This window comes from Pseudomonas sp. 22515 (assembly GCF_052044625.1).
Lineage (GTDB): Bacteria > Pseudomonadota > Gammaproteobacteria > Pseudomonadales > Pseudomonadaceae > Aquipseudomonas > Aquipseudomonas alloputida.
In genome coordinates, this window is record NZ_JBQENN010000011.1 from 1 (window position 1) to 56,065 (window position 56,065).

Here is a 56,065-nt window from a genome sequence, read left to right on the forward strand (position 1 = left end):
AGTAGGTCATCGTCAAGATTCATTTCGCAAAACCCCTATCTGCACATGCAGGTAGGGGTTTTGTCTTTGTGGGCAAAAAAGGAGATGGCACCGGCTTCGCCGGTGTTCGCGGGTAAACCCGCTCCTACAGGGTTCGCGGGTAAACCCGCTCCTACGGGGAAGGGGGCAACGCCAGGCAGGGGCGCACACTCTCCAGGCCACCAACGTCACCTCCCCTATGGATCGGGAGTGCCACGCTGCGGATGGCACCGCGTTGAAGTGCCCGCTCCCACAGCCTGATGGCATTCGGCCGTTTCATGTGCGCGTGATATCGTTCCCCTCTCAGCCATCAGCGCCTCCAGAGACCTTCCGATGCCCCACACCGCCCATCTCCACCCAGGCTTCATGATCGTCCACGGCAACCGCCTCGACGACCTGCGTAGCCTGGTAGTGAGCTGGATGCGTCGCTACCCGCTGGCGCCTCTGGAAAACGAAATTGCCCTGGTGCAAAGCAATGGCATCGCCCAATGGCTGAAGCTGGCCCTGGCTGAAGATCCGCTGGAAGATGACCAAGGCGGCTGCGGCATCGCCGCTGCCATCGATGTGCAACTGCCCGGTAGCTTTATGTGGCAGCTCTACCGCAGCGTGCTTGGCCGTAGCGAAATTCCCGAAGTGTCTCTTCTCGACAAGGCACCACTGACCTGGCGGCTGATGCGTCTGTTGCCAGCGCTCATCGAGCGTCCGCATTTCGAGCCACTGCGGCGCTTCCTCACCGACGACAGTGACTTGCGCAAGCGCTACCAGCTAGCCGAGCGCCTGGCCGACCTGTTCGACCAGTACCAGGTCTACCGTGCCGATTGGCTCAAGGACTGGGCCAGTGGCGAGCACGTCATCAACACGGCCCGCGGCGAGCGCAAAGTACTGCCGCCAGGCAACCGCTGGCAAGCCGAGTTGTGGCGAGCATTACTGGAGGATGTTGGCGAGCAAGGCATGGCGCAGAGCCGCGCCGGAGTACACCAACGTTTCATCGAGCGCATCAACAGCCTGGAGCAGGCGCCTGCAGGGCTGCCACCGAGGGTGATCGTGTTCGGTATCTCTTCGCTGCCGGCCCAGGCCCTGGAAGCGCTGGCAGGCCTGTCGCGTTTCAGTCAGGTATTGCTGTGCGTACACAACCCATGCCGCCACCACTGGGCCGATATCGTCGCCGACAAGGACCTGTTGCGCCACCAGTACAAACGCCAGCAACGCAAGCAAGGCATGCCCCTGCAATTGGACGACCAGACGCTGCACCAGCATGCCCACCCATTGCTGGCAGCCTGGGGTAAACAAGGCCGCGACTACATCAACCTGCTCGACAGCTATGATGACCCAGGCAGCTACCAGGGCGTGTTCAGCGACGGCCGCATCGACCTGTTCAGCGACGGTTCGCCCACCACGCTGCTAAACGAACTGCAGGACGACATCCTGGAGTTGCGCCCGCTCGCCGAGAGCCGCGAACGGTGGCCGCCAGTCGACACCACAAAAGACCGCTCGATCCGCTTCCATGTTGCGCACAGCCCGCAACGTGAAGTGGAGATCCTCCACGACCAGCTGTTGGCCCGCTTCAGCGCCGACCCGACTTTGCGCCCGCGCGACGTAATCGTCATGCTGCCGGACATCGACACTTACGCGCCGCATATCCGCGCCGTCTTCGGCCAGTTGCAGCGCAACGACCCGCGCTACATCCCGTTCACCCTGACAGACCAGGGCCAGCGTGGTCGCGAGCCTTTGCTGATCGCGCTTGAGCACCTGCTCAAACTGCCTGACAGCCGCTTCGCGGTCAGCGAAGTGCTCGACCTGCTGGACGTGCCGGCAGTCCGCGCCCGCTTCGGCATCCGCGAAAACGATCTGCCCACGCTGCACCGCTGGATCGAGGGCGCTGGCATCCGTTGGGGCCTTGACGCCGCGCAGCGGGCGAGCCTGGGCTTGCCCGCCGGGCTCGAACAGAACAGTTGGCGTTTCGGCTTGCGCCGCATGCTGTTGGGTTATGCCGTGGGGGTGGGTGAGGCCTGTGATGGTATTGAGCCCTACGATGAAATCGGTGGCCTGGACGCGGCACTGATCGGCCCGCTGGTCGCGTTGCTGGATGCGCTCGAAGTCGCCTGCCAGGCCTTGTCCGAGCCTGCCACCGTCAGCCAGTGGGGCGAGCGACTGCATGCCTTGCTGCACGTGTTCTTCCTCGCCGAGGACGAGGGTGATGAGTTCCTGTTGATGCAGTTGCAGGATTTGCGTGATAGCTGGCTTGAGGTGTGCGAGACCGTCGGCCTGCACGACCCGCTACCGCTTACCGTGGTGCGTGAAGCCTGGTTGTCGGGCCTTGATCAGGGCAAGCTGTCACAACGTTTCCTCGCCGGCTCGGTCAACTTCTGCACACTCATGCCCATGCGCGCGATCCCGTTCAGGGTGGTCTGCCTGCTGGGCATGAACGATGGCGATTATCCGCGTGCGCAGCCACCGCTGGACTTCGACCTGATGGCCAGCGACTATCGCCCCGGCGACCGCTCACGCCGCGAAGACGACCGTTACCTGTTGCTTGAAGCGCTACTGTCCGCACGTGACCAACTGTATGTCAGCTGGGTCGGGCGCAGTATTCGCGACAATAGCGAACGCCCGGCCTCGGTGCTGATCGGCCAGTTGCGCGATCACATCGCTGCGGGCTGGCATTTGGCCGACGCGCAGCAGGGCCAGCCCGCGAAACCGGGCGAGCAACTGTTGCACGCACTGACCCAGGAGCACCCGCTGCAGCCGTTCAGCCCTCGGTACTTCCAGAAGGGCAGCCCATTGTTCAGCTATGCCCATGAATGGCAGGTGCTGCACCAGCAAGGTGAGGCAGACGAGCAGAGCGAGCCGGGCCTGCCGCCTTATCAGGACGCTGAAGCCCTGAGTTTGCACCAGCTGAATGACTTCTTGCGCCACCCGGTACGGCACTTCTTCAGCCAGCGCTTGAAGGTGTACTTTGAGGCGCTGGAAGCGCCGACCCCGGACGAGGAACCCTTCGTCCTCGATACCCTGCAACGCTACGGCGCCAGTGAAAGCCTGCTTGGCGCCGCCTTGGCCGAACCAGACAACGCCGAACAGGCCTTGCGCGCCCAGGCCCGACGCCTGCAGGCCTGCGGTTTGCTGCCGCTAGCAGGTTTCGGCGAACTGCTGCAAAACGAGTTGATCGAACCGCTGCCGGACCTGCTGCAACGTCACCAGCAATTGCTGCAACGCTGGCCACAGCTGGTCGAGGGCGCTTTGCCGGTGCATTTCGAGCACGGTCAGCACCGTCTGGAGGGCTGGCTGGGCCGGGTGTTCCAGGCGGAAGATCAGAGCCTTCTCAGCATCACCACAGTACCCAACACTATCAGTGCCGGGCGCAACAACCTGAAGTGGCACCGCCTTATCGCGCCCTGGGCTACGCACCTGGCGGCCTGTGCAGCGGGCTACCCCTATAACAGTGCATTGGTAGCCAGTGACCTGACCCTGTTGCTTGCACCGCTGCCGCAAGCGCTGGCCGCGCAACTGCTGGGCGACCTACTGGTGGCCCGTCAGGCGGCAATGAATGCGCCGTTGCCAGTCGCGGCCAAGACCGCGTTCGCCTGGTTGGCCCAGGACGATGCCGATAAAGCCATGGCCGCAGCAGCTCGCGCCTACGAAGGCGACGAACGCACCAGTTTTGGCGAACGGAGTGAAAGCATTGCCTTGGCCCGCCAGTTCCGGGACTTTGCAGCACTCACTGCTGACGAAACGTTTGAAGGCTGGTGCGAAACCTTGTATCGCCCGTTGTTCACCGCCCCTTGGCAGACCTTGGGCAAACCGGAGAAAGGCGCATGACCCAGGACCGTCCTCTGGCACTGAGTTTCCCCCTGCACGGTAGCCAGCTGATCGAGGCCAGCGCCGGCACGGGCAAGACCTTCACCATTTCGGCGCTGTACCTGCGCCTGATCCTCGGTCACGGTGGCGAACAGGGCTTCGAGCGCGAGCTGCTGCCACCGCAGATCCTTGTGGTGACCTTCACCGACGCCGCGACCAAAGAGCTGCGCGAGCGTATCCGCGCCCGCCTGGCTGAAGCCGCACGGTTCTTCCGTGGCGAGCTGGAAGGCGCCGATCCGCTGTTGCACCAACTGCGTGACGATTACCCACAAGAGACTTGGCCGCGTTGCGCCGGCCGGTTGGAAATCGCCGTGCAGTGGATGGACGAGGCTGCGGTATCGACCATCCATGGCTGGTGCCAGCGCATGCTGCGCGAGCATGCCTTCGACAGCGGCAGCCTGTTCACCCAGACCCTGGAAACCGACCACAGCGAGTTGTTGGGCCAGGTCATGCGCGATTACTGGCGGCGCTTCTGCTATGGGATGCAAGGTGACGCACTGGCCTGGGTGCGCGGCAACTGGGGGAGTCCAGACGCCTTGCTGCCGCGCATTCGCCCACTGTTCGGCCGTGTGCGCGCCCAGCAGGATGGGCCAGAGCCCGCCGCATTGATCCAGGCATCGCTGCAGCAACGTGGTGCACAGTTGGCCCGGATCAAGGCGCCATGGGCACAGTGGGCCGAGGAACTGCGGCAAATCTGCCGCGATGCGCTGGCCGCCAAACAGGTCGACGGCCGCAAGATGCAAGCCCGTTACTTCGAGCCCTGGTTCGACAAGCTCTGCGCTTGGGCCAGCGATGAGCAACTGGTAGAGCTCGACTTGGGCACCGGCTTTACCCGGCTGACCCCGGCGGGCATGGCCGAGGCCTGGAAGGGAGAACCTCCCGAGCACCCAGCCCTCAACGCCATGCAGCACTTGCAGCAACAACTGCAGGCCCTGGACAGCCCGGATGCCCCTCTGCTCGAGCACGCGGCCAGTTGGGTATCGGCACGTTTCGAAGTGGAGAAGCGCCGGCGTGCAGAAATGGGCTTCGACGACATGCTCGTGCGCTTGCAGCACGCACTCGCCAGCGAGGCCGGCGAGCGCCTGGCCAGTCTGATTCGTGAGCAGTTCCCGGTAGCGCTGATTGACGAATTCCAGGACACCGACCCGGTTCAGTACGGCATTTTCGAGCGCATCTACCAGATCAGTGAAAACCGCGCCGAAACCGGTCTGTTCATGATCGGGGACCCCAAACAGGCGATCTACGCCTTCCGCGGTGCCGACATCTACACCTACCTTGCGGCGCGGCGCGCCACCAGCGGCCGTCTGCACAGCCTGGACACCAATTACCGCTCCAGCAAAGCCATGGTGGCGGCGGTCAACCAGGTGTTCCTGCAGGCCGAGGCGCGTGAAGCGGGGCGGGGTGCATTCCTGTTCCGCGAGGCCGATGACAACCCGCTGCCATTCATCGAGGTGCGCGCCAAGGGGCGTGGCGAACAGCTGCTGATTGACGGTGAAGTCAGTGCAGCCCTGCAATGCTGGCAGCTGGAAAGTGAAGAGCCAGTCTCCAGCAGTGTTTACCGCCAGCAACTGGCCGCCAGTTGCGCCAGCCATATTGTCGCCTTGCTCAATGGCGGCCAGCAGGGCACGGCGGGTTTCCAGAATGCCGAAGGCGAATTGCGCGCCTGCTTGCCCTCGGACATTGCCATCCTGGTGCGCGATGGCCATGAGGCGCAGATGGTCCGCGCCGAACTGGCCGCACGCGAGGTGCGCAGCGTCTACCTGTCCGACAAGGACTCGGTGTTTGCCGCCCAGGAAGCCCACGACCTGCTGGCCTGGCTGAAGGCCTGCGCCGAGCCTGACTCGGAGCGCCTGCTCAAGGCTGCTCTGGCCAGCCTTACACTGGGCCTGTCGCTGGCTGCGCTGGACCGGCTTAACCAGGACGAGCGGGTCTGGGAAAGCTGGGTGATACGTTTTCGCCTGTACCGCGACACCTGGCAGCGCCAGGGGGTGTTGCCGATGTTGCGTCACCTGCTGCATGACTTCCAGCTACCGCGTACGCTGATTCGCCGCAGTGATGGCGAGCGGGTGCTGACCAACCTGCTGCACCTGGCCGAGCTGCTGCAGCAGGCCGCTGGCGAGCTGGACGGCGAACAGGCGCTTATCCGCCACCTGGCCGAGCACCTGGCCAGTTCCGGTCAGGCCGGTGAAGAGCAGATCCTGCGCCTGGAGAGCGACGAACAGTTGGTCAAGGTGGTGACCATCCACAAGTCCAAGGGCCTGGAATATCCCTTGGTATACCTGCCATTCATCTGCACCAGCAAACCGGTGGATGGTAGCCGTCTACCGCTGGCCTGGCATGACAGCGAAGGTAACGCCCACCTCACCCTCACACCTGACGAGGAGCAGATCGAGCGCGCTGACGACGAGCGCCTGGCCGAAGACCTGCGCCTGCTCTACGTGGCCCTGACCCGTGCCCAGCATGCATGCTGGCTGGGTGTCGCCGACCTCAAGCGCGGTAATCAGAAGAGCTCGCAGCTGCATCGCTCGGCGTTTGGCTACCTGCTGGGGGGCGGCCTGGCCCTGGCTGGCTCGGCGCAGCTGACGGACTGGTTGCAGACGTTGGCGGCGAAGTGCCCGCACATCACTTGCCCAGGCCTGCCGCAGGCGGATGAGCAGATATATCGCATGCCACACGCCGAGCGTGAACTGCTGCCGGCACGCAGGCCACGCCATGCGGCTGCCGAGCACTGGTGGATCGCTTCGTACAGTGCCCTTCGTGTCGGCGATCAGACCCTCGGCGCCGACAGCTCGCAGGCCCAGCAACTGCTGGATGACGAGGTGCCCGATGCCCAGGTGTTGCGCGAGGTCCCCGCCGACAGCGGCGATATCCATCGCTTCCCGCGGGGGCCTAACCCCGGCACCTTCCTCCATGGTTTGCTGGAGTGGGCAGGCCGTGAGGGCTTCAGCGAGGTCAGCGGTAACCCTCAGCTGATCGAGCGTACCGTTGGCCAGCGCTGCAATCGCCGTGACTGGGCCGGCTGGATCCCCACCCTGAGCCACTGGATGCAACGTTTGCTGGGCGAGGCGTTGCCGCTGCCGGGCAGCGACCAGAGCGTAACGCTGGGCCAGCTGCGTCATTACCAGATCGAAATGGAATTCTGGTTCGCCAGCCACCGGGTCGACGCAGAACAACTCGATCGCCTGGTGGCACGCCACACCCACCCCGGTCTGGCGCGCCCAGCTGCGCAGCCGACTGTGCTAAACGGCATGTTCAAAGGGTTCATCGACCTGGCGTTCGAGCTGGACGGGCGTTACTACGTGACCGACTACAAGTCCAACTGGCTGGGTGCGGACATCCAGGCCTACGATGCCATGGCCATGGAAAAGGCGATTCTTGAGCACCGCTACGACCTGCAGTATGTGCTGTACCTGCTGGCCCTGCACCGCCAGTTGCGCGCGCGGCTGGCGGACTACGATTATGACCGCCATGTTGGCGGCGCCCTGTTCATCTTCCTGCGCGGTGCCAGCAGCAGCGGCCACGGCGTGTACCACGCCAAGCCACCGCGTGAGCTGATCGAAAGCCTCGATGCACTGTTCCGTGGTGAGCACGCGCCAGTACAGCAGGACCTGTTTGCCGGAGTTGCGCCATGAGCCGAAGCCTTGTCGACCTGTTGCCCACCCCGTTGCACGCAGAGCACCTGCTGGCGCTGGCACCGCAGCACAACAGCGCTGATTTGCTGCAATTACTCGACCGCTGGGTTGAGCGGGGCTGGCTACGTGCCCTGGACCGCGCGTTCGTGTCGTTCCTGGAAGAGCGTGCCCCCGGCAGTGATCCCTTACTATTGCTGGCAGCGGCGCTGGCCAGCCACCAACTGGGGCACGGACATGTCTGCCTCGACCTGCAACAAACCTTGGCCGAGCCGGATTTCGCCCTGTCGTTGCCGCCGGAAGGTGACGCCCTTATCGGCCCTTTGCTACTGCCATCGCAACTGCTGGCCAACCTTGACTTGAATGCCTGGCTTCAGCGCATCATCGCCAGCCCGCTGGTGGCCGCAGGTGATACGCCTGGCCAGCAGGCGCGGCCACTGGTACGCAGTGGCGAGCGCCTTTACCTGCGCCGTTACTGGCGTTACGAGCGGCGCATTGACCATGCCCTGCGCCAGCGCCTGAGTCAGGCCGAAGCACCGCCTGCGGACCTGCCAGAGCGCCTGGCGCAACTGTTCGAGGGCGGCGCGCCAGCTGGCCAGGTGGACTGGCAGAAGCTTGCCTGCGCCTTGGCCACCCGGGCCGGTTTCAGCATCATCACGGGTGGCCCCGGCACCGGCAAGACGACCACCGTGGTGCGCCTGCTGGCGTTGCTGCAGGCGCCGGCAGTGGAGCAGGGTAGGCCACTGCGCATCCGCCTGGCTGCACCGACCGGCAAGGCCGCTGCGCGCCTGACCGAATCCATTGGCCAGCAAGTCGAGCGCCTGCAAGTCAGCGCCGAAGTACGCGGGCAAATCCCCACTGAAGTCAGCACCGTGCATCGTCTGCTCGGAAGCCGCCCGGGCTCGCGGCACTTCCGCCACCACGCTGGCAACCCGTTGCCGTTGGATGTGCTGGTGGTCGATGAGGCGTCGATGATCGACCTGGAAATGATGGCCAACCTGCTCGATGCCTTGCCGCCGCGGGCGCGTCTGGTGCTGCTGGGCGACAAGGACCAGTTGGCCTCGGTCGAGGCCGGCGCGGTACTGGGTGACCTGTGCCGGGATGCTGAGGAGGGCTTTTACTCGCCGGCGACTGCAGCGTGGCTTCAGCAGGTCAGTGGCGAGTCGCTGGCCGGCAGTGGCCTCAAGGCCGGCGATGAGCAGCGCCACCCGTTGGCTCAGCAAGTGGTGATGCTGCGGTTTTCACGGCGTTTCGGTGAAGGCAGCGGTATTGGCCAGTTGGCCAGACTGGTCAATCGTCAGGATGCTCACGCGGCGCGCAACCTGCTGGCCGCGCCGCCTGCTGACGTGCACAGCCTGTCGCTCAAGCACGAGCAGGATCGTGCTTTTGACCGCCTGTTACTGGACGGTCTGAACCGCGGTACCGATGGACCGCACGGCTACCGCAGCTACCTGCGCACCCTTGGGCGTTACCGGCCAGCACTTGATACCGCCTTTGACGACCCCGCCTGGGAGCAATGGGCGGGCAAGGTGTTGCGCAGTTTCGAGGATTTCCAGTTGCTGTGCGCGGTGCGCCGGGGCGCCTGGGGGGTCGAAGGCCTGAATGAACGGGTGGCGCGGGTGCTGCACAATGCCGGTCTGATCGACAGCCAGCAACCTTGGTACGAAGGGCGCCCGGTGCTGGTGACCCGCAACGACTACGGTCTGGGCCTGATGAATGGTGACATCGGTATAGCCCTGCGCTTGCCGGATGAGCAGGGCCAGCCGCTGCTGCGTGTGGCCTTCCCGCGCAACGACGGCAGTGGTGGTGTGCGGTTCGTTCTGCCGAGCCGGCTCAACGAAGTGGAAACGGTATTCGCCATGACCGTGCACAAGTCCCAGGGCTCGGAGTTCAGCCACACTGCCCTGGTGCTGCCGGATGCGCTCAACCCGGTGCTGACCAAGGAACTGGTGTACACCGGCATCACTCGGGCCAAGCACTGCTTCAGCCTGGTCGAGCCACGCCAAGGCATTTTCGAAGAAGCGGTGGCGCGCAAAGTACGGCGTATTTCCGGGTTGATGCTCGAGCAGGTCTAGGGCCATGACACCCATTACACGTGGCTGCAGGCTCATACAATAAAGCGGCCATGTGCTATCGTTGCGCCGATATCGGAAGGGGCTTAAAGGGATTTCCCACATGAACGTGGCCGCAAGGCGAGTGACAAGCTGTGCGCTTTCGCTATTGCTGGCGGTCCTGTTCCTTTCTGCAGGCGCTGCCCGGGCAGACTCCGGCAAAACCGCCGCCCAGGCACAGCAACGCGCCAAGGCAGTCACCCAGGTAGTACTGGGTATCTTCAGTTACGCCCGCTGGCCCGTCGAACCCTCTCCTTTGCGCCTGTGCCTGGTCGGCCCGACCGAGTACGCCGACGATCTCATCAAGGGCCATGTCCAGGAGTCCGGCCGGCCGCTGCAGGTGCGGCGCTTGCTGGCAGAAGACACCCAGATCGCCCAGGCCTGCGATGCCCTCTACATTGGCAAGCTTGACCAGGGCCAGCGGGATCGGCTGTTCCAGCGTATCGGCGGCCACCCGGTGCTGAGCATCAGCGAGGCGGATGACCCCTGCACGGTCGGCAGCCTGTTCTGCCTGCGGGTCAGCGACCAGCAGGTGGCCTTTGAAGTCAATCTCGACTCGGTGGCACGCTCTGGCGTGCGTATTCACCCCAGCGTGCTGCAGTTGTCGCGGCGCCGGGGGGGGCAGCCATGAAACCGACCCGCAAGCGTACGGTGCGCCCGACCCTGCGCTCGGTGCTGGGCCGTGGTCACCTTAGCGTCGCCTTGCTTGCTGTTGGCCTGGCGGGTATCTCCCTCACCCTGCTGGGCGTGCTCGCCCTGCGTGTCTATGCCAACCATAACCTGCAGTTGATCGCCCGCTCGATCAATTACACGGTAGAGGCGGCGGTGGTGTTCGATGACAGCGCCGCTGCCAATGAGTCGCTGGCGTTGATTGCCAGTACCGAAGAAGTGGCCGAGGCCAAGGTCTTCAACAACGAGGGCGAGCAACTGGCGCACTGGCAACGCGACAATACCGGCATGCTCGCGCAGCTGGAGGTGCAGGTTGCCAGCGCCTTGCTGGATGAGCCGGTCATTCTGCCGATCGTGCACCAGCAACAGCAGGTCGGGCACATCGAGCTGGCAGGCCAGGGCAGGAGCCTGTTGCTGTTCCTGCTCAGTGGCTTGGCCGGTATCCTGTTCTGCACGGTCCTCAGCGCCTTGGCTGCCCAGTATCTGTCGCGGCGCCTGCTCAGCGATATCACCCGCCCGCTGCGCGGCCTGGCCAGTGTCGCCCATGCCGCCCGCCGCGAGCGCAGCTTCGACCGGCGCGTACCAGAAGCGCCGATTGCCGAGCTGAACGAGCTGGGTAATGACTTCAATGCTCTGCTGGATGAACTGGAGGTGTGGCATAGCCACCTGCAGAGCGAAAACCAGACCCTTGCCCATCAGGCCAGCCACGATAGCCTGACCGGCTTGCCCAACCGCGCCTTCTTTGAAGGGCGCCTGAGCCGCAGCGTGCGGAATGCGGCGAGTCAGCAGGACCACCTGGCACTGCTGTTCCTCGACAGCGACCACTTCAAGCAGATCAACGACACCCTTGGCCACGCCGTGGGTGACGAGGTGTTGATCAGCGTGGCCGAACGTGTGCGCGCCCAACTGCGCGAGCACGATCTGGTGGCGCGCCTGGGGGGCGACGAGTTTGCCGTGCTGTTGACGCCTTTGCATACGCGCAAGGACGCCGAACACATTGCCGAGAAGATCGTTGCCAGCATGAAGCTGCCGGTGCAACTGGACAGCGGCCGCAGTATCTCCACCTCGCTGAGTGTCGGTATTGCCTATTACCCGGATGACGGCGCTGACCCCGCCAGTCTTCTCAATGCCGCCGATGCGGCAATGTACCAGGCCAAGCGCGAACGCCGTGGCCATTGGCAACTGGCGCAGACGGAACGGTCCGCCAACGAAATCAGGAACAGGAGTTGAACCCGTGATGCACGCTTTACGTTTTCCGCTTTGGGCCTTGTTGCTCGCCATGCTGGCGCTGACGGGTTGCCAGAGCGCGCCCCCGAAAGGCCTTACCCCAGAACAGATTGCCGTGCTCAAGCGCGAAGGTTTCACCCCGACCGATGAAGGTTGGGCCTACGACTTGTCTGGCAAAGTGTTGTTCGGCAGCGATCTGGACAGCCTCAATGGCCAGAGCCAGGCGATTGTCGAGCGCATCGGCAAGGCGCTGCTCGGCGTTGGTATCCAGGGCGTGCGGGTGGACGGGCATGCCGACTCGTCGGGCAAGGCGGCGTATAACCAGCAGCTGTCCGAGCGCCGCGCGCAAAGCGTGACCAAGGCGCTGGTGGGGATTGGCATGCAGGCGCAGAACATTCAGAGCCGTGGCCTGGGCAGCAGCCAGCCGGTGGCGGACAACCGCACCAGCGCTGGGCGTACCGAGAACCGTCGGGTGTCCATCGTGGTAGCGTCCTACTGATCGTCGCCGCTCGGGCAGTCACATATATATCCTGTGGGAACAGTCAACGCGCTGTCTGGCACCGGCTTCGCCGGTGTTCGCGGGCAAGCCCGCTCCCACAGGGTCTGTGCTTGACTTTGGAAATGCGCAGCCCCATGAGTCACATATCCCCTGTGGGAGCGGGCGTGCCCGCGAAGCAGGCAACGCGCTGTCTGGCACCGGCTTCGCCGGTGTTCGCGGGCAAGCCCGCTCCTACAGGGGCTGTGTTGGCTTCGGAAATGCGCAGGCCCATCAGTCCTGGGCAAAGCGCATCTCGCGGGTTTGCCCCATCAACAACGGCGCATTCGCCTCGGTCACCGACCGGATGTAATCCCACAGCAAGGTAATCCGCTTCAGCTTGCGCAAATCCTCCCGGCAATACATCCAGAACTGCCGCGTCACCTCGATCTCCTCCGGCAACACCGTGACCAATCGCGGGTCCTGCGCGGCGAGGAAGCACGGCAATATCGCCAGCCCACGCCCCTGCAGCGCTGCCGTGTACTGCGCGATCACGCTGGTACTGCGCAAATGTGCGCTGGCGTTGGGGATCAGGTTGGCCAGGTACAGCAGCTCGGAGCTGAACGCCAGGTCATCCACGTAACTGATGAAGGGGTGTTTGGCCAGGTCCGTCACCTGGCGGATCGGCGCGTGGCTGTCCAGGTAGCCCTGGGTGGCATACAGCCGCAGGCGGTAATCGCACAGCTTGCAGCACACATAAGGCCCATGCTCGGGCCGCTCCAGCGCGATGACGATGTCCGCTTCACGCTTGGACAGGCTGATGAAGTGCGGCAGCGGCAGGATGTCCACCGAAATCGCCGGGTAGGCGTCGACGAAGTGGCTTAGCTGCGGCGTGATGAAAAAGCTGCCAAAGCCCTCCGTGCAGCCCATGCGCACATGGCCCGACAACGCCACCCCCGACCCGGACACCTGCTCGCACGCCATGTGCAGTGTGCTCTCGATCGATTCGGCATAGCCCAGCAGGCGCTGGCCCTCGGCGGTCAGCACAAAGCCGTTGGTGCGCGACTTTTCGAACAGCAAGGTGCCCAGCGCACCCTCCAGCGAGCTGATGCGTCGCGACACGGTGGTGTAGTCCACGCTCAGCCGTTTGGCGGCACTGCTGGCCTTGCGGGTGCGAGCCACTTCGAGGAAGAACTTCAAATCGTCCCAGTTGAGCGCGCTCAGGGATGTGAGGTCTTTTTGCATGATGATCCGGTTTTTTTGTGCGTTCTTGTTGGATGTTTGCACATCTATACTCGAAACAAGCCTCAGGACGCCACCCCGCGTTTGCCCGGCGCTGGCGATCTCGTCCCGACAACAATTCCAAGGAGAACGCAGATGAACGCACCGCAATCCCCTAACAGCACCAAGGTCGAGCAGGTCAAGCTGCTGATCGACGGCCAGTGGGTCGAGTCCAAAACCACCGAATGGCGTGACATCGTCAACCCGGCCACCCAAGAGGTGCTGGCGCGCGTACCGTTCGCCACCGTCGAGGAAGTCGATGCAGCCGTGGCCGCTGCTCACCGCGCTTTCCAGACATGGCGTAACACCCCGATCGGCGCGCGCATGCGCATCATGCTTAAGCTGCAGGCGCTGATCCGCGAACACACCAAACGCATTGCCCAGGTGCTCAGCGCCGAGCAGGGCAAAACCCTGGCCGACGCTGAAGGCGATATCTTCCGCGGCCTGGAAGTGGTCGAGCACGCGGCGTCCATTGGCACCCTGCAGATGGGCGAATTTGCCGAGAACGTCGCCGGCGGTGTCGATACCTACACCCTGCGCCAGCCGATCGGCGTATGCGCTGGCATCACCCCGTTCAACTTCCCGGCAATGATCCCGCTGTGGATGTTCCCTATGGCCATTGTCTGCGGCAACACGTTCGTGCTCAAACCGTCCGAGCAGGACCCGCTGTCGACCATGCTACTGGTCGAGCTGGCGCTGGAAGCCGGCGTACCGGCCGGTGTGCTGAACGTGGTGCACGGCGGTAAGCAGGTGGTGGATGCCATTTGCACCCACCAGGACATCAAGGCGATTTCCTTCGTGGGCTCTACTGAAGTCGGCACGCACGTTTACAACCTTGGCAGCCAGCATGGCAAGCGTGTGCAGTCAATGATGGGCGCCAAGAACCACGCGGTGGTGTTGCCTGATGCCAACCGCACACAAACCATCAATGCGCTGGTGGGTGCTGCCTTCGGCGCGGCGGGCCAGCGCTGCATGGCGACCTCGGTGGCGGTGTTGGTGGGCAAGGCCCGCGAATGGTTGCCGGATATCAAGGAGGCTGCCAGCAAGCTCAAGGTCAATGCTGGCTGTGAGCCGGGCACCGACGTTGGCCCGGTGGTATCCAAGCGTGCCAAGGAACGTGTGCTGGGCCTGATCGAAAGCGGTATCAAGGAAGGCGCCAAGCTGGAACTTGACGGCCGTGACGTCAAGGTGCCGGGCTACGAGCAAGGCAACTTCGTCGGCCCAACCCTGTTCTCGGGCGTGAAGACCGACATGCAGGTGTATACCCAGGAAATCTTCGGCCCGGTGCTGGTGACCCTGGAAGTCGATACGCTCGACGAGGCCATCGCCCTGGTCAACGCCAACCCGTTCGGCAACGGCACCGGCCTGTTCACCCAGAGCGGCGCTGCGGCCCGCAAGTTCCAGAGCGAAATCGATATTGGCCAGGTCGGCATCAACATCCCGATCCCGGTACCCGTACCGTTCTTCAGCTTCACCGGCTCGCGGGGTTCCAAACTCGGTGACCTCGGGCCGTACGGCAAGCAAGTGGTGCAGTTCTACACTCAGACCAAGACCGTCACTGCTCGCTGGTTCGATGACAACAGCGTCAACGACGGTGTGAACACCACCATTAGCCTGCGCTAAGGAGTACGTCATGCGTATCGCATTCATCGGCCTGGGCAACATGGGCGCGCCCATGGCCCGCAACCTGATCAAGGCCGGGCATCAGCTGAACCTGTTCGACCTGAACAAGGCCGTGCTGGCCGAGCTGGCAGAACTGGGCGGGCAGATCAGCCCCTCGCCCAAGGACGCGGCGGCCAACAGCGAGCTGGTGATCACCATGCTGCCGGCCGCAGCCCATGTGCGCAGCGTGTACTTGAGCGAGGACGGCGTACTGGCCGGCATTCGCCCTGGCACGCCGACCGTTGACTGCAGCACCATCGACCCGCAGACCGCACGTGATGTGTCCAAGGCCGCAGCGGCAAAGGGTGTGGACATGGGGGATGCGCCGGTTTCCGGTGGTACTGGCGGCGCGGCGGCCGGCACCCTGACGTTCATGGTCGGCGCCAGTACCGAGTTGTTCGCCAGCCTCAAGCCGGTACTGGAGCAGATGGGCCGCAACATCGTGCACTGCGGGGAAGTCGGTACCGGCCAGATCGCCAAGATCTGCAATAACCTGCTGCTAGGCATTTCGATGATCGGCGTGTCCGAGGCCATGGCCCTGGGGAACGCGCTGGGTATCGATACCAAGGTGCTGGCTGGCATCATCAATAGTTCGACCGGGCGCTGCTGGAGCTCGGACACCTACAACCCGTGGCCGGGCATCATCGAAACCGCACCGGCATCGCGTGGCTACACCGGTGGCTTTGGCGCCGAACTCATGCTCAAGGACCTCGGGCTGGCTACCGAGGCGGCACGACAGGCACACCAACCGGTGATTCTAGGTGCCGTGGCCCAGCAGTTGTACCAGGCCATGAGCCTGCGAGGCGAGGGTGGCAAGGACTTCTCGGCCATCGTCGAGGGTTATCGCAAGAAGGATTGATGCAAGAGGTGGACTTCATCGCGGGCCAGGTGGCCTTCCCTCTGTAACTGCGCACCAGAGGGAAGGGCGTCTGCTCCGCGATTTTTTTGTCCACGCTTACAGGTAGTGCGCGGCCGTTGTAGGCGCGGGTTCACCCGCGAATGCTGCAGAAGCCTCACCGCCGCATTCGCAGCTAAATCCGCGCCTGCAGGTCAGGCGAAGACGAAATACTTACGGACAGTCTCGACCACTTCCCACGTACCTTTCATGCCCGGTTCGATCACGAACACATCACCCGCCTTCAGGTGCTTGGGCTCTTCGCCTTCCGGGGTGATGATGCAATAGCCATCGAGGAAGTGGCAGAACTCCCATTTATCGTAGTTGACCTCGAACTTGCCCGGGGTGCAGATCCAGGTGCCCATGATCTTGCTGCCGTCGGCCGACAGGTAGGCATTGAGGTTGACGGTGTGCGGATCGCCGCCGATGCGCTTCCACTTGGTGGCGTCCACGACCGGCGTCGGGCAGGTTTCGCGCAGGACGGTGATGAAATCGGACATGGCACAACTCCTGGTGACTGGCTGAATGACGGGTCACCATAGGCCCAACGGCCGCGCAGCAGTTGCCTGGGCTCGACGTCCAGGTGTCTGGTCGCGCTATGGCAGGCGGTTTACCTCGACAGTGATGTGCGCCAACTCTTCGTGCACGGCCAGGGCCTGGCGCACGCCGTCGGCATTCAGTGTGGCCTGGGTGGCCAGGCCAAGAATGCAGGCGTACTGGTCCCTGCCCACCCGCCAGACATGCAGGTCGGTGATACTGGCCGGCGCCGGCAATTGCGCGACCACTTCGCGGATTTCCGCCACAACCGGGGCGTCCATCTCGGCGTCCAGTAACACTCGCCCGGTATCGCGCAGCAGGCCACGGGCCCACAGCGCGACCAGCAGCGCACCGACGAGGCCCATCGCTGGGTCGAGCCAACTGGCGCCCCAGAACTTGCCGGCCAGCAAGGCAGCAATGGCCAGCACCGAAGTGGCGGCATCAGCCATCACATGCAGGTAGGCCGAGCGCAGGTTTAGGTCGTGGTGATGGTGATGGTGATGATCGTGGCTGTGAGGGTGATGGTCATGATGATGGTCATCGCGTAGCAGCCAGGCGCAGACGAGGTTGACGGCGAGGCCCGCCACGGCAATCAAGATCGCCTCGTCATAGTGGATCTGTCCCGGCACCAACAGCCGTTCCACCGACTGGAACGCCATCAGTCCGGCCACGCCCAGCAATAGCAATGCGCTGGAGTAGCCGCCGAGAATTTCGATCTTCCAGGTGCCGAAGGCAAAGCGCCGGTCACCTGCATAGCGCCGAGCGGCAGCGTAGGCCAGCAAGGACAGGCCAAGTGCCAGGGCGTGGGAGCTCATGTGCCAGCCGTCGGCCAGCAGCGCCATGGAGTTGAAGTACCAGCCTCCGGCAACCTCCGCCACCATCATCACTGTGGTCAGCCAAACCGCCAGGCGGGTTTTGCGCTCAGCGCCCAGGTTGCTGGTGTGGAACTGGTGGCTGTGCTGCCAGCGGTCTGAGGTTTGTGTCGCCATGGTTTATCATGCTCCCGGAAGATCGAGAAAAATACTATACCCCAGTATACCTAGCATGGCGTGAAACCCAATGGCACATACCCTGAAGAGCAAGAAGCAGCTGTTGACCCGGGTGCGCAAGATCAAAGGCCAAGCCGCCGCCCTGGAGACGGCGCTGGAGCAGGACAAGGACTGCCTGGCGATCCTCCAGCAGATCGCTGCCGTGCGCGGCGCGGTGAACGGGCTGATGGCCGAGGTGATGGAAGGGCACATCCGCGATCACCTCGTGGCGGACGGCCTGAGTGCCGAGGAACGGCAGGACGAGGCAGACAAGGTGGCAGCGTTGCTGCGTTCTTATCTGAAGTAGGAGGTCGCCGTACCCTTTCACGAATACCCCAGGGGGGTATCAATACCTTCACGGTCCGAGCGGTACGCGAACGCGTTTGTGGAAGCAGGCGTGCCAGCGAAGGCTGTCAGTGGGTAAGGGTGGATACCAGTCCGGCGGCATAGCCTGGTAATGCCGCGAAATCCCGCGCGCACACCAGCAGCCGGCGGTTGGCCCATGGCTCCTGCAGCGCCACCCAGTGCAACGGCAGCATCCCTTGCCAGCGCTGCACCGCTGCCAGCGGCACCACCCCGATTCCGGCCCCGCCCGCGACCATGCGGATCACCCCATCAAACCCCTCTGCTCGTACCCGAACCTGCATGCGCTGCCCCTCGTGCAGCGCTTGCTCTTCCAGGTACAACCCCAGTGCACTGCCGGCCCCCAGGCCGACATAGCCATGGGCCAGGCTGTCGACGAAACTTGGCGCCAGCGCACTGGCCAGTGGGTGGCCCTGTGGCGTCACTAGCACCAGCGGGTCGTCTCGAAACGGCCGGGTCTGCAGGTGCTCGCTGGGGGCGGCTGTGGACACGATGCCCAGGTCGGCCATGCCTTGGGTGATTGCCTGCACGATGCGCAAACTTGGCAGCTCTTGCACATCCACGCTGACTCCAGGGTTTTCAGCCAGGTAGCTGGCCAGCAGTTCGGGCAGGTATTCGGTCAGCGCTGCGGTGTTGCACAGCAGGCGCACCTGGCCTTGCTGCCCTTGCGCGTACAGGCCCAGATCGAACTGCAGGCGTTCGACCTGCTGCGTTATCAGCCGTGCATGCTGCAACAGTGCCTGGCCAGCCGGCGTTGGTTGTACGCCACGGCGGTTACGTTCCAGCAAGGGAATGCCCAGCGATGCTTCCATGGCGCGGATGCGCGCACTGGCTGCTGGCAGTGACAGATGGCTGCGGCTGGCGCCGGCGGTGATGTTGCCGCACTCCAGGGTGTGCTGAAACAGCTTGAGGTCGATCAGGTCGAAATGCATGTGGCTCTGTCCTGGCAAGAGGCTGGCTGAGTATATGGCAGATTCTCACGTCGCCCGGGGCACGGCATCATCGGCCCATGACTACCTTGCTCGCGTTTTACCAGAACATTGGCCCGGCACTGTCGTTGCTGATTGTACTGACCTTCCTGCTGGCGGGCGCAGTGAAGGGGGTCATCGGCCTGGGCCTGCCCACCATTGCCATGGGCCTGTTGGGCCTGGCTATGCCACCGGCGCAGGCTGCCGCGTTGTTGATCGTGCCCTCGACACTCACCAACCTGTGGCAGCTGGCCAGCGGCGGGCATCTGCGGGGGTTGTTGGTCCGCCTGGGGCCAATGCTGGCATTGATCTTTGTCGGCACCTTGCTGGGCAGCGCCTGGCTGGGAATCAACAGTGGCCCCTGGGCTGTGCACGCGCTGGGGGCCGCCTTGCTGGTCTACGCGTTGTATGGAGTGGTCGGCCCGGGCCTGCAGGTGGGCCCGGGACACGAGCGCTGGCTGGGACCGCTTTGCGGGCTGGTCACGGGTGTGGTCACGGCGTCGACCGGAGTGTTCGTGATGCCAGCGGTACCTTACCTGCAGAGCCTGGGCTTGAGCCGCGAACAGTTGATCCAGGCCCTGGGCCTGTCGTTTACGGTGTCGACCCTGGCCTTGGCCCTAGGCCTGGCCGGGCAGGATGCCTTGGGGGGCCAGGCGTTGGGGGCGTCGCTGCTGATGCTGGCGCCGGCTTTGCTCGGCATGCTGGCGGGCCAGTGGCTGCGTCAGCGGATCAGCGCGCTGCTGTTCAAGCGTTGCTTTTTCATCGGGTTGGCCGCACTCGGCGTCCATCTGCTGATCAACGGCTAGCGGACGAAGCGCTGAGCATGTCGACCCTCTGGATATCGAAATCGCGCTCCAGGTAATCCATGCGTTTTTCGAAGAAGGCAGCCATGTGCGGGAGGGCCGAGTGCACGTCCAGCGCGGCCTTGTCGGCCCACACTTCGAAGAACACAAACAGGCTCGGGTCCTGCTGGTCGCGCAGCATGTGGTATTCGATGCAGCCGGGTTCCTGGCGGCTTGGCTCGACGTAGGGACGGAACAGGTTTTCGAACGCATCAGCCATTTCCGGGCGGGTCTTGGCTTTGAGGATAAAGGCGAACGGCTCACTCATGGGGCGCTACTCGGTGATGGGGGGTGACGCTATTCTACGGCAATAATGTATTGCTCATTCGTGACTTCTGGTCAATTGTATTTTGCCCCGTCACCGCTGTATCCCGCCCCCGCGAGCCTCTAACCTGCCGGCATCAATTTTTGACTCGGTCGTGGAGGCCAGCATGAAAAAGATCCTTCTGCTCAATGGTGGTAAACAGTTCGCTCACTCCGAAGGCCGCCTCAACGCGACCTTGCACGAAGCGGCCATCGCTCACCTGGACCGCGCCGGCTTCGATGTGCGCCAGACGTTCATCGATGGCGGCTACGATGCCCAGGAAGAGGTGGAGAAATTCCTCTGGGCCGATGTGGTGATCTATCAGATGCCCGGCTGGTGGATGGGCGCGCCTTGGACCGTCAAGAAGTACATCGACGACGTGTTCACTGCCGGCCACGGCAGCCTGTATGCCAATGATGGCCGTACCCGTTCGGACCACTCGCAGAAATACGGCAGCGGTGGTTTGGTGCACGGCAAGCAATACATGTTGTCGCTGACCTGGAATGCGCCGCAGCAGGCGTTCGATGACCCCAGCGATTTCTTTGAAGGCAAGGGGGTGGATGCCGTGTACTTCCCGTTCCACAAGGCCAACCAGTTCCTGGGTATGACCGGCCTGCCGACCTTCCTGGCTGTGGATGTGATGAAGCGCCCGGATGTGCCGGCGGCGTTGGCAGCTTATGAGGCCCATCTGGACAAGGTGTTTGGCAAGGCACAGTAATTTTTTGCCTGGACTGGCCTTGCCGCGGGCTTGCCCACTCCCACNAGGTTTCAAGGACTTTGCAGTATTTGTGGGAGCGGGCAAGCCCGCGAAGAGGCCCGTTCAGGCGCCGCTGGACTTGGCCTCGACAAGCGGTTATCTAATCCTTGCACAGACCAACCACAGGCCCTGATGTGAAAACCCGATCTGAAGAACTCCAGGTATTCGTCGCCGTCATCGACTGCGGCTCGATTTCCGCTGCTGCCGAGCAGATGGGCCAGACCCCGTCTGCCGTCAGCCGCACCCTGTCGCGCCTGGAGGGCAAGCTGGGCACCACGCTGGTCAACCGCACCACCCGGCGCATGGACCTTACCGAAGAGGGGCGCTACTTTCTTGAGCGCTCGCGGCTGATCCTGCAGCAGATGGACGAGATGGAAGAGCGTCTGTCGATGAACCGCCAGACCCCGACCGGGCGATTGCGCATCAATGCCGCTGCGCCGTTCATGCTGCATGCCATCCTGCCGTGGATTGGCGAGTTCCGCCGCCAGTACCCGGGCATCGAACTGGAGCTCAACACCGACGACCTGATCATCGACCTGCTGGAGCAGAGCACTGATGTGGCGATCCGCATCGGAGAGCTGGCCGACTCCAGCCTGCACGCGCGCAGCCTGGGTTGTAGTCCGGTGCAGGTGCTGGCCAGTCCGGCCTACCTGGAGCAGCACGGCACGCCACGGCAGGTCGAGGAGCTGGCCAACCACTGTCTGCTCGGCTTCAGCCAACCGGAGTCGCTCAATCATTGGCCGCTACGTCACGCTCAGGGCGATCGCTGGAGCATCCGCCCGGCGTTGGTTGCTTCCAGCGGCGAAACCCTGCGCCAGCTGGCGTTGGCCGGGGAGGGCATCGTCAGCCTGTCGCACTTCATGACCCACGAAGATATCCGCACAGGGCGCCTACAGGTGCTGCTGAGCGAGGCCAACAATGGCTACCGTCAGCCGATCCACGCGGTGTATTACCGCAACACCCAGTTGGCACTGCGCATCCAGTGCTTCCTGGATTTCATCCAGCGCAAGCTGGCGATGTACGCCTGCTGAGTTGCCTGATCGCGACAAATCCTGTCCACAGGCGGCGAAACTTCCGACGGTTGATTGCACAGTCGAAGCGCTTCGGCCTTACTGACTGCTCAACAAAAACAACACCAAGGAAGTGTCATGCGTATTGTCCCTTTCCAGTATCTGGCTCTCGCAGCCGCGATCCTGAGCTGTTCCTCAGTTTACGCCGCCACCCTGGAGGGCGGCGCGGTGGCCGCCCCCGATCAATATGGTGCACAGGTGGCCGCCGATATTCTGAAAAAGGGCGGCAACGCGGTGGACGCGGCAGTAGCGACCGCCTTCACCCTGGCGGTGACTTACCCAGAGGCCGGTAATATCGGCGGTGGCGGCTTCATGACCCTGTTTGTCGATGGCAAGCCTTACTTCCTCGACTACCGCGAAGTCGCGCCCAAGGCCGCCACGCGCAACATGTACCTGGACGACAAGGGCGAGGTCATCGAGAACCTCAGCCTGGTCGGGGCACGCGCCGCAGGCGTACCCGGTACGGTAATGGGCCTGTGGGAGGCGCACCAGAAGTTCGGCAAGCTGCCCTGGAGCGAGTTGCTGACCCCGGCCATCGGCTATGCGAAAAATGGCTTCAAGGTGGCGGAAAAGCAGTACCAGTACCGCAACGATGCCCAAGGCATGTTCAAGACGGCGACCAACTTCAACGATTACTTCGGCAACATGAAGGTCGGCGAGCTGTTCAAGCAGCCGGAAATGGCCCAGACCCTGGAGCGTATAGCCGACAAGGGCGTGAGCGAGTTCTATCAAGGCAAGACCGCCGATTTGCTGGTGGCGCAGATGCAGGCTGACAAAGGCCTGATTACCAAAGATGACCTCAAGGATTACAAGGCGGTATGGCGTGAACCGATGGCCGTGAGCTGGCGTGGCAATGTGGTGTATACCGCGCCACCGCCGAGCTCGGGCGGTGTGGCGCTGGCCCAGTTGCTGGGCATCAAGGAAGACCGCGCGGCCGACTTTAAAGGTGTGGCGCATAACTCGGCGCAGTACATCCACCTGCTGGCCGAGATCGAGAAGCGGGTGTTCGCCGACCGCGCCGATTACCTGGGCGACCCGGCCTTCACCAAGGTGCCGGTGGACCAGCTGGTGGCCAAGGATTACCTGGCCAAGCGCGCAGCCCAGGTCAACCCGAAGGCCATTTCCGACACCGACAAGGTCAAGCCGGGCCTTGAACCGCACCAGACCACGCATTTCTCGATCGTCGACAAGCAGGGCAACGCGGTCAGCAATACCTACACCCTCAACCTCGACTATGGCAGTGGTGTGGTGGTGAAGGGCGCTGGTTTCCTGCTCAACGACGAGATGGATGATTTCAGCGCCAAACCGGGGGCGGCGAACGCCTTTGGCGTGGTCGGTGGTGATGCCAACGCGATCGAACCAGGCAAGCGCATGCTGTCGTCGATGAGTCCCAGCCTGATGACCCGCGATGGCAAGGTCGAGCTGGTTATCGGTACCCCGGGTGGTTCACGGATCTTTACCTCGATCTTCCAGGTGATGAACAACCTGTACGACTACGGCATGCCGCTGGACAAGGCGGTGGCGGCGCAGCGCGTGCACCATCAGTTGCTGCCCAAGGACACCATTTACTTCGACAGCTATGCGCCACTGACCGGGCCGGTAGCTGATGAGCTGAAGAAGATGGGCTATGTGCTGGAGGACCAGGGCTGGGAGATGGGCGACATCCAGGCGATCCGCGTCGATGGGGCGAAGCTTGAGACCGCTTCCGACCCACGTGGGCGTGGGGTAGGGATGATCGTCAAGTAGTACCTGTCAGAACGCCGGGAGGGCTTTGCCCTCCTATCGCGACACAAGGCCGCTCCCACGAGGACCTGCGTTGGGGCCTTGTGTCGCGAAAGGGCCGCAAAGCGGCCCCAGGTTCCAAAGGTCAGACGCGGAACTGGCTGACCAGTGTCTGCAACTGCCCACCCAACCGCGCCAGCTCCACACTCGACGCTGCCGTCTCGTCACTGGCTGCTGCGGTTTGCTCTGACACATCACGCACATTCAGGATGCTTCGGCTGATCTCTTCAGCCACCGCACTCTGCTGCTCTGCCGCCGCAGCAATCTGCTGGTTCATCGACTGGATGCTCGATACCGTACTGGTAATACTCTCCAGCGATGACCCGGCCTTTCGCGCCAGTTCAACGCTGCTGTCGGTCAGGGTACGGCTGCCCTGCATGGCATTCGCCACTTGCTGGGTACCGTGCTGCAGGCTGGCAATCAGCTCTTCGATCTCTTCGGTAGACTTCTGCGTGCGCTGGGCCAGGCCGCGCACTTCGTCGGCAACCACGGCAAAGCCACGGCCTGCCTCGCCGGCACGCGCTGCCTCGATCGCTGCGTTGAGCGCCAGCAGGTTGGTCTGTTCGGCCACCGACTTGATCACGTCCATCACGCTACCAATTTTCTGGCTTTCCTGCTGCAGCAGGTTCATGGCCTCGGTGGAGCGGTGCATGTCTTCGGCCAGGCGTTCGATCTGGCCAATCGCTTCGCCCACCACGCGGTCGCCGGCACGGGCTTCGTCATCGGCACCTGTAGCTGCATGTGAGGCCTGCTCGGCATTGCGCGCCACTTCCTGAACGGTCGCGGCCATTTCGTGCATGGCGGTGGCCACCTGGTCGGTCTCGACTTTCTGGCTGTTGGCGCCCGCGCTGGTCTGTTCGGTGACTGCCGACAGCTCTTCGGCGGCGCTGGCAATCTGGGTGACGCCATCGCGGATGCCGCTGATCAGCTCGCGCAGGGTGGTGCCCATGCGCGCGATGCCTTGCTGCAGCACGCCCAGTTCGTCACGGCGGGTGACGCGCATGTGCTGGGTAAGGTCGCCACTGGCGATTTTTTCCACGGCCACCAGGGTGTCTTGCAACGGGCGGGTGATCTGGCGGGTGATCAGCACCGCCGCCAGTACGCCGACCAGCAGCGCCAGCAGTGTGGCGATGGCCTGCAGGCTGCGGGCCTGGGTACTCTCGATGTCACGGCGCTCTAGCTGGATCTGGTACAGCGCGTCACTGCGCTTGACGATGTCGGCGCCCTGCACGGTCATTTCGGCGCGCGAGGTGGTGATGTTGGCAACCGCGTCGCGGAACTGGCGTACGGCGTCACGATAGGCCAGTACCGCGTTTTCGAACTGTTGCAGGCGCGTATCTGCGCTGGGCAGCTGGCGCTTGAGATTGTCGGTATCGGCCAGTGCTGCATCCAGCTGGCGCAAGGCGGCCTGCTCGTTGGCGCTGCTGTTCTCGGCGATGTAGCCACGCACATCGATGCGTACCTGCAGCAGCTGCTGGCGGGCCTTGCTGATCAGCTGGTACTGGGCCAGGCGCACGCTGTCAGCCTCGGGGCGAGCCATCACCTCCTGGCTGAGCGCATCCATGGCCTGGTCGGCGCGAATGGCCGAGCTGTCCATGGAAACGCGCGCTGCGCGGGTGGCGTCGTAGCCCTGGCGCATCTTGTTCAGCGACAGCTTGTAGGCACTGATGGTATCGCCCAGCTCACCCAGCAGCTTGACGTTCTCCGGGCTTTTGAAGGTGGTGGCCAGGTAGGCCTGCTGCTTGCTGAATGCGTCCAGCTTGGCCAGGGTGTTGGCGGCGGCGGTATCGTCGCCGTTGGCGATCATGTACTGCAGGCGCGCAATGCGCAGATCGGTGAGGTCCTTGTTCAGCTGGCCAATATCGCCCATCCAGTTGCTACGGTCGATCAGGCTGCCCAGGCTGGTCCAGCCGGTGAGGGCTAGCAGGCCAGTGAGAACCAGCACCAGGCCGAAGCCCAGGCCGAGTTTAAGGTTGACGCTGATGTTGGCGAACCAGCTGTTCATGCACGCTCTCCAGAAGTTGATTTCGCTCTCTTGATCTTCGATCGCCAGGCGTTGTTGTTCTGGATGCCCGCTGATTCGTGCAGGGGTTATCGGCCATGATTGGGGAAGCTGAAACGCTTTTTCAGCAAAATGTCAGCAAGCGGTCTCACGCGGTCCCTGTTGCACCGGGTATCAGAGAGTGCGTGCACTGAAGGTGTCGCAGCGGTTCACTTCACCTTCGGCAAACCCGGCCTTGAACCAGCGCATCCGCTGCGCCGAGGTACCGTGGGTGAACGAGTCTGGCACTACGCGCCCGCGGCTTTGCTGCTGCAGGCGGTCGTCGCCGATTGCATTGGCCGCATTCAGCGCTTCCTCGACATCGCCTGGCTCCAGCCAGTTCAGGCGTTTCTGCGCCTGGTAGGCCCATACCCCGGCCAGACAGTCGGCCTGCAACTCCTGGCGCACCAACAGGCCGTTGTCGCCCTCCATGCGCTGGCCGGCGCGTCGTGCGGCGTCGACCTTGGCCGAAACGCCCAGCAGTGTCTGCACATGGTGACCGATTTCATGGGCGATCACGTAGGCCTGGGCGAAGTCGCCAGCTGCAGCGAAGCGGGTTTCCATTTCACGGAAGAACGACATGTCCAGGTACACCCGCTGGTCCGCCGGGCAATAGAACGGCCCAACCGCTGCCGAGGCAAATCCGCAGGCCGAATTGACCTGGCCGCTGAACAGGACCAGTTTGGGGTCACGGTATTGTTTGCCGGCCTCGGCGAACAGGGCTTTCCAGGTGTCTTCGGTGTCACCCAGAACCGAGGCGACGAACTCGGCTTGCTGGTCGTTGGCCGGTGGCGCCTTGCCGCCCGCACCACTGGGCGCTGTCTGCTGTTGTTGCTGCTCCATCTGCCCGGCAAGCTGGCCAAGAATCTGCAACGGGTCCTGCCCGGTGAGCCAGCCGATGCCGACGATCAGCAGGATTGCCCCAAGCCCCAGCCCCTTGCCGCCGCCGAAACGCATGCCGCCGCCGCCACCTTCGCCTCGGGCATCGACCACGTTGTCGCTGCGTCGGCCTTTTCGCCATTCCATGAATGCTCTCCGAGCGTGAAACAAGAAGACAAAGATTAGTTCACGAAGGTGGAACCTGTCAGGCCGAGGTGTTTATCCATAACCATTTGGTTATGTATCAAGGGGTCGATTTCAATGTTCATCGCCCGCGACCTGCCGGAAACTGTAAGTCCGCCTGCCACACTCAGGCGTTCTCATAATTCCAAGAGAGGAAACCGGCATGCCCGCCCAGGACAACAGCCGCTTCGTGATCCGTGATCGCAACTGGCACCCCAAAGCCCTTACGCCTGACTACAAGACGTCCATTGCCCGCTCGCCGCGCCAGGCACTGGTCAGTATTCCGCAGTCGATCAGCGAAACCACTGGTCCGGATTTTTCCCACCTGGGCTTCGGCGCCCATGACCATGACCTGCTGCTGAACTTCAATAACGGTGGCCTGCCAATCGGCGAGCGCATCATCGTTGCCGGCCGTGTCGTCGACCAGTACGGCAAGCCTGTGCCGAACACCTTGGTGGAGATGTGGCAAGCCAACGCCGGCGGCCGCTATCGCCACAAGAACGACCGCTACCTGGCGCCGCTGGACCCGAACTTCGGTGGTGTTGGCCGGTGCCTGACCGACCGTGACGGCTACTACAGCTTCCGCACCATCAAGCCGGGCCCGTACCCATGGCGCAACGGCCCGAACGACTGGCGCCCGGCGCATATCCACTTCGCCATCAGCGGCCCATCGATCGCCACCAAGTTGATCACCCAGCTGTACTTCGAAGGTGACCCGCTGATCCCTATGTGCCCGATCGTCAAGTCGATCGCCAACCCGCAAGCCGTGCAGCAGTTGATCGCCAAGCTCGACATGAGCAACGCCAACCCGATGGACTGCCTGGCCTACCGCTTCGACATCGTGCTGCGCGGCCAGCGCAAGACCCACTTCGAAAACTGCTGAGGACCCCGCCATGCCAATCGAACTGCTGCCGGAAACCCCTTCGCAGACTGCCGGCCCCTATGTGCACATCGGCCTGGCCCTGGAAGCGGCCGGCAACCCGACCCGCGATCAGGAAATCTGGAACCGCCTGGCCAAGCCAGACGCACCAGGCGAGCACATTCTGCTGCTCGGCCAGGTGTATGACGGTAACGGCCACCTGGTGCGCGACTCGTTCCTGGAAGTGTGGCAGGCCGACGCTAACGGCGAGTACCAGGATGCCTACAACCTGGAAAACGCCTTCAACAGCTTCGGCCGCACCGCCACGACCTTCGATGCCGGTGAGTGGACGCTGCACACGGTCAAGCCGGGTGTGGTGAACAACGCTGCGGACGTGCCGATGGCGCCGCACATCAACATCAGCCTGTTTGCTCGTGGCATCAACATCCACCTGCACACGCGCCTGTATTTCGATGATGAGGCCCAGGCCAATGCCAAGTGCCCGGTGCTCAACCTGATCGAGCAGCCGCAGCGGCGTGAAACCTTGATTGCCAAGCGTTGCGAAGTGGATGGGAAGACGGCGTACCGCTTTGATATCCGTATTCAGGGGGAAGGGGAGACCGTTTTCTTCGACTTCTGAGGTGACGCTTGGGGCCGCTCTGCGGCCCATTCGCGGGCAAGCCCGCTCCTACAACGATCTGCGTACGCCGAGCAATGGCTGTGCACCGAGCAATCGGCTGTACGCTGAGCAACGGGCTGTACGCCGATCAATGTAGGAGCGGGCTTGCCCGCGAATGGGCTGCAAAGCAGCCCCGGCAATACAACGATCAGCGCCGAACCAGCAGAACCCCACTCTCCATATGGTGGGTATACGGGAACTGGTCAAACAATGCACAGCGCTCGATGCGGTGGGTGTCCTGCAACTGGGCGATGTTCGCTGCCAGCGTTTCCGGGTTGCACGAGATGTACAGGATGCGTTCGAAACGCCGGGTCAGCTCGCAGGTATCCGGGTCCATCCCTGCCCGCGGTGGGTCGACGAACACGGTACCGAACTGATAACTCTTCAGGTCGATGCCTTCCAGGCGACGGAACGGCCGCACCTCATTCAGTGCCTGGGTCAGCTCCTCTGCCGACAAGCGTACCAGCCGCACGTTATCCACAGCGTTTTCGTCAAGGTTGCTCAGTGCGGCATTGACCGACGTCTTGCTGATTTCGGTGGCCAGCACCTGGCGTACACGCGTGGCCAGCGGCAGGGTGAAGTTGCCGTTGCCGCAATACAATTCCAGCAAGTCATCCTCACGATCGCCCATGGCCTCGAAGGCCCAGCTGAGCATCTTCTGGTTCACTGCGCCGTTGGGCTGAGTGAACGCACCCTCCGGCTGGCGGTAACTGAACACGCGGCCAGCCACATCGAGTTTTTCCACCGCGTAGTCGCGGCCGATAACCAGGCGCTTGCCCTTGGAACGGCCGATGACGCTCACCCCCAGCGCTTCAGCCAGTTGCCGTGCTTCCACTTCCCAGGCCTCGTCCAGCGGGCGGTGATAGCACATCGTGATCATCGCATCGCCAGCCAGGGTGGTGAGGAACTCCACCTGGAACAGGCGGTTGCCCAGTTCTTCGCTGGCCTGCCAGGCTGCCTTCAGGCGTGGCATCAACGCGTTGATGCGTTCGCTGGCAATGGGGAAATCGTCGATCAGGATTGCTTTGTGCTTCTCGCCTGGGGCGAACATGGCGTAGTGGCGCTGGCCATCCTCGCGCCACAGACGGAACTCGGCGCGCAGGCGGTAATGCTCGCGCGGTGAGTCGAAAACAGCCGGTTCCGGCGCGCCGAATGGCGCCAGCAGCTCGCGCAGCCGGGCCACCTTGGCGTCCAGTTGGGTGGCGTAGGAGGAGGGGTCGAAAGCAGCACTCATGCGTTGAACCAGCCTAGCTTGATGACGAACAGGATGGAAAGGATCACCAGGGCCGGGTTCAGGTCGCGACGGCGGCCGGAAATCAGTTTGACGGCGGTCCAGGCGATGAAGCCGAAGGCGATACCATTGGCGATCGAGTACGTCAGCGGCATGGCCAAGGCAGTTACCACCACCGGTGCGGCTTCGGTGACGTCGTCCCAGTTTATTTCCGCCAGGCCCGAGGCCATCAGCACCGCGACGAACAGCAGCGCCGGAGCGGTGGCGAACGCCGGCACGCTGCCGGCCAGGGGGGCGAAGAACAGCGCCAGCAGGAACAGCACGGCAACCACGATGGCCGTCAGGCCGGTGCGGCCACCGGCGCTCACACCCGCAGCGGACTCGATATAGCTGGTGGTGGTCGAGGTGCCCAGCAGGGAGCCGGCCATGGCGGCGGTGCTGTCGGCGATAAGGGCGCGGCCCATCTTCGGCATGTGGCCGTCCTTGCCCATCAGGCCGGCGCGCTTGGCCACGGCGATCAGGGTGCCGGAATTGTCGAACAGGTCGACGAACAGGAACGCGAAAATCACGCTGATCAGGCCCACATCGAGGGCACCGGCGATGTCCAGCTGCAGGAAGGTGGGTGCCAGCGAAGGTGGCATCGACACGATCCCGCCGAACGGCGTGACGCCCATGGCGATCGACGCGACGGTGACGGCCAGGATACCGATCAGCACCGCGCCGCGCACTTTCAGCGACTCAAGGCCGACGATCAGGAAGAAGCCCAGTGTGGCGAGAATCACTGAAGGCTGCTTGAGGTCGCCCATGCCCACCAAAGTGGCTGGGTTATCGACGACGATGCCGGCGTTATGCAGGGCGATCAGTGCCAGGAACAGGCCGATACCGGCGGCAATCGCCGAACGCAGCGGCAGCGGGATGCTGTTCACGATCCACTCGCGGATGCGGAAGATCGACAGCAGGAAGAACATCACCGCCGACAGGAACACGGCACCCAGTGCCACCTGCCAGGTGTGGCCCATGTGCAGCACCACGGTGTAGGTGAAGAACGCGTTCAGGCCCATGCCCGGTGCCAGGGCGATCGGGTAGTTGGCAATCAGGCCCATGGTGGCGGAGCCGATGGCCGCTGCCAGGCAGGTGGCGACAAAGATCGCGCCCTTGTCCATGCCGGTCTCGCCGAGGATGCTCGGGTTGACGAACAGGATGTAGGCCATGGCCAGGAAGGTGGTGACGCCCGCGAGAATCTCGGTGCGCACGTTGGTGTTGTGTGCTCTTAGTTGAAACAGCCTTTCCAGCATGCCCGCTCCCCAAGGCGCCCCCGGCGCCATGAATGTATCGACCCCATCAGCAAAGCACAGACCGTACCGGATGCTGTGGTTTTGTGTAGGGAGGAAAAAAGCCGCGCATGATACCAGCATGCATGGCGGGGGCCTATGGCCGTTGGGGAATGGGTTTTTCTGGCCCTGCGCGGGTAACGTCCCCTGCAGGCGCGGGCTTGCCCGCGAACAGGCCGGCACGGGTGATGCATCACCCGTTATGCAACCGATCCCGCTTGGCCAGGGTAGGGAACAGTTTTATCCACACCCCGGTCACCACCAAGGTGCCCACCCCGCCCAGCACCACCGCCGGCACTGTACCAAACCAGTGCGCGGTCACCCCCGATTCGAACTCACCGAGCTGGTTCGAGGCACCGATGAACAAGCCGTTCACTGCGCTCACCCGCCCACGCATTTCATCCGGTGTCTCCAGCTGCACGAACGAGCTGCGAATGACCATGCTGATCATGTCTGCCGCACCCAGTACCACCAGTACCGCCAGCGAGAACCAGAACGAGGTCGACAGGCCGAAGGCGATGGTCGCCACGCCGAACACGCCGACCGCAGTGAACATCGTCCGCCCGACGTTGCGCTGGAACGGGAAGCGCGCCAGCCAGAGCGACATCAGCAACGCCCCCACCGCTGGCGCCGAGCGCAACAGGCCGAGCCCCATCGGACCGGTCAGCAGGATGTCTTTGGCAAATACCGGCAGCAACGCGGTGGCCCCGCCCAACAATACGGCGAACAGGTCCAGCGAGATGGCGCCGAGGATGTCGGGCCGGCTGCGAATGAAACGGATGCCAGCCAGCAGCGATTCGATGCTGGCGCGTCCGCGCTGGGCGACCTGGCCGTGCGCCTGCAGGCTCAGGGTCAGCACGCAGGCAATGGCGTACAGGGCCACCGTCGGGCCATACACCCACATGCTGCCAAAGGCATACAGAAAGCCGCCCACCGCCGGCGCCACGATGGTCGCCGACTGGGTGGCCGAGGCCGACGCCGCCACTGCCCGCGGGAACAGCCCGGCCGGTACCACGTTGGGCAGCAGCGCCTGGGTTGCCGGCATTTCGAATGAGCGGGTGGCGCCGAGCAGGAAGGCCAGGGCAAAGATCAGTTCGCGGGTGACGTTGTCGGTGGCACTGCCCACTGCCAGCGCCAGGGCAATCAGCCCCTGAAGGCTTTGGCACAGGGCGGCGACCTTGCGCCTGTCATAGCGGTCGGCGACATGGCCGGTGTGCAGCATGAACAGCACCCGTGGGGCGAACTCGACCAGGCCGACCAGGCCCAGGTCCAGGACGTTGCCGGTCAATTGGTAGAGGTGCCAGCCGATGGCCACGGTGAGCATCTGGAAGCCGCTGGCGGTGAACACGCGGGCCAGCCAGAAGGCCAAAAAAGGACGATGGTGACGCAACAACTGCGGTGCGGAATCGGACATCGGAAACCAGGGGCCTCGGCGCAGTAGAGGGGGTGCGCAGCGTATCACCTGTTTGTAACAAACGGTTACTGTTTGCTCGGGTCGGCACTTTTCCACTGTTAATTAAAGAGGGTGAGGCAACAGGTCACGCGGCAATCCACCACACGGCCCACCGGGCCATTCGGGACTATGCTTCCTAGCATTAATTGATCTGGGTCAATCGTTCCAGATCAATGAAATGGCCGTCTGGCCGGAATCCCTGCGATCGAACAGAACAATTCAAACACGCCGTACTCGACCCAGTGGGGGCAGTGGGCGACGGGGCCACAAGCCCGGCCGCCGGATTATCTGAAGAGGAAGCACCATGTTCGGAATAGATGCCTTAGAGCTCGCCCGAATGCAGTTTGCCTTTACCGTGTCGTTCCACATCCTGTTCCCGGCCATCACCATTGGCTTGGCCAGCTACCTGGCAGTCCTCGAAGGCCTATGGCTGCGGACCCACAACCAGGTCTACCGTGACCTCTATCACTTCTGGTCAAAGATCTTCGCCGTCAACTTCGGCATGGGCGTCGTCTCCGGCCTGGTCATGGCCTACCAGTTCGGCACCAACTGGAGCCGCTTCTCCGACTTTGCCGGCGCCGTCACCGGCCCGCTGCTCACCTACGAAGTACTGACTGCGTTCTTCCTCGAAGCCGGCTTCCTGGGCGTCATGCTGTTTGGCTGGAACCGCGTCGGCCGTGGTCTGCACTTCTTCTCCACGGTGATGGTAGCGCTCGGTACGCTGGTCTCGACCTTCTGGATTCTCGCCTCGAACAGCTGGATGCAAACCCCGCAAGGTCACGAGATCATCGATGGTCGGGTGGTGCCGGTGGACTGGTTTGCGGTGGTGTTCAACCCCTCCTTCCCCTACCGCCTGATGCACATGGCCACTGCCGCGTTCGTGTCCACCGCGTTCTTCGTCGGTGCCTCGGCGGCCTGGCACCTGCTGCGCGGGCGTGACAACCCGGCCGTGCGCAAGATGCTGTCGATGGCCATGTGGATGGCACTGATCGTCGCCCCGATTCAGGCAGTGATCGGCGATTTCCACGGCCTCAATACCCTCAAGCACCAGCCGGTGAAAATTGCCGCGATCGAAGGCCATTGGGAGAACGTGCCCGGTGAGCCGACGCCGCTGATCCTGTTCGGCATTCCCGACATGGAGGCCGAGACTACCCGGTTCAAGATCGAGATCCCGGCGCTCGGCAGCCTGATCCTGACTCACAGCCTGGACCAGCAGGTGCCGGCGATGAAGGAGTTCCCACCCGAGGACCGGCCTAATTCGACCATTGTGTTCTGGTCGTTCCGGATCATGGTCGGGCTTGGTTTCCTGATGATCTTCGTTGGCCTGTGGAGCCTGTGGTTGCGCAAACGCGGCACGCTGTACAGTTCACGCCCGTTCCTGCATGTGGCCCTGTGGATGGGCCCATCCGGGCTGGTCGCGCTGCTGGCCGGCTGGTTCACCACCGAAATTGGCCGCCAGCCCTGGGTGGTGTACGGCCTGATGCGCACGGCGGACGGTGTTTCCAACCACAGCTACGCCCAGCTCGGCTTCACCCTTGTGGCGTTCGTGGTGGTGTACTTCGCCCTGTTTGGCACCGGCCTTGGCTACATGATGCGCCTGGTACGCAAAGGGCCGCAGACCGGCGAGGGTGACGAGCACACACCGGGAGGCCCAGGCCAGAAACGCACGCCGGCACGGCCTTTGTCCGCCGCCGATGATGGCCGCGAGGCCACCTCTGCCAGCCTGAACGAGGGGAACTGAACCATGGGTATCGACCTTCCACTGATCTGGGCCGTGATCATCATCTTCGGCGTCATGATGTACGTGGTGATGGACGGATTCGACCTGGGGATCGGCATGCTCTTCCCCTTCGTCAAGGGCGAGCAGGACCGTGATGTCATGATGAACACTGTCGCGCCGGTATGGGACGGCAACGAAACCTGGTTGATCCTGGGCGGTGCCGGACTGTTCGGTGCCTTCCCGATGGCGTATGCCGTGGTCCTCGAGGCCCTGTACCTGCCCCTGATCCTGATGCTGATCGGCCTGATTTTTCGAGGCGTGGCCTTCGAGTTCCGCTTCAAGGCCAAGGCCGACAAGCGGCACATCTGGGACAAGGCTTTTATCTGGGGTTCGCTGATCGCCACCTTCTTCCAGGGTGTGGCGCTGGGCGCGTTCCTGGAGGGGTTCAAGGTGGTCGACCGGCATTTTGCCGGTGGCACCCTGGACTGGCTGACCCCATTCAGCCTGTTCTGCGGGCTGGGGTTGATCGTGGCCTACACCTTGCTGGGTTGCACCTGGCTGATCATGAAGACCGAAGGGCCGTTGCAGCAGAAGATGCACGATATGGCCCGGCCGCTGGCGCTGGTGCTGCTGGTGGTGATCGGTATCGTCAGCCTGTGGACGCCCATCGCCTACCCGCAGATTGCCGACCGCTGGTTCAGCATGCCCAACCTGATCTGGTTCATGCCGGTACCGCTGCTGGTGCTGGTGACCTTCTACGGGTTGCTCAAAGCGGTGGCACGCAACGCGCACTACACGCCGTTCCTGCTCACGCTGGTACTGATCTTCCTTGGCTACAGCGGCTTGGGAATCAGCCTGTGGCCTAACATCATCCCGCCGTCGATTTCGATCTGGGATGCCGCAGCGCCACCGCAAAGCCAGGGCTTCATGCTGGTGGGTACCCTGTTCATCCTGCCGTTTATCCTGATGTATACCTTCTGGAGCTACTATGTGTTCCGCGGCAAGGTCACCCACGAAGACGGCTACCACTAGGAGGGCCGCATGATGGCTGGCAAACATGGTTTGGAAGACAAGAAACCGCTGTGGCAGCGACTGGGTTGGCTGTTGCTGATCTGGGCAATGAGCGTCGCAGCGCTGGGTGTGGCGGCCTGGGTGATGCGGCTGTTCATGGGGGCGGCGGGGCTGACCACACATTGATAAAGAGCGGCAGCGGGNGGTGTTCGCGGGCAAGCCCGCTCCTACGGGTGCGGTGGCGCGCTTACTTGCGGGCTTTCAGAATGACGAACTTGGGCGTTGCCGCCACCTGCTCCACTCCCCGGAACAACCGCGCCAGCTTGCTGTGATAGCCCAGGTGCCGGTTACCCACGATGTACAGCGCCCCACCTACCACCAGCGCTTCACGCGCCTGCTGGAACATGCGCCAGGCGAGGAAATCGCCCACTACCTGCTGTTGATGGAACGGCGGGTTGCACAGCACCACATCCAGCGACTGCTTCTCCAGCCCGGCCAGGCCATCGGCCGCGAAGAAGGTCGCCGGGCGCTCGCCCAACGCTGCCAGCCAGTTCTCCTGCGCCGATTGCACTGCCATGTACGACTCGTCGACCAGGGTGTACTCGGCCTCCGGATTGGCCAGGGCGCTGGCGATTGCGAGCACGCCGTTGCCGCAGCCCAGGTCTGCCACCCGCGCACGGCCGAGGTCGCGTGGTAGATGCGGGAGGAACGCCCGCGTCCCGATATCCAGGCCTTCACGGCAGAACACGTTGGCGTGGTTGATCAAGTCAAGTGCCGGCACGTCGAGGCGGTAGCAGCTGGGGTAGGGGGACTTGGCGAGCGGCCGCTCGGCAACCGTTGCTGTCAGCAAACGGGCCTTTTTCAGGGCCAGCGAAGCCTGTACGGGGCCGATGTACTTTTCCATCAGGTCGCCGGCCGCCCGCGGCAGGTGCTTGATCATCGCCCCGGCAATCACCTGCGCACCGGGTGCCAACTGGCCTTGCAGGCGGATCAGTTGTTCTTCCAGCAGGGCCAGGGTCTTGGGTACACGCACCAGCACCCGGTCGAACGGGCCTTGCCAGTGTTCGCTGGCCGGTACGAACGGCACACTGTCGAACGGCAGGCCATTGCGCGCCAGGTTCTTTTCCAGGGCCAGGTGCCCCAGGTGCGAGTCACCGCTGCTGACCACCTGCAACTGGCCCGCCAGGCTGGCGGCCAGGGCACCGAAGCTGTCATTGAGCACCAGTACCCGGCAATTGGCGTCGGGTGCCTGATCGTGTAGCTGCGCAAGCAGGTACTCGTCGGCGGCATCGAAGGCCTGCAACGGGTCGTTGGCCTGCTCCGGCTGGCGGATCAGGTCGAGTTCGGCATAGGGGGTGGTCAACAGGGGCATGGCGTCTGGCTCGGGTACGAAACTGCCCGTTGCGGTTCGCGCCGGGCTTTGCCGGGCGATTCTACAGGGCTTTGCCCGAGGTCGCAGGTTCGAAGATCAGATCCAGCCACGCAAGGCGGCAATGGCAATGGCTCCGGCCTTGTTGGCTGCGTTGGTCTTGGTGATCACGCTGCGGATATGGAAATTGACCGTGCTTTGCGACAGCGAGAGGATGGAGGCAACATCGGCAGCGGTCTTGCCGGCGGCAGACCATTTCAGCACTTCCAGTTCACGCTCGCTCATTTTCGGCTGGGGTGGGCATAGGGCGTTCAGGTGGTGCTCGCCCAGTACAGCGTGAAGGGTGTGGCACAGCCACTGCACACTGCCGGCTTTGTCGTACAGCTCGAGCATATCGATGTGGCCGTTTGGCCGAGCGACACTGATCTGGCTCTCGTTGTGCTGCTGATCGTGAAGCGACTGTGTCCAGCCGTGGCGCAAGCCATGCTGGCAGGCCGTTTCGCGAAATTGCGGAGCTTCCTTGTACAGGTCATCGGTCCACAGCACCGGCATCGTCGAGCTGTGACTCAGGTTCGCTGCCGGGTCCTGCTTGTAGAAGTCGTCGCGCTGGTAGCGTTCGATCCACTCACTTGGGTAGTTGCTGTAGAGGTACAGCCTTGGCGTTTGCGTAGCGATCTGAATGCGGATGTTCAGCCCAAGGTAATCCATGTCCAGGTCCTGAGCCAGATGGACTGCAATGTCGAATAGCTTCTGCGGGCTGCGTTCGCTGACGAACGCATGAAGATACTCGGGTTTCCAGTGAAGCATCTGAAACACTCCTTCGGGTGCACAGGATCCAATCCGTTTGAGTACCCGGATGATTGTAGGAAAAGACCTACCATCCTGTTGGGATTTTTTTGTTATAGCGAACAGGATTTTCTGCGAGTTCGGCACGATCACCCTGGATGAGGCCCTACAAAGCGGTGGTTTTTATCCTGGCCACTTTAGGCGACACTGTGCACACGCCAACCTTGGAGCCCGATATGACCGCTAGCGCCGAAAAGTTCACTCGCCAGACACTGCTTGACGTTCAGCCACTGACGCCGAACCTCTTCAGCCTGCGGGTTACGCGCGATGCGGGGTTCCGCTTCCGTTCCGGCCAATTCGCCCGGCTAGGTGTGACCAAGGCCGATGGTAGTGTGGTGTGGCGCGCCTATTCCATGGTCAGCGCCCCCCATGACGAGCACCTGGATTTCTTTTCCATCGTGGTGCCAGGTGGTGAGTTCACCAGTGAGCTGAGCCGTTTGGGTGCAGGCGATACATTGCTGATCGACCGACAGGCGTTCGGTTTTCTCACCCTCGACCGCTTCGTCGGTGGTCGTGACCTGTGGCTGCTGGCTACCGGTACCGGCATTGCGCCATTCATGTCGATCCTGCAGGACTTCGAGGCCTGGGAGCGCTTTGACAGCATCAAGCTGGTGTATTCAGTGCGCGAAGCGAAGGAGCTGGCCTATGTGGATGAAATTGCCGGGCTGGAACAGCGCGATTATCTGGCCGAGTACGCGGGCAAGTTGCAGTTCATTCCCGTGGTGACCCGTGAACAACACCCTGGGGCGTTGAATCAGCGGATTACCACGTTGATCGAGAATGGCGAGCTGGAGAGGGCGGCAGGGCTTGAACTGTCGCCGGAGCATTCTCGTGTGATGCTGTGCGGCAACCCGGAAATGATCGACGAAACCCGCAAGGTCCTCAAGGCGCGCGATCTGCAATTGAGCCTGAGCAAGCGGCCGGGGCAGGTGGCAGTCGAGAACTACTGGTAAGTCCATTGCGGCCGTTGCGGGGCCTGTAGGCGCGGGTTTACCCGCGAAAGGGCCGGGCCTGCTGGCCAGTCTCCACCCGCCGTTCACCGTTGCTGCCGCCACCGTATTCGCGGGTAAACCCGCTCCTACACCGGATTGGTGGTGGACACACATCGGAGGTTGGACACAGGCCGCCGTGTAGGAGCGGGTTTACCCGCGAACACCGGCGAAGCCGGTGCTATCCACCGCACTGGATTCTTCGCCAGCATGCCCGCTCCTACAGCGCCCCCGGCAATTTCAGGGCAAGCGGTTCTGGTTCTGCGTCTTGAGCAAATCGCGGATTTCGGTCAGCAGCGTCTCTTCAGCCGAAGGCACAGGCGGCGTAGTCGGCGCCACGGCTTCTTCACGTTTGAGCTTGTTGATCGCCTTCACGCCCATGAAGATGGCAAAGGCCACGATCACGAAGTCGATCACGGTCTGGATGAACTTGCCATACGCCAGCACCACCGCTGGTACGTCACCTTCGGCAGCCTTCAGGGTAATGGCCAGGTCGCTGAAGTCCACGCCGCCGATCAGCAGGCCCAGTGGCGGCATGATCACGTCGCCGACGAAGGACGAGACGATCTTGCCGAAGGCCGCGCCGATGATGATACCGACCGCCATGTCGACGACATTGCCTTTGACTGCGAAAGCCTTGAACTCGTTGAGCACGCCCATGTTTGGTTCCTTGTAACAAAAGGTGAGGTTAACGCAGTGTAAGCCACTTAAACGCTTCATGCGTTGTGTTCAGGGCTACAGACTGCAGTTAGAACGAATAGTTTTGTCGCATCTCGAAGCGTTCGAGACACGTCCTGCTCAGTTATCATGGCGAATTTTTCCAGGAGACCCCACCCATGGCCAAGGCCAAGCGCTTGTATGGCTGCACCGAATGCGGCGCGACCTTCCCCAAATGGGCCGGCCAGTGCGGCGAATGCGGGGCCTGGAACACCCTGGTCGAAACCATGATCGAAAGCGGCGGCGCTGCTGCACCCAGTAGCGGCCGCGCTGGCTGGACAGGACAGCAAGCGCAGATCAAGACCCTGGCCGAAGTCAGTGTCGAGGAAATCCCGCGTTTCACGACCAGCAGCACCGAACTGGACCGCGTGCTGGGTGGCGGCCTGGTGGATGGCTCGGTGGTGCTGATTGGCGGTGACCCCGGCATCGGCAAGTCGACCATTTTGCTACAGACCTTGTGCAACATCGCCGTGGGCATGCCGGCACTGTATGTCACGGGGGAGGAGTCGCAGCAGCAGGTGGCCATGCGCTCGCGGCGGCTGGGCCTACCCCAGGACCAGCTCAAGGTGATGACCGAAACCTGCATCGAGACGATCATTGCCACGGCGCGGGTCGAGAAGCCGCGGGTAATGGTGATCGACTCGATCCAGACCATTTTCACCGAGCAGTTGCAATCGGCCCCGGGCGGCGTGGCCCAGGTGCGCGAAAGCACAGCGTTGCTGGTGCGCTATGCCAAGCAAAGCGGTACGGCAATTTTTCTGGTCGGCCACGTGACCAAGGAAGGCTCGCTGGCTGGCCCAAGGGTGCTGGAGCACATGGTCGACACGGTGCTGTATTTCGAAGGTGAGTCCGATGGCCGGCTGCGCTTGCTGCGGGCGGTCAAGAACCGCTTTGGCGCGGTCAACGAGCTGGGCGTGTTCGGCATGACCGATCGTGGCCTCAAGGAGGTATCCAACCCGTCGGCGATCTTCCTCAACCGTACTCAGGAAGAGGTGCCGGGTAGCGTGGTGATGGCAACCTGGGAGGGTACCCGGCCAATGCTGGTCGAGGTGCAGGCGCTGGTCGACGATAGCCATCTGGCCAACCCGCGGCGGGTAACCTTGGGCCTGGACCAGAACCGCCTGGCCATGTTGTTGGCGGTGCTCCACCGCCATGGCGGTATCCCGACCCATGACCAGGATGTGTTTCTCAACGTGGTCGGCGGGGTGAAGGTGCTGGAAACGGCTTCGGACCTGGCGCTGCTGGCGGCGGTGATGTCCAGCTTGCGTAACCGGCCACTGGCCCACGGTTTGCTGGTGTTTGGCGAGATTGGCTTGTCGGGCGAGGTACGGCCGGTGCCCAGTGGTCAGGAGCGCTTGAAGGAAGCGGCCAAGCACGGCTTCAAGCGTGCCATCGTACCCAAGGGCAATGCGCCGAAAGAAGCGCCTGCGGGTTTGCAGGTGATTGCCGTTACCCGCCTGGAGCAGGCGCTGGATGCATTGTTCGAATAGTGTGCAGGAGCGAGCAAGCTCGCTCCTGCAATCAGTCAGTGTTCGGCAACGGCCGTGCGCCTGACCGTTTCATTGCCATGCTCGTCCAGTTCCAGCATCGGCACTTCGTTACCTTCGGCATCGAACAGCTTGCCATCTTTGAAGTAGTCCCCATCACGCAGCGCGGAAATGTCCGAATACTGGATGGTCCGCTCGTAGGCTGCAGCGAACACTGACTGGTTTTCCGAGTTGCCGGTGGTGAAGTGGTTGAAGATCAGGTTCAGCAGGATGGCCATGATCGCCGCCGAGCTGATGCCGGAGTGGAAGATGGTCTCGAACCAGTTCGGGAAGTGGTGGTAGAAGGTCGGCGCGGCAATCGGGATCATGCCGAAGCCCAGCGAGGCCGCGACGATGATCAGGTTGACGTTGTTCTTGTAGCTGACCTTGGACAGGGTGCGGATACCGCTGGCCGCCACGGTGCCGAACAGCACGATACCGGCGCCGCCCAGTACCGGGGTAGGCACGGCGGCAATCACCCGGCCCATGACTGGCAGCAGGCCGAGTACCACCAGAATCACGCCGCCGGTAGCCACCACGTAGCGGCTCTTGACCCCAGTCACGGCCACCAGGCCAACGTTCTGGGCGAACGCGCTCTGGGTGAACGAACCGAAAATCGGCGCCAGGATGCTCGATGCCATGTCGGCGCGCAGGCCGTTGCCCAGGCGCTTGGAGTCCACCTTGGTGTCGATGATCTCACCCACGGCGAGGATATCGGCCGACGTTTCCACCAGGGTGACCATGATCACGATACACATCGACAGGATCGCGGCGATGTGGAACTCCGGCATGCCAAAGTGGAAAGGTGTGGGGAAGGCGAACATCGGGCCTTCGCTGACCTTGCTGAAATCGGTCATGCCCAATGCCCAGGCGATCAGCGTGCCGACCACCATGGCCAGCAGGATCGACAGGCGTGAGATGGTTGCGCTGCCAAGCTTGCTCAGCAGCAGCACGATGGCGAAGGTCAGCCCGGCCAGGCCGATGTTGGCCACGCTGCCGAACTCCGGCGAGGCGCTGTTGCCACCCATTACCCAGCGTGCAGCAACCGGCATCAGGGTCAGGCCGATGGTGGTGATGACGATACCGGTCACCAGCGGCGGGAAGAACTTGGTGATGCGCGAAAACACCGGTGTGATCAGAAAGCCGATCAGCGACGCAGCCATGACCGCGCCGAGCACTCCTGGCAGGCCACCGCCCCCCTCGCTGCTCAGGATCGCACCCATGGTCGCCACACCGGCGAACGACACGCCTTGCACAAGCGGCAACTGGCAACCGAAGAACGGCAGGCCAAGGGTCTGCAGCAGGGTGGCAAGGCCACCGGCGAACAGCGATGCGGCGATCAGCATGCCGATTTCGGCACCATTCAGGCCCGCGGCCTGCCCCAGGATCAGGGGTACTGCGACGATCCCACCATACATGGTCAGCACATGCTGCAGACCATAGGCCAGGTTGGCACCAAGACCGAGGTTTTCATCCTCGGGTCGCTTGGCGGGAGACGTGCTAGGGGACGTAGTCATGGAGCAGGCTCTCTGTTTATTGTTGTGCCGCTACTGTAGACACTTCCTACAAATGATTGCCACAAGAATTGTATACAATATTTTGATCGGAGCGCGAACAGATCCGGCCGCAGGGTGTGTTAAAACCCAATGCAGAAGGCGTACCAACTTGGCAGAAGCTGTATTAGAAGGGTGTGTACAAAGCAACGCTACCCAGGCTTAAAGCTGTCTGGGTAGACAAGAAACACCAGGCGGGAAGGCTATTAGCTAGCTAAGAGATTTTATTATTCGATGAGTTCACGCAGCTCACGCATCATTTCGGTGCTGTCAGCCACGTTCAATTCCACAAGACGGTGCAAATGGCTCATCGAGTCGAGGTCGATGTACAGGCAGATGAAGCCCAGGCGGTCCGGTTCTTCGTGGCGCAGTTCGACCTGCATCTGCACACGGGCATCCTCGTTCAGCTCGATGATGGCGTCGAAGTCCTGAGTCAGGTCGGCATCCCAGCCTGCGGGGCGTTCGATCAGCAAGCCTTTGAGTGAAAGGTCCAGCAGTTTTGCAGGCCAGCGTTTCAGCCCCTGGCGCAGCTCGATGGGGGCATCGAAGTCGATGCGTTGAAAGCGGCGGCGTTCGTCATGATCGCTCATGGCTTGGATCCTCGATAGGTCATCAGGTGTCATCCTGACTATAGTTAGAGTTGCATGTGCATCAGGTACTGCAATCAGGCCGCAGAGGCTCTAGAACGAAGCAAGTGTGGCAATGCCGCTTGACTGGCCCTAGACTCGGTGGGCGGTCTTTCCAATCCACCAGCTGGAAGCTAACCATGAACAACAATAATAGCCTGCTACGCCATATTCCGTGGCTGGCGCTGGCAGTCATAGGCGCCTGCGCACTGGGTGTGGTTGCCCTGCGTCGCGGCGAGGCGATCAACGCCTTGTGGATCGTGGTCGCGGCAGTGGCCATCTACCTGGTCGCCTATCGTTACTACAGCCTGTTCATCGCCACCAAGGTGATGCAACTCGACCCGCGCCGTGCCACCCCTGCGGTGCTCAACAACGACGGCCTGGACTACGTCCCGACCAACAAACACATTCTTTTCGGTCACCACTTCGCTGCCATCGCCGGCGCGGGCCCCTTGGTCGGGCCGGTACTCGCCGCGCAAATGGGCTACCTGCCCGGCACGCTGTGGCTGATCGCCGGCGTGGTGCTGGCCGGTGCGGTGCAGGACTTCATGGTCCTGTTCCTGTCTACCCGCCGCAATGGGCGCTCGCTGGGCGACATGGTGCGCGAGGAAATGGGCAGAATCCCGGGCACCATCGCCCTGTTTGGCTGCTTCCTGATCATGATCATCATCCTCGCGGTGCTGGCACTGATCGTGGTCAAGGCCCTGGCCGAAAGCCCTTGGGGCATGTTCACGGTGATGGCGACCATCCCGATCGCGATGTTCATGGGCATCTACATGCGCTACATCCGTCCGGGCCGTATTGGCGAAATCTCGGTGGTTGGCGTGGTACTGCTGCTGGCCTCGATCTGGCTGGGGGGCGTGATCGCTGCGGACCCGGTGTGGGGCCCGGCGTTCACGTTCACCGGCGTGCAGATCACCTGGATGCTGGTGGGCTACGGTTTTGTCGCCGCCGTGCTGCCAGTGTGGCTGGTGCTGGCGCCACGTGACTACCTGTCGACTTTCCTCAAGATCGGCACGATCCTTGGCCTGGCCATCGGTATCCTGATCATCGCTCCCGAGCTGAAAATGCCGGCGCTGACCCAGTTCACCGACGGTACGGGCCCGGTGTGGAAGGGTACCCTGTTCCCGTTCCTGTTCATCACCATTGCCTGTGGTGCGGTGTCCGGCTTCCACGCGCTGATTTCCTCGGGGACCACCCCCAAGCTGCTGGATAACGAAACCAACGCCCGCTATATCGGCTACGGCGGCATGCTGATGGAATCGTTCGTCGCCATCATGGCCATGGTTGCGGCCTCGGTGATCGAGCCAGGCGTGTATTTCGCCATGAACAGCCCGGCTGCAGTGGTCGGTACCGATGTCGCGTCGGTGGCGCAGACCGTCAGCAGTTGGGGCTTCCTGATTACACCCGAGCAGCTCGAAGCCGTTGCCCGTGACATCGGCGAGCACACCATTCTGGCCCGTGCCGGCGGTGCGCCAACCCTGGCGGTCGGTATCGCGCAGATCCTGCACCAGGTGTTGCCAGGTGAAAACACCATGGCCTTCTGGTACCACTTCGCGATCCTGTTCGAGGCGCTGTTCATCCTCACTGCGGTAGACGCTGGTACCCGTGCCGGGCGCTTCATGTTGCAGGACCTGCTGGGCAGCTTCGTGCCTGCACTCAAACGCACTGAATCGTGGGGGGCCAACCTGCTTGCCACTGCTGGCTGCGTGGCACTCTGGGGCTATCTGCTGTACCAGGGCGTCATCGACCCGCTGGGTGGCATCAACACCCTGTGGCCGCTGTTTGGTATCTCCAACCAGATGCTGGCCGGTATCGCCTTGATGCTCGGTACTGTTGTGCTGATCAAGATGAAGCGTCAGCGCTACATCTGGGTCACCCTGCTGCCGGCCGTATGGCTGCTGATCTGCACCACGGCTGCAGGCCTGATCAAGCTGTTCGACCCCAACCCGGCTGTCGGCTTCCTGGCCCTGGCCAAGAAGTACAGCACTGCGCTGGACGCCGGCCAGGTACTGGCCCCGGCCAAGGACATCGGGCAGATGCAGCACGTGATCTTCAACGCCTACACCAACGCGGGCCTGACGATCTTGTTCCTGCTGGTGGTCTTCAGCATCCTGTTCTTCGCCATCAAGGTCGGCTACGCCGCCTTGGGCCGCAAAGAACGCAGCGACAAGGAAACCCCGTTCCAGGCGTTGCCTGACGCGTAATCGAGAGGACTGCAATCATGTTCAACGACTTGGGTCGACTGGGCAAATACCTGGGGCAGGCAGCCCGCCTGATGGTCGGCATGCCCGACTACGACAACTATGTCGAACACATGCAGAAAACGCATCCGGACAAGCCGGTGATGAGCTACGAGGCGTTCTTCCGCGAACGCCAGGAAGCACGCTACGGTGGCAAGTCCGGGCCCAAGTGCTGTTGAGCCTGCGGTACGTGTAAATCTGTGGGAGCCTGGGTAACCGGCTCCCACAGTCATTTTCAGATTCAGGAGTATTTTGCGTGCAGACGCCCATTCCCGTAACCGTCCTCACGGGCTTCCTCGGTGCCGGCAAGACCACCTTGCTCAGGCACATGCTCAAGGCCGAGCATGGCCTGAAGCTCGCCGTGATCGAAAACGAATTCAGCGAGGCCGGCATCGACAGCCAACTGCTGGGTGACCAGCCGGTGCAGGTCATGACCTTGGCCAACGGTTGTGTATGCTGCAGCATCCATGGCGACCTGACTCGCGCGCTTTACCTGCTGCTTGAACGCCTGGATGCAGGGGAAATCGCCTTCGATCGCCTGGTGATCGAATGCACCGGCCTGGCCGACCCGGCGCCGGTCGCGCAAACGTTCTTCATCGACGAGGAGCTGCGTGAGCGCTACATCCTCGACGGCATCATCACCCTTGTCGATGCCGCGCATGCCGAACTGCACCTGACCCAGACCATCGCTCAGGCCCAGGTCGGCTTTGCCGATCGTCTGCTGCTGAGCAAGACCGACCTGGTCGAGCCAACTGCGGTTGAAGCCCTGCGCGAACGCCTGGCCCGCATCAATAGCAGGGCGGCGATCCGTGTGGTCGAACACGGCTGCATCGACCTGGCTGAATTACTGGATGTGCGCGGTTTCAACCTCAACCCCGACCTTGGGGTGAACCTGAAACCGATGTTGCAACCCGTGCTCAAGCCTGCCACCCCGGACCGCATTTCCACGATGGTGCTGCGTACCGAAACCCCGCTGGATATCGACCGCCTCAGCAGCTTCATGAACGAGCTGCTGGAAACCCACGGCAAACAGCTGCTGCGCTACAAGGGCGTGCTGAACATTGCCGGCGAGGAACGCAAGCTGGTGTTTCAGGGCGTGCTCAAGCTGTATGGCTTCGACTGGGACGCCGAGTGGGCCGCAGGCGAAGCGCGCGAGAGTGTGATGGTGTTCATTGCCGACGAACTGCCCGAGGCTACGATTCGGGCTGGCTTCGAGGCAATGGCTGCGGGCTGAGCCGCTGCGGCGCCTGCCCCGCGAACCACTGCGGCCATGAGCTGCGGTGGCGGGTTTCGACCTCGATGCACGGGATCAGGCGTTCAGTCAGCACAGCAGTTTGCCGCACGGCTTTGGCGGTGCGGTACTTGACGCTGTGGATGCACTCGCGGTCGCCGAACTCGCAGCGGTTCAGGGCGGTTCCGCCGCAAGGGCCATTGGCCAGGCCTTTAGGGCAAGTTTCCGGGCAGATATACAAGGTGTCTTCCAGGCGGCAACGGCCGCAGGTGTCGCAACCCACCAGCGGGCGCTTCACATTGCGCTCCAGCGTGTGCAGCACGTGTGCGCCAGCGCGTGTTGCCCACAGAGGCTGGCGCACTGCCCAGCCGAAGGCCTTGCTCAGGCTGTTGCGCCGGCTGAACAGCAGTGAATGCATGCCATGCATCAGGTGATAGCGGGCTTTTTCCTTGAATGAGGCATCGACCCGTGACTCGCCCAGGCGCCAGCCCGCCTGTGGCGGATGGAAGGTTACCGCTGGCAGGCCGGGCATCTGCCAGCTGGCGTGCCAGGCCGGTGTCCATTGCTCCAGGGACTGAACCTGGGATTGCCAGTGCTCGATACGGGTCTCAAGGGCCAGCAACTGTTCGAGTGTGTGAACCCCTGACAGGTGCACACCGGCGTAACCCATCAGCTTTGTACCGATGATCTGCAAGGCCAGGCGGTCAACACTGCGCGCCTGGGCAAAGGCCTTGGACTGCGCCGTTTCCGCTTCGAGCATGTCGCGCATGGAGGGCGTGACAGTCACGCCGGCCACGTGGTCGAGCATCGCCGCGCGCCCGTGGGTGAGGCTCATGAGGCAGGCCAGCATGGGCTTGGGTGAGGCCTGGCGGCGCATCCAGTGTATGGCTTCCTGATGCTTGGCGGCATCGAAGCCCAGTTGCAAGGTGAGAAAGTCAGCCCCCGCTGCCAGCTTTTTCTCGGCCTTGAAATACTGGGCGCCGCCTTCTTCCTCGTGGTACTTGAACGGGTTCAGCGCCGCGCCCAGCAGCCAGTGCGGGCAGGCCTGGCGAGCAACCTGCAGGGCGGCGACCGATTCCAGATAACGCACCGGGCGCTGGCCAGGTTCATGGCCGGGCAGGCGGTCGCCAGTCAGCAGTAACAGCTGGTCGAGGCCGGCGGCGTCCATGCGCTGCAGTTGGGCGAGCAGGTGGTGGCGTTCGCGATCCTTGCCTGAAAAATGCGGCAGGGCAGGTACCGGGTTGCTGAACGAGGCGAGGGCGTCCAGCGGTGACATGTCCAGCGGGCTGCCGACACGATCACCGATGGCCACGGTCATCGGCCAGCCGCACAGGTGCGCACGGGCCATGATCGCTTCCATGGCGGCAAAGCGTTCTGCGGAAGGCTTGGGGACGAACTCCATGACACAGACGAAGTTCTGTTCGCGCAGGGCGGTTTTCAGCAGGCTCATGTTGGCCGGGCACCTGGTGTGGTCAGGGTGGCATTGTGCGGCAGAAGGCGAGCTGGGTCATGTCCGGATGCGCAGGATGGTGATCTGAATGAGACATGGGGGCGCGAAGATCATGACAGCATGATCATGAAGATTTCTTGGGTTCATCTCAAATTTAATGAGTTTGTCTCAATACCCCGTCAGCCGGAGAATCCCCCTTATTCATTCAAGCATGCTGAAGGGACAAGACATGGCACTGGCGCATAACCTGGGCTTTCCACACATCGGCCGTGACCGCGAGCTGCGTGCCCGCCACTGGCAGGTGCAGAAAGACGCCGGCATCGAGCTGGTGCCGGTCGGCGACTTCGCCTGGGACAGCCACGTGCTGAGCACTGGTGACCAGCCGTTCGTTCTGAACTGGGAACCATTGTTCGAAGAAGTGGAACACGCCAAGGCCCTGGGCCTTGCAGTCAAGCCGGTGGTGATCGGCCCCTTGACCTATCTGTGGCAGGGCCAGACCGTGGGCGGTGACGTCGACAAGCTGGAGCTGCTTGACCGCCTGCTGCCCGTGTATGACCAGCTTCTCAACCGCCTGGCCGACCATGGCGTTGAATGGGTGCAGATCGATGAACCCATCCTCGCCCAGGACCTGCCCCAGGATTGGAAAAATGCTTATGAACGTGTCTACAACATCCTTCAACGCGCACCGTTGAAGAAGCTGATCGCCACGTACTTCGGCGGCCTGGAAGGCAACCTCGGCCTGGCCGCCAACCTGCCGGTCGATGGCCTGCACGTCGATCTGGTTCAGGCGCCCGAGCAGTACCAGACCATTCTCGACCGCCTGCCGGCCTACAAGGTACTGTCGCTGGGCCTGGTCGACGGTCGCAACGCCTCGCCTTGCGATCTGGGCAAGACCCTGGGGCTGCTGCACGAGGCCCATGAACGCCTGGGTGAGCGGCTGTGGTTGGCGCCGGCCTGTTCGTTGCTGGAAAGCCCAGTGGACCTGGCCGTGCAGAAGTGCCAGGAAGTGGCGGTGCTGGCCGCTTCGCTGGAGCAGGACCGAGTCGCGGCTTGATCATTTGCTGCCTGTACCGGCCTCTTCGCGGGTAAACCCGCTCCNACGGCGTGCGCGCAATCATTGATGTGTGTCCGCCACCGATCAGTGTAGGCGCGGGTTTACCCGCGAAGAGGCCGGGCCTGCTTGAATCAATCAGCGTTCGATGGCCAGCGCCACCCCTTGCCCACCACCAATGCACAAGGTCGCCAGGCCTTTTTTGGCATCCCGTTTGATCATCTCGTGCAGCAGGGTCACCAGCACCCTGCACCCGGAAGCACCAATCGGGTGGCCCAGGGCAATCGCCCCTCCATTGACGTTAACCCGCGCGGCATCCCATGCCAGCGCATTGCCCACGGCCAGCGCCTGGGCGGCAAAGGCCTCATTGGCTTCGATCAGATCCAGTTCGGCCAGTTGCCAACCGGCCTTGTCCAGGCAACGCTGGGTCGCCGAAACCGGACCAATACCCATGATCGCGGGGTCTACCCCGGCACTGGCGTAGGCGGCGATCTTCGCCAGCACCGGCAGGCCCAACGCCTTGGCCTTCGCTGCGCTCATCAAAAGCACGGCGGCGGCGCCGTCGTTCAGGCTGGAGGCATTGCCTGCGGTGACGCTGCCGTCCTTCTTGAAGGCCGGGCGCAGTTTGGCCAGGGACTCGGCGGTGGTGTCCGTGCGTGGTTGCTCGTCACGGGCAAAAACCTTGGGCTCGCCCTTTTTCTGCGGCAGCACGATGGGGGTGATTTCAGCGTCGAAACGGCCGGCCTCAATCGCTGCCACTGCCTTGCGCTGCGATTCGGCAGCAAAGGCATCCTGCTGCTCACGGCTGAGGCCGTACTTGTCCACCAGGTTTTCGGCAGTGATGCCCATGTGGTAGTCATTGAAGGCATCCCACAGGCCGTCCGTGATCATGCTGTCGATCAGTTGGCCATGGCCCATGCGTTGGCCGGTGCGGGCCGAGGGCATCACGTAGGGGGCAAGGCTCATGTTCTCCTGGCCACCGGCAATCACCACCTCGGCATCGCCGCAGCGGATCGCCTGGGCGGCCAGGTGCAGGGCCTTGAGGCCCGAGCCGCAGACCTTGTTCAGGGTCAGGGCCGGTACGCTGAAGGGCAGGCCAGCCTTGATCGCTGCCTGGCGTGCCGGGTTCTGACCGGCACCGGCAGTGAGCACTTGGCCGAGGATGACTTCGTCGACCTGCGCCGGGTCCAGCCCGGTTTGTTTCAGCAGTTGCTTGATCACGGCGGCGCCGAGGTCGACCGCAGGCACAGTGGCCAAGGCGCCCTGGAAGCTGCCGATGGCGGTACGGGTTGCGGCGACGATCACCACGTCGTTCATGTTGTTGTTCTCCGTGCAATGGGCGTAGTGCCGCCAGCATCGGCGGGTTTGGCTTATTTGTTAAGTTTGTTTTTCTTTCGGATTGATGTGAAAAGCAAATCAATGGGTGCCCGGCGTTCTAACCCGCCAATCTGGATTTCAAGCAGCCATGACCCTCCTGCACAGAAGAACTCTGGTTTTGCATCCCTCTGATCACCCCGTAATATGTGTCGGATAACCTGCGGGGGTAGTCTCACCCTCTGATCAATCGGAATCGCCCCAAGCGGCGCTTTCCTGGCATAAACCTGACGAGGTACAGACATTGGCCATCATTCATCCTAAGGTTCGCGGTTTCATCTGCACCACGACTCACCCGAAGGGCTGCGAGCTCAACGTCCGTGACCAGATCGAAGCCACCCGCAAGCTGGGCGTACGCGAGGATGGCCCGAAGAAGGTCCTGGTCATCGGTGCTTCCAGCGGCTACGGCCTGGCTGCCCGCATCACGGCGGCCTTCGGCTTCAAGGCTGACACCCTGGGCGTGTTCTTCGAAAAACCAGGCACCGAGACCAAGGCCGGCACTGCTGGCTGGTACAACGCTGCCGCCTTCGACAAGTTCGCCAAGGCCGAGGGCCTGTACAGCAAGTCGATCAACGGTGACGCCTTCTCTGACGAAGCCCGCGCCAAGGTCATCGAGCTGATCAAGAACGAAATGGGTGGCAAGGTCGACCTGGTCATCTACTCGCTGGCTTCGCCCGTGCGCAAGCTGCCGCAGACCGGTGAAGTCATTCGCTCGGCACTCAAGCCGATCGGCCAGCCATACAAGTCGACCGCCATCGACACCAACAAGGACACCATCATCGAGGCCAGCATCGAGCCGGCCACCGAGCAGGAAATTGCCGATACCGTCACCGTCATGGGTGGCCAGGACTGGCAGCTGTGGATCGATGCGCTGGCTGGCGCCAATGTACTGGCCGAAGGCGCTCGCACCGTGGCCTTCAGCTATATCGGCAGCGATATCACCTGGCCGATCTACTGGCACGGTGCACTGGGCCAGGCCAAGCAGGACCTGGACGAAACTGCCCTGCGTCTGAACCAGAAGCTGGCCGGTGAAGTGAAAGGCGGCGCCAATGTGGCGGTGCTCAAGTCGGTGGTTACCCAGGCCAGCTCGGCCATCCCGGTGATGCCACTGTACCTGTCGATGGTCTTCAAGATCATGCAGGAGAAAGGTGTTCACGAAGGCACCCAGGACCAGCTCGACCGCATGTACCGCGACCGTATGTACCGCACCGACGGTGCGCCGGCAGAGGTCGACGAGAAGGGGCGCCTGCGCCTGGACGACTGGGAACTGCGTGACGACGTGCAAAACGCCTGCAAGGCCCTGTGGCCACAGGTGACCACCGAGAACCTGTTCGAGCTGACCGACTACGCCGGTTACAAGAAGCAGTTCCTCAACCTGTTCGGCTTCGAGCGCGCTGACGTCAACTACGACGAAGACGTGGCCACCGATGTGAAGTTCGACTGCGTCGAGCTGTAATCGGGTAAGCCTGTACCGGCCTCTTCGCGGGCAANTGTAGGAGCGGGTTCACCCGCGAAGAGGCCAGTACAGGCTACAAAATCTTTGCTAGTTTTGGCGCACAACAACAGGACATGCGCCATGAGTAGCCTCATCCAACCCGCTACCCCATTTCGCCACCCCGCGGCCGACGGATACAGCCTCGGCGGCTTCTGCTGGCGCCACGCCCAACCTGACCCCCAGCGCCCGCTGGTGATCATCAACGCTGCCACGTCGGTACGCTGCCGCTATTACGCCCGCTTTGCCGACTACCTGTTCGCCCACGGCTGCGATGTGCTGACCTACGACTACCGTGGCATCGGCGAATCCCGGCCGGCGTCGCTGCGTGGTTTCCAGGCCTCCTGGAGCGACTGGGGCCGGCTGGATTTCGAAGCCATGCTGGCGCATGCGGCAGCGCATTTCCCAGATCAGCCGGTGGATGTGGTGGGGCACAGTTTCGGCGGTTGTGCTGTAGGCCTGGCACCGTCGGCTGGCCAGATCCGTCGGGTCGTGATGGTTGGCGCGCAGTTCGCCTACTGGCGCGACTACGCGGCCAACCAGCGCTGGCAGCTGTTCGGCAAGTGGCATGTGGTCATGCCGCTGTTGACCCGGGTATTCGGCTACTTTCCCGGCAAGCGCCTGGGTTGGCTGGAAGACACGCCATCCGGCGTGGTGCACGACTGGACCACGCGTACCCCACGTTATGAGCACCGCCCCAGCGGGCGGGCGTTGGCGGCGCTACCGTTCGCCCAGGTGCGTGCGAAGACGCTGGCCATCAGTCTGACGGACGACCCATTCGGGACCGTAGCGGCAACCGAGCGTTTATTGGGTTATCTGCAAAGTGCCGAGCGCCAGCACCTGCGCATTGCACCTGTGGATATCTCGGTCGGGGAAATTGGCCATTTCGCGTTCTTCCATGACCGGTTTCGCGAAAGCCTGTGGCCGGTGGCCTTGCAGTGGTTGCGGCAGGGGAGGCTGGAAGGTGGGGGGCCTGGCACCATTATCGATTGATGGTGGGCGCTGGATCGTNAAAGCGGCCCCGGCAATATCAAGCCTTGCGCGCAAGCGGCTGCGCAGCAAACTTCACACCCGCCAGACCGTGTTTGATCAGCGCACGGATGTTGCCATGGTCGCTGCCCTCAGGCGTGGCCACCACATCACGGTAGTGCTCGCCGAAGGCCAGCAGCGCTTCCTGGTCGCTCAGCCCTTCAAGCAAGGCCAGGCCCAAGGTTTTGCACGAACCTTCGTTCTGCCCTGCCGCATTCTCCACGCCGCCGTTGTTGAAGGCCTGCGGCTGGTAGCTGTAGTTGTCGGCAATGAACGCCAAGGTATCGGCAAATACATGTTGGCCGCTGGCCAGGCTTGCGCGCAGGGTATTCAGGTCAGTCACGAGGTTTTTCCTTTTTCGAACGCCGCTTGTTGTTCGGCGCTGGCTTCTTTCTGGTATTGGGCTTTCCACTCGGCGTAGGGCATGCCGTACACCGCTTCGCGGGCATCATCCAGGCTCAGGTCCAGCTGACGCTCATCAGCGGCGGCCTTGTACCACTTGGACAGGCAGTTGCGGCAGAAACCGGACAGGTTCATCAGGTCGATGTTCTGTACGTCGGTGCGCTTTTGCAGGTGTTCGACCAGGCGCCGGAACGCGGCGGCCTCGAGCTCGAGCTGTTGTTGTGGGGTCATGGTCTTCTCTCAAGTCATGCGGTTCTTCAGGTGGCGGCCACCGTTGATGACCACCTGGCTGCCGGTGCTGTACTGGCTGGCGAGCAGGTACTTGACGGTCTCGATCAGCGGGCCGGCGCCGGGTTCGAATTCCAGCAGGGCCTTTTTCAGGGTTTGCTGGCGGTAGGCTTCGTCACCCCCTTCCTTGAGGATCAGCAGCCCGGGCAGGATACCGTTCACACGCACCTTGGGCGCATATTTTTCAGCAAATGACAGCACCATGTTCTGCAGTGCGGCCTTGGTGGCGGCGTAGCCGATGTGGCTTTTACTGCCGCGCGAAGAGGTTTCGTCGCAGATGTGAATGATGTCGGCCTTTTCCACCTTGGCCAGCAGGTCGCCCAGGGCCAGGTTGAGGTGGTAGGGCGCTTCGACGTGCAGGCGGAACATGGTCTCGAGGTTGTCGAGGCCGTCGTCGAGCCATAGCGAGGCGTTGTGGATGATGGCGCGCAGTCCGTCGTAACGATCGTGCAGGTGATCGATCAGCGCCTGGCGGTCGTCCGCCTGGCACAGGTCGGCCTGAAACTGCACGATGTTGGGGTGGGCTGCCTGGGGCAGGATGCTGCGGCTGGCACTGACCACCGTATGGCCGGCCTGTGCCAGTTCGAGGGCCAGGGCCAGCCCGACACGCTGGCTGGCTCCGGTAACGAGAATGGGGCTGTTCATGTTCGGGGTGGTCAACTTGTCTGTCCTTTGGTTGCCACCCAGCATACCCGAACTGTTTGCCTGTTGTATGGCCTGGCCTCAGCGGCTGCGCAAGGCGCCAGCAGCGGGCGGGGAGGCCTGAAGCCAACTGGCCAGCAGGCGGGTGGACAGCGGGATGAACAGGTACACCATCACCGGCGTCAGGGCCAGGGTGCTGAGCAGTACCCGGGGCACGAGGTCGAGTGCCGTCAACCAGTGGCCGAACACCAGGTTGAAGGCCAGCGAGACTGGGAAAAACGCCAGCCAGATGGCCACGGCCTGCTTCCAGCGTGGCGGTTTTTGCACCCTGTTGGTGCCAAACCAGTCGTCGATACCGCTAACGCGCGCCTCTTTGGGGCGCTCGAACAGACCGTTGCCGCGTTGTAACCATGCGCGACGCGAGGCGGAGTGCTCCCAGGCATGCAGGGTCGGCTCGTCGCTGAAGCGGAAGATGATCTGAAATTCGTCGCCATCCCGGGGCGGGGCGAGGATGCCCGAGCCGAGGTAGCCAGGGAAGTCGGTGGCCAGCTGTTCGCCTTCGTGTAGCCAGGCCAGCAGGTCCTGGTAGCGGCCGTGGGCGGCGCGGCGCGACACCATGAGGGTGACGGGTGGGGTAGACATTGTGTATCTCCTGGCAACGGGGCTGGCGGGTAGCTGGCCCCTTTGGCTGTGTGGCCCGGGGTGGTGGGCGACGCAGTCGTGCATGCAAGAATCGGGCACGCATTATCGCGCAGTTGCGATCTTCGGCAACTATCAGCTGGCAAACGTTGGCATCAACAGACCGACGCAGTCGTAGTAAGCTATGTGCTCAGTTTTTTCGCACTGAGGGTACTTCGTGCAGATGAACGAACAGGGACGTAAACCGCTGATCGATGCGAGTTTCGAACAGCAGGAGCTGTTTCCGATTCGTGAAGTGTCACGCTTGACCGGTGTCAACGCCGTGACCCTTCGCGCCTGGGAACGCCGTTATGGGCTGATCCAGCCCATCCGTACCGACAGTGGTCACCGCCTGTATTCCCAGGCTGATATCGATGAAATCCGCCGTATCCTCGGCTGGCTGGAGCGCGGTGTGGCGGTCAGCAAGGTGGGCAGCATTCTCGCTCGCGGCCATGCCCTCTCCGGGCAGGCTGACGGCGCAGTGGACCCCTGCTTGCGCTGGCAAAACCAGATTCGCCTGGCGGTACAGCACTTCGACGTGGCGGGCCTGGATCGCCTTTATGACGAGGTGTTCGCGGCCAGCACCCTGGACCAGGTTTTCGCCAATGTGTTCATGCCGGTGTGGCATGACATGGTAGTCCGGCAAGGCGGCTACGGGCAGGCCAGCGAATGGCTGTTCTATGATCAGTTCCTGCGCGGTCGGGTTTTCGCCCGCTTGCAGCTGGCCCGTGTGCCGAGTAGCCGCACCGTGCTGGTGGCGCCATTGCCGGGGCAGTGCCATGAGCTTGAGTTACTGGTAACCAGTCTGATCCTGGGTAGCGATGAAACACGCGTGATCCCGCTGGCGAACGGGCAGCCGCTGCAAGAGCTTGCGCTGGTCTGCGAACGGCTGAAGCCGGACGCCTTGGTGCTGTTTTCCCATCCGTCGCCCACAGTAGAACTCACCCGGCACCTCAAGCGCCTGGCGTCGATGCTGGAATGCCCGTTGTTACTGGCCGGTGAGGCGGCAGAAGCGGTACAGGACAGCCTGGCTGGCAGCCCTGTAGCCTGCCTGGGCGCGCAGGGCAGTGTGATGCGCCAGCGTTTGCGGCAGTTTCTGGCCCGTCAGCTCGATACTTGAGTGTGCAGCTCGGGATGGGCGTGGCGGTGGGCCTGGAGGATATAGTCGCGCAGCCGTTCGATTTCTTCGGCTGGGCTTTGGCCGAGTTCGTAGGCAGCCAGGTCCGTGCCGATGCGCCGGCCCAACACACCATGCAGTTCGATCGGGGTGATGCCGCCTGGGGCGAAGCGCAGCTCGAAGCGGGCGGGTGCTGTTGGCAAATCACGGACTTCCAGCAGCACGCCTTTGAAGGAAATCTCCCGCACCCACAGGCCGCTTGCCTTGTCATGGGCATCGAGCAGTGCGCTCGGCTGGTCCAGCGACAAGCGCCATGGGCGCAGCATGGGGCCGTCTTCGTAGATTTCCGGTGAACCCAGCTGCAGGTGCAGGGCGTGGAACTCGTCCTCTACCAGCTGCAGCGGGAAACTGATCTGCTGGTTGTTGAACTGGGCCTGCAAGGTCACCTGCTCGTTAGCCACCAACCGCGTAAGCAAGCTTTGAATGCGGCGGTCGCCATTGACCAGCAGGCTCGACATGGTGTCAGCCAGGTTCAGTTGTGGCGAATGCTGCATGTTCTGTATGAAATCCAGCTCGTCCTGG

Annotated in this window: 49 protein-coding genes (1 of these 49 cut by a window edge); 27 read left to right on the forward strand and 22 right to left on the reverse strand. The window is 62.8% G+C overall.

All coding sequences use genetic code 11. The annotated features are described in order from the left end of the window. Nucleotides 1–351: 351 nt before the first annotated feature. From recC to ACTJJN_RS12155, 6 genes are all read left to right on the forward strand, one after another. Nucleotides 352–3,834 (forward strand): exodeoxyribonuclease V subunit gamma, encoded by a 3,483-nt coding sequence (gene recC, locus ACTJJN_RS12130; protein WP_440781281.1) that lies wholly within the window; start codon nt 352–354, stop codon nt 3,832–3,834. Beyond that, nucleotides 3,831–7,505: an exodeoxyribonuclease V subunit beta gene (gene recB, locus ACTJJN_RS12135; protein WP_440781282.1), complete on the forward strand. Its 3,675-nt coding sequence runs from the start codon at nt 3,831–3,833 to the stop codon at nt 7,503–7,505. Before recC ends, recB begins: the two co-directional genes overlap by 4 nt. Continuing rightward, the gene (gene recD, locus ACTJJN_RS12140; RefSeq protein ID WP_012053723.1) at nt 7,502–9,577 is read left to right on the forward strand and encodes an exodeoxyribonuclease V subunit alpha; all 2,076 of its coding nucleotides are present in this window, start codon (nt 7,502–7,504) and stop codon (nt 9,575–9,577) included. The genes recB and recD overlap by 4 nt, the downstream gene beginning before the upstream one ends. 100 nt (nt 9,578–9,677) lie before the next feature. After that, entirely contained in the window at nt 9,678–10,244 is a 567-nt protein-coding gene (locus tag ACTJJN_RS12145; protein ID WP_440781283.1) for a YfiR family protein, read from the forward strand. Beyond that, the gene (locus ACTJJN_RS12150) at nt 10,241–11,512 is read left to right on the forward strand and encodes a diguanylate cyclase domain-containing protein (protein WP_012053721.1); all 1,272 of its coding nucleotides are present in this window, start codon (nt 10,241–10,243) and stop codon (nt 11,510–11,512) included. The genes ACTJJN_RS12145 and ACTJJN_RS12150 overlap by 4 nt, the downstream gene beginning before the upstream one ends. Before the next feature lie 4 nt (nt 11,513–11,516). Further along, a complete protein-coding gene (locus tag ACTJJN_RS12155; RefSeq protein ID WP_041168526.1) occupies nt 11,517–12,008 on the forward strand; it encodes an OmpA family protein in 492 nt (163 codons plus the stop codon). 270 nt (nt 12,009–12,278) lie between these two features. On the opposite strand, the gene ACTJJN_RS12160 is transcribed toward ACTJJN_RS12155, so the two are convergent. Beyond that, nucleotides 12,279–13,229: a LysR family transcriptional regulator gene (locus tag ACTJJN_RS12160; RefSeq protein ID WP_014859456.1), complete on the reverse strand. Its 951-nt coding sequence runs from the start codon at nt 13,227–13,229 to the stop codon at nt 12,279–12,281. 132 nt (nt 13,230–13,361) lie between these two features. Here ACTJJN_RS12160 and ACTJJN_RS12165 point away from each other — a divergent pair, with 132 nt between their 5' ends. Both ACTJJN_RS12165 and mmsB read left to right on the forward strand, forming a co-directional pair. After that, nucleotides 13,362–14,888 (forward strand): CoA-acylating methylmalonate-semialdehyde dehydrogenase, encoded by a 1,527-nt coding sequence (locus ACTJJN_RS12165; protein ID WP_440781284.1) that lies wholly within the window; start codon nt 13,362–13,364, stop codon nt 14,886–14,888. A gap of 10 nt (nt 14,889–14,898) precedes the next feature. Then, complete coding sequence (gene mmsB / locus ACTJJN_RS12170; RefSeq protein ID WP_440781285.1) at nt 14,899–15,786, forward strand: 3-hydroxyisobutyrate dehydrogenase; 888 nt, start codon at nt 14,899–14,901, stop codon at nt 15,784–15,786. Nucleotides 15,787–15,977: 191 nt separating this feature from the next. Here the strand turns inward: mmsB and ACTJJN_RS12175 are convergent, their stop codons facing one another. Continuing rightward, entirely contained in the window at nt 15,978–16,322 is a 345-nt protein-coding gene (locus ACTJJN_RS12175) for a cupin domain-containing protein (protein WP_003251579.1), read from the reverse strand. A gap of 96 nt (nt 16,323–16,418) precedes the next feature. Beyond that, nucleotides 16,419–17,348 (reverse strand): CDF family Co(II)/Ni(II) efflux transporter DmeF, encoded by a 930-nt coding sequence (gene dmeF, locus ACTJJN_RS12180; protein ID WP_440781286.1) that lies wholly within the window; start codon nt 17,346–17,348, stop codon nt 16,419–16,421. Nucleotides 17,349–17,418: 70 nt separating this feature from the next. On the opposite strand from dmeF, the gene ACTJJN_RS12185 reads away from it, so the two are divergent. Next, the gene (locus ACTJJN_RS12185; RefSeq protein WP_003251584.1) at nt 17,419–17,694 is read left to right on the forward strand and encodes a metal/formaldehyde-sensitive transcriptional repressor; all 276 of its coding nucleotides are present in this window, start codon (nt 17,419–17,421) and stop codon (nt 17,692–17,694) included. Between the two features lie 106 nt (nt 17,695–17,800). On the opposite strand, the gene ACTJJN_RS12190 is transcribed toward ACTJJN_RS12185, so the two are convergent. Beyond that, the gene (locus ACTJJN_RS12190) at nt 17,801–18,682 is read right to left on the reverse strand and encodes a LysR substrate-binding domain-containing protein (RefSeq protein WP_324736940.1); all 882 of its coding nucleotides are present in this window, start codon (nt 18,680–18,682) and stop codon (nt 17,801–17,803) included. 77 nt (nt 18,683–18,759) lie between these two features. Between ACTJJN_RS12190 and ACTJJN_RS12195 the strand changes: the two genes are divergently transcribed. Continuing rightward, complete coding sequence (locus ACTJJN_RS12195) at nt 18,760–19,524, forward strand: sulfite exporter TauE/SafE family protein (protein WP_440781287.1); 765 nt, start codon at nt 18,760–18,762, stop codon at nt 19,522–19,524. Here the strand turns inward: ACTJJN_RS12195 and ACTJJN_RS12200 are convergent. Further along, complete coding sequence (locus ACTJJN_RS12200; protein WP_003251589.1) at nt 19,514–19,828, reverse strand: putative quinol monooxygenase; 315 nt, start codon at nt 19,826–19,828, stop codon at nt 19,514–19,516. The two genes, ACTJJN_RS12195 and ACTJJN_RS12200, sit on opposite strands and share 11 nt — an antisense overlap. A 163-nt stretch (nt 19,829–19,991) precedes the next feature. Here ACTJJN_RS12200 and ACTJJN_RS12205 point away from each other — a divergent pair, with 163 nt between their 5' ends. The 3 genes from ACTJJN_RS12205 (at nt 19,992) to ggt (ending at nt 23,437) form a co-directional block, all read left to right on the forward strand. After that, nucleotides 19,992–20,582, forward strand: a complete 591-nt coding sequence (locus ACTJJN_RS12205) for an NAD(P)H-dependent oxidoreductase (RefSeq protein WP_012053714.1) — start codon at nt 19,992–19,994, stop codon at nt 20,580–20,582. A gap of 173 nt (nt 20,583–20,755) precedes the next feature. After that, nucleotides 20,756–21,652, forward strand: coding sequence for a LysR family transcriptional regulator (locus tag ACTJJN_RS12210; RefSeq protein ID WP_003251593.1), 897 nt, complete (start codon nt 20,756–20,758; stop codon nt 21,650–21,652). 117 nt (nt 21,653–21,769) lie between these two features. Beyond that, on the forward strand, nt 21,770–23,437 hold the full coding sequence (gene ggt, locus ACTJJN_RS12215; protein WP_012053713.1) for a gamma-glutamyltransferase: 1,668 nt from the start codon (nt 21,770–21,772) through the stop codon (nt 23,435–23,437). 121 nt (nt 23,438–23,558) lie between these two features. Here the strand turns inward: ggt and ACTJJN_RS12220 are convergent, their stop codons facing one another. Next, a complete protein-coding gene (locus ACTJJN_RS12220; RefSeq protein WP_012053712.1) occupies nt 23,559–25,478 on the reverse strand; it encodes a methyl-accepting chemotaxis protein in 1,920 nt (639 codons plus the stop codon). Between the two features lie 171 nt (nt 25,479–25,649). Next, complete coding sequence (gene ypfJ / locus ACTJJN_RS12225) at nt 25,650–26,540, reverse strand: KPN_02809 family neutral zinc metallopeptidase (RefSeq protein ID WP_192907676.1); 891 nt, start codon at nt 26,538–26,540, stop codon at nt 25,650–25,652. 199 nt (nt 26,541–26,739) lie between these two features. Here ypfJ and pcaH point away from each other — a divergent pair, with 199 nt between their 5' ends. Together pcaH and pcaG are read left to right on the forward strand one after the other, a co-directional pair. Next, a complete protein-coding gene (gene pcaH, locus ACTJJN_RS12230) occupies nt 26,740–27,459 on the forward strand; it encodes a protocatechuate 3,4-dioxygenase subunit beta (RefSeq protein WP_003251597.1) in 720 nt (239 codons plus the stop codon). Between the two features lie 10 nt (nt 27,460–27,469). Further along, nucleotides 27,470–28,075 carry a protocatechuate 3,4-dioxygenase subunit alpha gene (gene pcaG, locus ACTJJN_RS12235; protein WP_440781289.1) on the forward strand — a complete coding sequence of 202 codons (606 nt, stop codon included), beginning with the start codon at nt 27,470–27,472 and terminating at the stop codon, nt 28,073–28,075. A 187-nt stretch (nt 28,076–28,262) separates the two neighbouring features. Here the strand turns inward: pcaG and trmA are convergent, their stop codons facing one another. The 3 genes from trmA to ACTJJN_RS12250 form a co-directional block, all read right to left on the reverse strand. Beyond that, the gene (trmA, locus tag ACTJJN_RS12240; RefSeq protein ID WP_012053711.1) at nt 28,263–29,348 is read right to left on the reverse strand and encodes a tRNA (uridine(54)-C5)-methyltransferase TrmA; all 1,086 of its coding nucleotides are present in this window, start codon (nt 29,346–29,348) and stop codon (nt 28,263–28,265) included. Further along, complete coding sequence (locus ACTJJN_RS12245; protein ID WP_003251606.1) at nt 29,345–30,640, reverse strand: NCS2 family permease; 1,296 nt, start codon at nt 30,638–30,640, stop codon at nt 29,345–29,347. The genes trmA and ACTJJN_RS12245 overlap by 4 nt, the downstream gene beginning before the upstream one ends. A 229-nt stretch (nt 30,641–30,869) precedes the next feature. Continuing rightward, complete coding sequence (locus ACTJJN_RS12250; protein WP_003251608.1) at nt 30,870–32,090, reverse strand: MFS transporter; 1,221 nt, start codon at nt 32,088–32,090, stop codon at nt 30,870–30,872. Nucleotides 32,091–32,433: 343 nt separating this feature from the next. Between ACTJJN_RS12250 and ACTJJN_RS12255 the strand changes: the two genes are divergently transcribed. From ACTJJN_RS12255 to ACTJJN_RS12265, 3 genes are read left to right on the forward strand one after another with little or no spacing between them, the layout of a single operon-like run. Continuing rightward, nucleotides 32,434–33,870, forward strand: a complete 1,437-nt coding sequence (locus ACTJJN_RS12255; protein WP_440781291.1) for a cytochrome ubiquinol oxidase subunit I — start codon at nt 32,434–32,436, stop codon at nt 33,868–33,870. Nucleotides 33,871–33,873: 3 nt separating this feature from the next. Further along, on the forward strand, nt 33,874–34,881 hold the full coding sequence (gene cydB, locus ACTJJN_RS12260) for a cytochrome d ubiquinol oxidase subunit II (protein ID WP_003251612.1): 1,008 nt from the start codon (nt 33,874–33,876) through the stop codon (nt 34,879–34,881). Nucleotides 34,882–34,890: 9 nt separating this feature from the next. Continuing rightward, nucleotides 34,891–35,046: a DUF2474 domain-containing protein gene (locus ACTJJN_RS12265; RefSeq protein ID WP_003251614.1), complete on the forward strand. Its 156-nt coding sequence runs from the start codon at nt 34,891–34,893 to the stop codon at nt 35,044–35,046. A gap of 61 nt (nt 35,047–35,107) precedes the next feature. Here ACTJJN_RS12265 and ACTJJN_RS12270 read toward each other — a convergent pair whose 3' ends face one another. Together ACTJJN_RS12270 and ACTJJN_RS12275 are read right to left on the reverse strand one after the other, a co-directional pair. After that, the gene (locus tag ACTJJN_RS12270; RefSeq protein WP_012053709.1) at nt 35,108–36,232 is read right to left on the reverse strand and encodes a methyltransferase; all 1,125 of its coding nucleotides are present in this window, start codon (nt 36,230–36,232) and stop codon (nt 35,108–35,110) included. Nucleotides 36,233–36,328: 96 nt separating this feature from the next. After that, the gene (locus ACTJJN_RS12275; protein ID WP_012053708.1) at nt 36,329–37,036 is read right to left on the reverse strand and encodes an autoinducer binding domain-containing protein; all 708 of its coding nucleotides are present in this window, start codon (nt 37,034–37,036) and stop codon (nt 36,329–36,331) included. A 215-nt stretch (nt 37,037–37,251) separates the two neighbouring features. Between ACTJJN_RS12275 and ACTJJN_RS12280 the strand changes: the two genes are divergently transcribed. Next, nucleotides 37,252–38,028 carry a ferredoxin--NADP reductase gene (locus ACTJJN_RS12280; protein ID WP_003251619.1) on the forward strand — a complete coding sequence of 259 codons (777 nt, stop codon included), beginning with the start codon at nt 37,252–37,254 and terminating at the stop codon, nt 38,026–38,028. A gap of 276 nt (nt 38,029–38,304) precedes the next feature. Here the strand turns inward: ACTJJN_RS12280 and mscL are convergent, their stop codons facing one another. After that, nucleotides 38,305–38,724, reverse strand: coding sequence for a large-conductance mechanosensitive channel protein MscL (gene mscL / locus ACTJJN_RS12285; protein ID WP_003251622.1), 420 nt, complete (start codon nt 38,722–38,724; stop codon nt 38,305–38,307). Nucleotides 38,725–38,900: 176 nt separating this feature from the next. Between mscL and radA the strand changes: the two genes are divergently transcribed. Next, nucleotides 38,901–40,271, forward strand: a complete 1,371-nt coding sequence (gene radA / locus ACTJJN_RS12290; protein ID WP_003251626.1) for a DNA repair protein RadA — start codon at nt 38,901–38,903, stop codon at nt 40,269–40,271. A gap of 35 nt (nt 40,272–40,306) precedes the next feature. Here the strand turns inward: radA and ACTJJN_RS12295 are convergent, their stop codons facing one another. After that, entirely contained in the window at nt 40,307–41,824 is a 1,518-nt protein-coding gene (locus tag ACTJJN_RS12295; protein WP_012053706.1) for a nucleobase:cation symporter-2 family protein, read from the reverse strand. Between the two features lie 263 nt (nt 41,825–42,087). Continuing rightward, complete coding sequence (locus ACTJJN_RS12300; RefSeq protein ID WP_003251630.1) at nt 42,088–42,450, reverse strand: PilZ domain-containing protein; 363 nt, start codon at nt 42,448–42,450, stop codon at nt 42,088–42,090. A 176-nt stretch (nt 42,451–42,626) separates the two neighbouring features. Between ACTJJN_RS12300 and ACTJJN_RS12305 the strand changes: the two genes are divergently transcribed. The 3 genes from ACTJJN_RS12305 to yjiA all read left to right on the forward strand — a co-directional run bounded on the left by ACTJJN_RS12305 (nt 42,627) and on the right by yjiA (nt 45,963). Next, nucleotides 42,627–44,693 carry a carbon starvation CstA family protein gene (locus ACTJJN_RS12305; protein ID WP_004577217.1) on the forward strand — a complete coding sequence of 689 codons (2,067 nt, stop codon included), beginning with the start codon at nt 42,627–42,629 and terminating at the stop codon, nt 44,691–44,693. A 17-nt stretch (nt 44,694–44,710) separates the two neighbouring features. Then, nucleotides 44,711–44,908 carry a YbdD/YjiX family protein gene (locus tag ACTJJN_RS12310; protein WP_003251633.1) on the forward strand — a complete coding sequence of 66 codons (198 nt, stop codon included), beginning with the start codon at nt 44,711–44,713 and terminating at the stop codon, nt 44,906–44,908. A gap of 77 nt (nt 44,909–44,985) precedes the next feature. Then, entirely contained in the window at nt 44,986–45,963 is a 978-nt protein-coding gene (yjiA, locus tag ACTJJN_RS12315) for a GTPase (RefSeq protein WP_012053705.1), read from the forward strand. Here the strand turns inward: yjiA and ACTJJN_RS12320 are convergent. Further along, a complete protein-coding gene (locus ACTJJN_RS12320) occupies nt 45,923–47,410 on the reverse strand; it encodes a methylenetetrahydrofolate reductase C-terminal domain-containing protein (RefSeq protein ID WP_012053704.1) in 1,488 nt (495 codons plus the stop codon). The genes yjiA and ACTJJN_RS12320 overlap by 41 nt on opposite strands. A gap of 229 nt (nt 47,411–47,639) precedes the next feature. Here ACTJJN_RS12320 and ACTJJN_RS12325 point away from each other — a divergent pair, with 229 nt between their 5' ends. Beyond that, nucleotides 47,640–48,464, forward strand: coding sequence for a 5-methyltetrahydropteroyltriglutamate--homocysteine methyltransferase (locus ACTJJN_RS12325; protein WP_012053703.1), 825 nt, complete (start codon nt 47,640–47,642; stop codon nt 48,462–48,464). A gap of 135 nt (nt 48,465–48,599) precedes the next feature. Here ACTJJN_RS12325 and ACTJJN_RS12330 read toward each other — a convergent pair whose 3' ends face one another. Further along, complete coding sequence (locus ACTJJN_RS12330; protein WP_012053702.1) at nt 48,600–49,778, reverse strand: acetyl-CoA C-acetyltransferase; 1,179 nt, start codon at nt 49,776–49,778, stop codon at nt 48,600–48,602. Between the two features lie 301 nt (nt 49,779–50,079). Between ACTJJN_RS12330 and fabV the strand changes: the two genes are divergently transcribed. Further along, nucleotides 50,080–51,291 (forward strand): enoyl-ACP reductase FabV, encoded by a 1,212-nt coding sequence (gene fabV / locus ACTJJN_RS12335; protein WP_003251642.1) that lies wholly within the window; start codon nt 50,080–50,082, stop codon nt 51,289–51,291. Between the two features lie 120 nt (nt 51,292–51,411). After that, on the forward strand, nt 51,412–52,320 hold the full coding sequence (locus tag ACTJJN_RS12340) for an alpha/beta hydrolase family protein (protein ID WP_012053701.1): 909 nt from the start codon (nt 51,412–51,414) through the stop codon (nt 52,318–52,320). A 37-nt stretch (nt 52,321–52,357) separates the two neighbouring features. On the opposite strand, the gene ACTJJN_RS12345 is transcribed toward ACTJJN_RS12340, so the two are convergent. Genes ACTJJN_RS12345 through ACTJJN_RS12360 form a run of 4 tightly spaced genes read right to left on the reverse strand, consistent with a single transcriptional unit; the run spans nt 52,358 to nt 54,330 of the window. Then, nucleotides 52,358–52,699, reverse strand: a complete 342-nt coding sequence (locus ACTJJN_RS12345; protein WP_003251646.1) for a HopJ type III effector protein — start codon at nt 52,697–52,699, stop codon at nt 52,358–52,360. After that, on the reverse strand, nt 52,696–52,989 hold the full coding sequence (locus ACTJJN_RS12350) for a DUF1244 domain-containing protein (RefSeq protein ID WP_003251648.1): 294 nt from the start codon (nt 52,987–52,989) through the stop codon (nt 52,696–52,698). The genes ACTJJN_RS12345 and ACTJJN_RS12350 overlap by 4 nt, the downstream gene beginning before the upstream one ends. A gap of 9 nt (nt 52,990–52,998) precedes the next feature. Beyond that, nucleotides 52,999–53,736: a dihydromonapterin reductase gene (gene folM, locus ACTJJN_RS12355; RefSeq protein ID WP_012053700.1), complete on the reverse strand. Its 738-nt coding sequence runs from the start codon at nt 53,734–53,736 to the stop codon at nt 52,999–53,001. Nucleotides 53,737–53,769: 33 nt separating this feature from the next. Beyond that, on the reverse strand, nt 53,770–54,330 hold the full coding sequence (locus ACTJJN_RS12360; protein WP_003251651.1) for a hypothetical protein: 561 nt from the start codon (nt 54,328–54,330) through the stop codon (nt 53,770–53,772). 220 nt (nt 54,331–54,550) lie between these two features. Here ACTJJN_RS12360 and ACTJJN_RS12365 point away from each other — a divergent pair, with 220 nt between their 5' ends. After that, nucleotides 54,551–55,486 (forward strand): MerR family transcriptional regulator, encoded by a 936-nt coding sequence (locus ACTJJN_RS12365; RefSeq protein WP_012053699.1) that lies wholly within the window; start codon nt 54,551–54,553, stop codon nt 55,484–55,486. Here ACTJJN_RS12365 and ACTJJN_RS12370 read toward each other — a convergent pair. Continuing rightward, on the reverse strand, nt 55,471–56,065 hold the 3' portion of the coding sequence (locus tag ACTJJN_RS12370) for a hypothetical protein (RefSeq protein WP_012053698.1). 23 nt of this gene lie beyond the right edge of the window; the window shows 595 of its 618 coding nt (coding positions 24–618); its start codon lies beyond the right edge, outside the window — the gene reads right to left on this strand; it ends in the stop codon at nt 55,471–55,473. The genes ACTJJN_RS12365 and ACTJJN_RS12370 overlap by 16 nt on opposite strands.

Bases quoted from the DNA above. Each gene is read 5' to 3' on its own strand.
- recC (WP_440781281.1), top strand. From the start codon at position 352: ATGCCCCACACCGCCCATCTCCACCCAGGCTTCATGATCGTCCACGGC.
- mmsB (WP_440781285.1), top strand. From the start codon at position 14,899: ATGCGTATCGCATTCATCGGCCTGGGCAACATGGGCGCGCCCATGGCC.
- mscL (WP_003251622.1), bottom strand. From the start codon at position 38,724: ATGGGCGTGCTCAACGAGTTCAAGGCTTTCGCAGTCAAAGGCAATGTC.
- ACTJJN_RS12165 (WP_440781284.1), top strand. From the start codon at position 13,362: ATGAACGCACCGCAATCCCCTAACAGCACCAAGGTCGAGCAGGTCAAG.
- dmeF (WP_440781286.1), bottom strand. From the start codon at position 17,348: ATGGCGACACAAACCTCAGACCGCTGGCAGCACAGCCACCAGTTCCAC.
- ACTJJN_RS12270 (WP_012053709.1), bottom strand. From the start codon at position 36,232: ATGCCCCTGTTGACCACCCCCTATGCCGAACTCGACCTGATCCGCCAG.
- ACTJJN_RS12145 (WP_440781283.1), top strand. From the start codon at position 9,678: ATGAACGTGGCCGCAAGGCGAGTGACAAGCTGTGCGCTTTCGCTATTG.
- ACTJJN_RS12255 (WP_440781291.1), top strand. From the start codon at position 32,434: ATGTTCGGAATAGATGCCTTAGAGCTCGCCCGAATGCAGTTTGCCTTT.
- ACTJJN_RS12305 (WP_004577217.1), top strand. From the start codon at position 42,627: ATGAACAACAATAATAGCCTGCTACGCCATATTCCGTGGCTGGCGCTG.
- ACTJJN_RS12190 (WP_324736940.1), bottom strand. From the start codon at position 18,682: ATGCATTTCGACCTGATCGACCTCAAGCTGTTTCAGCACACCCTGGAG.
- ACTJJN_RS12310 (WP_003251633.1), top strand. From the start codon at position 44,711: ATGTTCAACGACTTGGGTCGACTGGGCAAATACCTGGGGCAGGCAGCC.
- cydB (WP_003251612.1), top strand. From the start codon at position 33,874: ATGGGTATCGACCTTCCACTGATCTGGGCCGTGATCATCATCTTCGGC.
- ACTJJN_RS12220 (WP_012053712.1), bottom strand. From the start codon at position 25,478: ATGAACAGCTGGTTCGCCAACATCAGCGTCAACCTTAAACTCGGCCTG.
- recD (WP_012053723.1), top strand. From the start codon at position 7,502: ATGAGCCGAAGCCTTGTCGACCTGTTGCCCACCCCGTTGCACGCAGAG.
- ACTJJN_RS12320 (WP_012053704.1), bottom strand. From the start codon at position 47,410: ATGAGCCTGCTGAAAACCGCCCTGCGCGAACAGAACTTCGTCTGTGTC.
- ACTJJN_RS12250 (WP_003251608.1), bottom strand. From the start codon at position 32,090: ATGTCCGATTCCGCACCGCAGTTGTTGCGTCACCATCGTCCTTTTTTG.
- ACTJJN_RS12280 (WP_003251619.1), top strand. From the start codon at position 37,252: ATGACCGCTAGCGCCGAAAAGTTCACTCGCCAGACACTGCTTGACGTT.
- folM (WP_012053700.1), bottom strand. From the start codon at position 53,736: ATGCTGGGTGGCAACCAAAGGACAGACAAGTTGACCACCCCGAACATG.
- ACTJJN_RS12330 (WP_012053702.1), bottom strand. From the start codon at position 49,778: ATGAACGACGTGGTGATCGTCGCCGCAACCCGTACCGCCATCGGCAGC.
- ACTJJN_RS12200 (WP_003251589.1), bottom strand. From the start codon at position 19,828: ATGAGTGAGCCGTTCGCCTTTATCCTCAAAGCCAAGACCCGCCCGGAA.
- pcaG (WP_440781289.1), top strand. From the start codon at position 27,470: ATGCCAATCGAACTGCTGCCGGAAACCCCTTCGCAGACTGCCGGCCCC.
- recB (WP_440781282.1), top strand. From the start codon at position 3,831: ATGACCCAGGACCGTCCTCTGGCACTGAGTTTCCCCCTGCACGGTAGC.
- ACTJJN_RS12245 (WP_003251606.1), bottom strand. From the start codon at position 30,640: ATGCTGGAAAGGCTGTTTCAACTAAGAGCACACAACACCAACGTGCGC.
- ACTJJN_RS12340 (WP_012053701.1), top strand. From the start codon at position 51,412: ATGAGTAGCCTCATCCAACCCGCTACCCCATTTCGCCACCCCGCGGCC.
- ACTJJN_RS12160 (WP_014859456.1), bottom strand. From the start codon at position 13,229: ATGCAAAAAGACCTCACATCCCTGAGCGCGCTCAACTGGGACGATTTG.
- ypfJ (WP_192907676.1), bottom strand. From the start codon at position 26,540: ATGGAATGGCGAAAAGGCCGACGCAGCGACAACGTGGTCGATGCCCGA.
- ACTJJN_RS12265 (WP_003251614.1), top strand. From the start codon at position 34,891: ATGATGGCTGGCAAACATGGTTTGGAAGACAAGAAACCGCTGTGGCAG.
- ACTJJN_RS12300 (WP_003251630.1), bottom strand. From the start codon at position 42,450: ATGAGCGATCATGACGAACGCCGCCGCTTTCAACGCATCGACTTCGAT.
- ACTJJN_RS12365 (WP_012053699.1), top strand. From the start codon at position 54,551: ATGAACGAACAGGGACGTAAACCGCTGATCGATGCGAGTTTCGAACAG.
- ACTJJN_RS12325 (WP_012053703.1), top strand. From the start codon at position 47,640: ATGGCACTGGCGCATAACCTGGGCTTTCCACACATCGGCCGTGACCGC.
- ACTJJN_RS12195 (WP_440781287.1), top strand. From the start codon at position 18,760: ATGACTACCTTGCTCGCGTTTTACCAGAACATTGGCCCGGCACTGTCG.
- ACTJJN_RS12185 (WP_003251584.1), top strand. From the start codon at position 17,419: ATGGCACATACCCTGAAGAGCAAGAAGCAGCTGTTGACCCGGGTGCGC.
- ACTJJN_RS12360 (WP_003251651.1), bottom strand. From the start codon at position 54,330: ATGTCTACCCCACCCGTCACCCTCATGGTGTCGCGCCGCGCCGCCCAC.
- ggt (WP_012053713.1), top strand. From the start codon at position 21,770: ATGCGTATTGTCCCTTTCCAGTATCTGGCTCTCGCAGCCGCGATCCTG.
- trmA (WP_012053711.1), bottom strand. From the start codon at position 29,348: ATGAGTGCTGCTTTCGACCCCTCCTCCTACGCCACCCAACTGGACGCC.
- ACTJJN_RS12295 (WP_012053706.1), bottom strand. From the start codon at position 41,824: ATGACTACGTCCCCTAGCACGTCTCCCGCCAAGCGACCCGAGGATGAA.
- ACTJJN_RS12275 (WP_012053708.1), bottom strand. From the start codon at position 37,036: ATGCTTCACTGGAAACCCGAGTATCTTCATGCGTTCGTCAGCGAACGC.
- ACTJJN_RS12175 (WP_003251579.1), bottom strand. From the start codon at position 16,322: ATGTCCGATTTCATCACCGTCCTGCGCGAAACCTGCCCGACGCCGGTC.
- pcaH (WP_003251597.1), top strand. From the start codon at position 26,740: ATGCCCGCCCAGGACAACAGCCGCTTCGTGATCCGTGATCGCAACTGG.
- ACTJJN_RS12350 (WP_003251648.1), bottom strand. From the start codon at position 52,989: ATGACCCCACAACAACAGCTCGAGCTCGAGGCCGCCGCGTTCCGGCGC.
- ACTJJN_RS12205 (WP_012053714.1), top strand. From the start codon at position 19,992: ATGAAAAAGATCCTTCTGCTCAATGGTGGTAAACAGTTCGCTCACTCC.
- ACTJJN_RS12150 (WP_012053721.1), top strand. From the start codon at position 10,241: ATGAAACCGACCCGCAAGCGTACGGTGCGCCCGACCCTGCGCTCGGTG.
- radA (WP_003251626.1), top strand. From the start codon at position 38,901: ATGGCCAAGGCCAAGCGCTTGTATGGCTGCACCGAATGCGGCGCGACC.